The sequence below is a fragment of the Serratia sp. MF1(2023) genome, assembly GCF_030954545.1.
Classification (GTDB): domain Bacteria; phylum Pseudomonadota; class Gammaproteobacteria; order Enterobacterales; family Enterobacteriaceae; genus Serratia; species Serratia sarumanii.
Map to the genome: position 1 here is coordinate 229747 of NZ_JAVHUX010000008.1, position 57671 is coordinate 287417.

The window sequence follows — 57671 nt, forward strand, 5'->3', positions numbered from 1 at the left end:
AAGAAAGCTTCGCCGCGCTGTAGCTCTTCCAGACGTTAATAACCTGCTCAATCGGCGCTAGGGTTCGCCCCATCAGAATGGAACCGGCTATCATCATACCGGGCGTGATGTGCCCATCGATCGCCAGCCAGCCCCCCAGCCCCAGCACCAATGATTGCAGCGACATGCGCACAAACTTGGTGATCGACGTGACCCGCGATGCGCGTTCGCTGGCGATGCGCTGACTGTTCAAGAACCGCTGGTGCAGACCGAACCACCGGCGTTTCAGGTTGGGCAACATCCCCAAAGCTTCGATCACTTCGGCATTGCGCAGATTGGTGCTGGCCAGCGTCCCGGACATAATCGACAGCTTGCTGGCTTCCGCCAGCGGCTTTTTCGACACCATTTCGTTGATCACCGCCAATGCGATCAGCAACAGCGCACCGACCAGAGCGAAAAGCCCCAACCAAGGGTTAAAGAGGAATATCACCAACAGATAGATTGGAAACCACGGCGCATCAAAGAAGGCGAACAGCGCGCTGCCGGTGAGGAATTGGCGCAGATTGGTCAAATCGCTCAGCATCTGGCCGGCATCAGACGAGCCGTTTTTCAGATTCGCCTCGTAGGCCGCGGTATAGACTCGCGTGTTGAGCCGCATATCCAGCTGGCTGCCGATACGGATCACCACCATGCTGCGCACGTATTCCAACAGCGACATCATGCCGAACATGCCCAGCATGATCAGCGTCAGCATCAACAGCGTGATTTCATTGCGAGAAGGAAGCACCCGGTCATAAACCTGGAGCATATAGATAGAAGGAACTAGCATTAATAAATTAATAAATGCGGTAAATATGCCAACGGTCCAGAAAACCTTGCTGCGAGTCCGTATAACATCCGCAATTTCATTGCGCGGTATAAATTGATTCACTTTCTGCCCTTACATCATGTGCACTGTCAGTCAAAATCCGCATTGGACTCTTATAAGGAAAATCCTAAAAAGGGAAAAATAAAATAAATCCTAAAGAACCCCCCCCCCCAGACATGCTCGAGACTGCAGATACTTTTCCTAACTATAGGTAGAGAAAGCGGATACCAGCAAGGCCGTAAGCAAAAAAAATCGCATCACAAACCACAGAAAAAAACAAATGAAAACAGTGGGATAAATAATAGGCGGGGCAAAGCGGGTTTAGTACGAAAGGGAATAAATTAGAGATAATGACGTAGTTCACAAATTTCAAAGAATACGGGGTGTTTATACACCCCGTATTATTTATTGACTAACAGTTTCAATGGGAATTATAACCCACTGGAACTCATACTTACGCGTAGTGCAGCGTATCCACCAATTGCTGGTGGTTTTGCCCAGTCAGGTATACCACGGTATCGTTGAGGTCCAGCGAGTGGTTATCGTTGTTGTCGATAATCACGTAAGAGCTGGCAGTGTTACCGCCACCGCTGAATACAACGGATGCCACACCCACTTTCGACGTCAGCGAGTTGCTGCTATCCAGGCCAAGAATACCGCCCAGCAGGCCGATAACGCCATTGGTCAAACCGCCCACCAGTGTCCCCAACAATGCATCCAACGTGTCGGCAGAACGCGTACCGTAGTTCGCTACCGCGGTGCCGCTGGCGTCATCGGAGATAGTCAGGCCGCCATGGTTCACGTCGACAATCGAGTCCTTGAGGCTATTAAAGTCCTTGATGGTCACACCCGCCTGCGTGTTACTGGCCTTGATGTCGTAGGTGTTGGCACCTGCGCCGCCGGTCAGCGTGGTGTTGCCAATCACGCCCAGAGTATCGGCAGCACTGGAACCTTCTACGGTCATTTGGTAACCGTTCAGACCCAACGCCGTCAACACCGGTGCCAACAGGTTGGTGGTGACAACGCTCAGCGGCAGAATGTTCAGCAACTGAATGATGATACCGTCACCGGTACCGCCATGGTTGGAGTCGAGATTCAGCCCCGCGGTATTGGTGGACGCATTGATATCACGTACGTTGCTGAAACCGCTGCCCACCGTCAGATCCAGCGCGTGATCACCGGTCACGTTGATGGTCTGAACCTGCGCATTGGTGCCGGCCAATGACAGAATATTGTCAAAGCTGCCGGTACCGCCCGAGGCCACGTTAACCGTGGTCAGAGCGGTGCCCAACAAGGCGCTGCTGCTGCTGTTGAGAGTGATGGCACCGGCATTCACGTTGGCAGAACTCACCGCATCGAAGTTGATATTGAAGTGATCGGTGGCGTTCTGGACAAAGGTGAAGTTCAGCGTACTGGCAGCGGTCGCGTCCCCTTTCACTGCCAACTGCGCGGCGTTGCCGCCGGCGGCGTTGATGACGTTGACGTTAGCCAGACCGGAGACCACAAACCCCTGAGTGCCGAGATTGGTGGCCGCTGCGTTCTGCGTAACCGTGCCGCCGGTGGTGCCTTCGACCGTGGACGTGCCGTTGGTCAGGCCAAAGTCAAAGGTGTTGTTTGGCGTGGTCACGCTGGTGGTAGTCGGTGAACCGATCAGCGGCGTCGTAATCAGCGTGCCGACGGACTTGCCGATATAGCCGGTCAGGTCGATCTGCTCGAAGTTCGAGAAGTTGTTGGCGTTGCTGGTCACGGTGCTGGTACGAACGCCCAGGGCGTTTTGGTTGGTCACCACGGTTTTGGTGATGAAGTTGGCGGAGATGGAGTCCGTACCCGCGCCGCCATTAGCGGAGATGCCGGCGCCGACGGTGTTGGCTGCGCCGGTTGCCGCATTCCCCGCCCATTTCAGCGAGTCGTTGCCGTTGCCAAGGTTAAAGTCGCCGGTGCCCGTGGCGATGTTGGCCGTCGACGTTACGATGACATCATCATTCCCGGAACTGGCGTTCAGAATCACGTTGCCATTGTTAACGGTAATATCGACACCGGGGTTAACACCGTTGTCAGACAGGTTGACCGTTGCTGCGCTGGTGCCGTTGATGGTCAGATTCGCCAGGTGATCGGCGAACTTCAGATTGACGGTACTGGCGGCATTGGCGTTCAGTTGAACATTCGTGAGTACCGCTGTTTCGGCGTTGCTCAGAGCATGGCTGGAGGCTGTATTAACTGTTCCTGTAGCATTACCTCCGCCAGTGGTGACAGACAAAGCGGCAGCCGTCTTGTAAAGCAAACTTGAGCCAATGCCAAATTCAAATGCGTGTTGCTGTGAAACTGTCGTGGCATCGGTTGCTGTCGAACTGCGCATGTCATTGATAATAGCTTGAGCAATAATAGCTTTATCGGTGCCAAGCGCAGAATATGTGGCCAATTGTTGCTGAGTAGCAGCAACACCATGAACCAAGGTATAAACATGCTGAATATATGCGTCGCCGGTAAGTGAACCAACCTTTTGTTGATACTCCGGAGTAAGTAGTTGTTTATTAATTACATCAACGTAACTCGTTCCCCGCAGTAAATCAGTACTCCAGTACTTCAAACCGCTAGAATCGACTTGCCGCCCAGGAATACCTAAATACAATGCAGCAATTTGTTCCTGAAGGTTCAATGGGGGCAAGCTGGCTGTCGAAGAGTAGAGAATAGAGTCAATTTTGTTGGTGAATGTAAGTTGTGAACTTAACAAACTAGGATCAAACCCTTCATAATTCAGTACAGTATTTACGATTGAAGAAAGCACAACAGATAAACTCCCTGTAGCCAAAAGATCGGTGACTGTCGTTGGACTTGGTGCAGAACCATACACCAACGTATAAACTTTAGTGACAATATCTGCACTACTTTTCCCTTGGTAAAGAGCAATACCCTCCGGGCTTGTTAGTAAAAAGTTTGCAAAACTGCTAATTGTATACTTCCCCGTTTCGAGACTCTCACCAAAATTTTTGAATGAGTACTCACTCGGGCTACGCCCTAAAACCGCGTAAAAAATCGCAGCAGCGGTCTGCTGATTCGCTAGAGAAGCCATAAATTACCCCTTTAGAAAACTAACCTCAAAATCATCCGAACGAGCGAATGATGAGGGAAAATGTCCGAATCATAAGGTTTGCAGAGACAGAACTTACATCTCTACAAACTAAATAAAGAAGGTAACCAAAATTTTGTCAAGTAACACTGACATATATTATTTAGTGGTTTTTTTTCTTACTTTTCAATGCCTCTCAAGAATATAGAGCAAATAAAAACAGATGAGAGTGCTGACTATATATTTTTTCACAATGCGGATTTATGAAATACATCATAAAAAATACCATTGACAATAATCGATTCATCGACTACTTACCACGAACACTCGTATCGGTATAGTTAGTTTTTAACGCAGATAAACCATCAGTCACCTCAACTCCGGTTGCACTTTTGTCAACAAATAAGTCATACAAATAGTTACCAGAATCGGACGATAAATCAATTTTTGCGTTATTTCCTGAGAATACACCAACGGCATTGTATTTTCCCTTTTGATTTGCACCACTGTTTTTAACATCAGCTGTGAGAGCGACATTTTTAAAGTCTTTCAAAACGACACCATCAAGTAGTGAGTCTCTGACTACTGCACTGATTTTGGAGTCCGTGGCATTTAGCACCTGAAGAGCAACGCCTTTAGTCATCGAAGACTTGATAGAAATTAAACTGCTGTTCAGAGTATCAATGTAACCTCCGCCGCGGCCGGAATTATTTATTGTTAGATCTGCTACCACATCATGGCTTTTCTCGATTAAAACAGCATTATTGAATCCAGCAAGGGCAACATTATCCGCCAATAATTTAATTTTCCCAGAACAATCACGTAGATGAATAGCACCTCCCTCAACCTGTGAAACAGAAAAATCACAATCAGCATCAGCGACATGGAGTAATTCTATGGAAAAATCTCTTGCACTCGACTGATTTTTAACAACATTATTATTAGAAATAAAGCCACGAACATATCTTGCACCAATAGCAACCTTTTTTATATTTTCAAAGGTATTACCAGATGCTGTAACATTTGATATCCAGTTATTTGAGAAAGCCAGTGAGCTTTTTACCGTACCAATTCCAAGGCCACCATAACAGTTGAGAAAATAGTTATTATTAAACACGCCGTTACTGGACTCGTGTGCGTTATCCGCATCTTCAGCATTATTGGCAATCGCTGCTCCTTTTTTACCCAAGCCGATATTTTCAAATCGGCAACCTATCACGCTGACACCCCGCCCTTTGATAACAATACCATCACCACCAGACTGCACTTTTGCAGTATCTGAAAAAAAACATCCATCGATGAACTTGATGTCATAGCACGTTTTTCTGACCACGACACTATCTTGCCCAGAGTTCGTGAATGAGCATTTTTTAAATGTTATCCCGTGACAGTTCATTTGCATGGCAAGATTATCAAATTTAGCATTCTTAAAAATTACACTATCAAAAAGGCAATCGCTCCAATCATGTAGAGTATTCTCTGCATAGAGGAATCCAACCTTTCCAGCTGTATCGTGATAATCAGTATCAATAGTCAGATCTTTAAACACTGCACCTCGCACTCCTGAGCTAGAGTGCCGAATATCGTTGGGTGCATTTTCAGCTGTCACTGGAGAAGTGATAAATGGAAACCGATGAGCATCAGAGGATGTAGGGAGGCATTTTATCGTCGCATTATTTCCGATCCATCCAGCTGCTCCGGAATGACTGACCGGCCTGCCATAGTAATAAACTCTATCTTTAACCAACTGTACGGGTTTTTTTGATAAATGTTGAGCTATCTCCATCAGTGCACTATCGTCTTTACCCGTACCACCACCGAGGCTTTCGATGGAAAAGAAACCATTTTTAGCTGCCAGAGAAAAGGCTTTTCCTTCAGAATCAAAAAGTAATGCTTTGTTGTTTAATATCCCTATATCGCTCCACCCCTTACCTGCCATATCCTTATTATCTTCTGAAGGTTCACGATTCAAACGAACGGTAGAGGAGCCAGAGTAGTCAGAAGCAAAGACACTCGCCAGTACACTCTCAAGTCCGTCAGGCATGACGTTTTTTTTAATTGACTCAAGTGTTATTAGTTGCGAGTTTTCGGTAGAAAGACTCTTGGCAAAAGCAAGGGAAAAACGAGCTTCAACTCCAACCCACAAAGCCAACAGACTAACTTCCTTTAAAAAAAAACGTCTATTCATACACGCCTCCTGGTCATTCAATAAGCATTTTTATTAAGAAAACCACGTGAAATCGTCATAATCAGTATCTTTATATCTAACATCAACGTCCAATTATTAATGTAGAACAAATCATACTCTATCCTCTTTGTCATCTTTTCTAACGTATCTGTTTCACCGCGCCAACCACAAATCTGCGCCCATCCAGTAATTCCAGGCTTAACTTTGTGTCTCAACATGTAACCGTGAATCAACTTCCGAAACTCCTCGTTATGCGCAATGGCATGGGGTCTGGGGCCAACGAGCGACATCGAGCCGCAGAAGACATTAAAAAGTTGTGGTAATTCATCAAGGGAAGTTTTACGCAAAACACGGCCAATGACGGTCACTCGCCGATCGTCAGGAGTGGCCTGTCTGAAATTTGTATCATCGGATGAGCAATACATCGTCCTGAACTTCAACACATTAATTTCTTTACCTTCGAGGCCATAGCGTTTCTGCTTAAAGAGGATAGGCCCAGGTGAGGTCGCCATGACGGATAAAGCAATAAGCACCATTAATGGCGAGAAGAAGATTATGAGTAACATTGCAACGAACACGTCAAAACAACGCTTAGTTAGCATATTTACACCATTAAATGACGTATCATAAACAGAAATTATTGAAATCCCCTCTATTTCAGCATTGACAGCTCTAAGAAGACCATAAGAAATCGCATTTGGTATATAGTTTACGCTACATGTTGTATTTGATAATTTTGATAATATCCTTTTGAGTTCTTCGTCATTGTAATAGTCTGTAGCAATATATACGTGATTCACTAGACCTATCTGAACATCAGCAAACAAGTCATCTTCATTCCCTAAACGATTAATCAGATTATCACCAATGTGGTCAGTCCCTGAGTTATTGTAAAACCCATGGAGAGAGAACCCGAGCCATGGATAGTTATTAAAGTGCTGGGACAAACGATATGCACTTTCAGACTCACCAAAAATACCGACTTTCTTTATGCGCATGCCTTTTTTTCTTAAGAACCCAAAAAGTAATCTTATGAATATAGCCGAAGTCAGAAAAAGCAATAACGAAGTAAAAAACCAAACAAGAGAAAAAGAGACTAGCTTCGGTTTAATATCATAGAAAAAACAGAAACATGCACCACATAAGATTAGCGATAGTGAAAAGTTAACACCAACGCGATAAATGTTTACCAGCAGATGCTCTCCACTCCATGTGGTATATGCATTATTAATGCCGGAAATAAATTGAAATGCAATGATAACAAATAAAAAAATTAACAGACTCACATCTTCACTGCCAAAAGTGGTTGCAAGCTGCCAGCCCAGAAACACAGAGAATAAATCAAGAAACCGTTGAAGAACAGAAATAACGGATGTATTAGTCTTTGTTTTTGACTTTGACTTTGACTTTGACTTTGACTTTGACTTTGACTTTGAGTTTGAGTTTGAGTTTGAGTTTGAGTTTGAGTTTGAGTTTGAGTTTGAGTTTGAAAAACTGTCCATAACATACCTTCAATAAGCCACCTTAAAAATTATAGGAATCATTTTTAGCATTGTCTAACACAAGCATTTTTTTATGTGACTTTGTCGGTGTTATCAGGCAAAAAAAAACCACTCAGAGCAACATTCCAGTATAAGCACACAAATTACATGCACAGATAAAGAAACACTCTCAGAGTGGTTTAAAAAAAATTAATCAACACCATCAAGCTAGTAGGCGCCATCCCTTTTAAGCACGACAGATATCGTCTTAAAAAGAATTACAATATCATTCCACAAAGCCCAATTTTTCACGTACCAAGCATCGAAGTAAACACGAGTATCATAGTCAATATCATTCCTGCCACTAACTTGCCAAAGCCCAGTCATTCCTGGCTTTGCCATATAGTAGTAGTCAACATCGCCAGCATAGCGTTTAAGCTCTTCTTCGACCACAGGTCGGGGGCCTACCAAACTCATTTCCCCAACAAACACATTCCAAAGTTGGGGTAATTCATCCAAACTGGTCTTTCTGAGGAAATGACCTATACGTGTAATTCTTGGATCATTCTTAAGTTTGAAATCCTTTTTCCACTCCGCTTGTGCTTCGGGATCGTTAGCCAATAAATTCTCCAGTACCTCTTGTGAATTTACCACCATCGACCGAAACTTCAAACATTTAAACTTCACCCCATTATGACCAACCCGTTCGTGGCCATATATTGAACGCCCCCCATCCCGAGAAACTTTATATGCAATGAGCAACAGAAGAGGTGACAAAAGTAACATAATTAACAAGGAACCAATGATATCGAAGGTTCTTTTGATAATTCGAGATGTGCGCTTGGCTAAATTATTATTTACTCTGAGAATCATAACCTCATGGCTAAAAATAAATGACATGTCCGTGCCATACAAAGGAACACCTCGTAAAGTAGGGATCACGGAAATTGAACGACAATTGTTTTTAGCTAAGTTTTTTAACCACCAATCACGAAGGAGGTTTTGCTCAAACTCTAGGGCCACAATAAATTGAGTATTGTCAGCATCAGTAATGCTCCAGAGTTCCGCTTCACTCTTTATTACGGGTATGCAAAAATACTCGTTATCACAGGACTCATCCACACAGACAAAGCCAACAACATCAAAACCCAGATTGCCCTCACTCTGTAAGGCTGCATAAGCCTCAAATGCATTTTTACCCGAGCCTATAATGATTGTCTGTTTTTTCCATAAACCAATAGCATTAAGCCATTTTTTAACAACCACACGGCCAATGGGTACAAGTATCAGAATGGACACCCACGTGATGAGCCAGAGATATCGAGAAAAATTCCATTTTGAAAATGCAACGAGCGCTAAATCCAGAACCGCAAAAATGATTAGCGTTCTGAATATCTCTTTTAACTCGAACCAAAATGGTTTCCTGTAAGTATAATGCCTCAATCTTGTCCAGAACCATAATACACACAGTATAGAAAAGATGAAATGAGCGAAGACCCTTATTCCCATTTCCCCTTCAGGAACGAACTCATAAAAATTCCCAAAGGTGTTTGCTATAAAATAATAGGCAATTAATATGGAAATATTGAAAAATAAAAGATCTGAGAGCGCTAGTGAAATTTTAGAAATGAAAGCGGAAGCAAAACCATTAGATAATTTCATAGAAAAGCCTACACCAAGCCTGATGAATATTCATATAGATACCCCTTAAATTCATTTAAATGAATGCGCTAAAAATAGCGCACTCCGCAGATTATTTTTTTAAATTTATTAACTACATTTTTGACTGATTTTGCACTCAACAAACTCTTTGAACTGTTTATCAAAAACTGCAGTGGAAAAACGCTCTGCGTTATCACGACACGCGCTTGGAGATATATTCATCGACTCAAATCTATTCACCGCGTCAATGATATCCTCCACGCATTGTTTCTTAAAGAATACCCCCGTCGCATTATCACCATCAGCAACGATTGTTTCCGTTGCGCCGCCCTTTCCATATGCAATAACGGGAGTGCCACATGCCTGAGCCTCCAATGGGGCAATACCAAAATCTTCTTCAGCAGCAAAAACAAACGCTTTTGCTCTACCTAGGTGTTCCTTTAAAACCTCAAAGTTCTGATAGCCCATGATAGTGATATTTTTTCCAGCAATCGACTTGATCAATTTATGCTGTGGACCATCTCCAATCACAATAAGCTTTTTTTCAGGCATCTCATTAAATGCCTTGACAATCAGATCAATTTTTTTATATGGCACCTGCCTAGAAGATGTCATATAGAAATCATCTTTGTTAAAAACTGTTGAGAAATCATCGACAAAAACAGGCGGATAAATAACATCTGAATCACGACGATAGCATTTGTTAATTCTGTGTTTTATAAAGTCTGATATCGCAATGAAATGATCTACACCATAACTGCTTCTAATATCCCAAAGGCGGATTTTGTGCAAAAAATAACGTGCGAAAAACGATTTAACCCCAGATTCTAGATTAGACTCTTTCAAATACTGGTGCTGAAGGTCCCAAGCATATCTAATGGGGCTATAACACATGCAGATATGTAACTGATCTGGGCCGGTTATAACCCCTTTTGCCACAGCATGCGAGCTTGAAATAATGACATCATATTTTGAAAGATCGAATTGCTCAACAGCAAAAGGCATTAACGGTAAATACCCTCTGTACTTTTTCTTCGCAAAAGGAAGTTTTTGCACAAAACTCGTAACAACTTTTTTATTCTGTATGAAGTCCCTTTTTTCTAAAAAATCCACCATAGAGAACACATCAGCATCAGGATACACTTTGAGCATTCTTTCGAGGACTCTTTCCGCACCGGCATAAGTGACTAACCAATCATGGACAATAGCAATTTTCATAGTTTTCACATTTACGAGTTAAACATTTTATTTAACGTATGATGTAATATGCCTGAAGGGGCAAAATTAATCATATTTCTAAGTTTTGCGTTATCCCCACGTAAAACTTTTATTTCATTGCTACGAACAAACGCAGGGTTAATTCGTACCTCCATACGGTGCCCACTGATAGACTCCATATCCTCGATTATTTTTTTCAAAGAGATCGAATTACCAGAACATAAATTAACAACCGTAGAGGTATGCTCGCTTTCAAAAAGCTTTACGTAACACGTTGCAATTTCTGAAACGTCAGAAAAATCCCGTTCAACATCAATATTCCCAAGCTCAATTACATCACAATTCCGTTTGAAATGTGACACTATCTTCGGGACAAGAAAGTTTATTCCTTGACCAACCCCTGTGTAATTAAAAGGCCTGGTGACAATAATAGGAATTTGAGAATACCATCCCTTTAGCATGCTTTCCATCGCAAGTTTACTGGAGGCATAGTGGTTAACGGGAATAGGCTCAATGCTCTCATTAATAGTGGAAACCGTAGGGTTACCATAGATATTAGCTGAACTTGAAACTATTACTTTCTTTATATCTATACCAGAAAGTTTTATCGCTTCGATAAGATTGAGAGTCCCAACCGTATTATTTAAATAAAAAACACTGGAGTCACCCTCACCTACAAATGCACTTCCAGCCAAATGAATTATTCCATCAGGTCTGTATTTTAATAAAGTTTCACACAGGCTATCTTTGTTTAGGATATTAAATAAAACTTCTTTATCTAATACAGGGGTGCTGCGCACCCCTACCAATACTTGATAACCCGCCGCTTCAAAAGCCGAGACCACATACTTTCCAGTGAACCCATTACCCCCAGTGACGAGTATTTTCATTTAGCGTACCTTTAGAAAGAATAGCCTTTAGTGTTTCTCTGCAGGTCTGCCTCTACCATCATTTTGGCGAGCTCTTCAAGTGTTGTCTTCGGCTTCCATCCTAAATCATTTTGAGCCTTAACTGGATTACCGATCAAAAGTTCAACTTCAGCAGGACGATAGAATTTAGGATTAATTGTTACTATCGTCTTATCGGTATTCTTATCTACGCCAAACTCATCTTCACCTTGACCGAACCATTCGATATCCATGCCCACTGCTTTAGCGCACAGTGAAACAAAATCACGAACAGTTTCGGTACGATTAGTGGCAAGCACGTACGTATCAGGCTTATCAGCCTGCAGCATGAGGTACATGCCTTCGACGTAATCTTTAGCGAACCCCCAATCCCTTTTAGCGTCTAGGTTACCTAGTTCAATTTTATCCAGTAGTCCCAACTTAATCTTCGCGATACCATCTGAAATTTTTCTCGTAACAAACTCTTGGCCACGAAGTGGAGATTCATGATTGAACAAAATACCACTTGTCGCGAAGATATCGTAGGACTCTCGGTAGTTAACTGTCATCCAGTGTGCGTATAACTTAGCAACGCCGTATGGGCTACGAGGGTAGAACGGTGTAGATTCAACCTGCGGAATTTCTTGTACCTTACCAAACATTTCTGACGTAGATGCCTGGTAGAAACGGATTTTTGGGTTAACAATCCTAATGGCCTCAAGTAAGTTCAGAGGACCAATCCCTGTAATTTCAGCGGTAGTTACTGGCTGTTGGAAAGAAACACCAACAAAACTCTGAGCAGCCAGGTTGTACACCTCGGTAGCGCCCGTTTCCTGTAGCAGACGAATGCTAGCACTAAGATCGGTCAAGTCATACTCAACTAAATGGAGATTCTTATTACTTTCAATACCAAGCTCTTTTATTCTCCAGAAATTTACTGAGCTCGTTCTTCTATATGTACCGTAAACAGTATATCCCTTGTTCAGAAGTAACTCAGCCAAATATGCGCCATCTTGACCTGTAATACCTGTAACAATAGCTTTCATTTTATTTCCTTAATGATATAAAAAATTGAATTACTTCCTTTGAATTCCACCAGGAAGGATCCAACACTCTGCGTTCCAAAACCTGATATGCAACCCAACCAACAAACAAAAGACGATAGAAAGCCCTACAGATAGGTAGAAGTTAAGACCTAAAACCATCAAGACTTTACTAATAAAAGGCATAGAGATCGCATGCGATAGATAAATGGAATAAGATGATCCACCTATCTTTTCTAAAATGCTTCCTTCATTGAAGTTCACATGAAGAGATAGAAATATAATAAAAAAGCAAGGGATGCCAAAATTTACAAACCGTAAATTGGTATCAGCTACGCTCATAATACAAATCAGCAATATAAATATGATGCAGAGTGTATACCAAGGCATTTTAAAGCGATGGTGATAACCCTTTAAATAATAAAGATAGAGTAATGCGCCTAGAAGAAACTCAAAAGCCACATCATTTTTATAAAAATCATTAAAACCCATAGAGTAAGACGATAGATATACAAACAAGATTAACACTGAAACAAAAATAAATCTTAGCTCACTCAGGAAAACAATCGAGAAAAAGAATACAATATAAAAATACATTTCGTAGTTCAAAGTCCAGCCCAATGATACGAGAGGAGGAATATTATCTTTCATTGGAATGAAAAGAAGAGAGTATACAAAATGAGTCACTCCAAATGTCGAGCGGTCAAACTTATCTGGAAATAAAATTAATAACGTAGCAAAGAGAAATATATAAAACCAATAGTTAGGAACTATTCTCAACAAACAGCTTTTCAAAAAAGAAACAGCGCCATGGCATCCGATTTTGTTTTTTGCCGAGTAAAATATAATAAATCCACTAACGATGAAGAATAAATCAGCACCTGCCTGCCCCGCATTGAAAACCGGACTGCTTAGTTTTTTAGTGACAAGATTTTCTGTTGAGTGAAAAAAAATAACCAATAATACTACACCACGCATAATTTGTATCGCAGTAAGTTTATTTGATTTCATCATAAATTCACTTTACAGGCGCATCCATTAAAACTGAGTAAAGCTTATTCCTCCTAACCTCCAGCTCAGTTTCCTCATAGTTTTGGCTTTTTTGCAAATTCTGTTCTGAAAGCAGAACGCAATAATCCGGATTATCAATAAGATTTATTATTCTTTTCACCAACTCATCAACGTTATCCAACTCGAACAACTCAGAAGCATTGACAATCTCCGGTACGCCGCCAATAGGCGTTGAAAGACAAGGTAGACCTCTCGCCATGGCTTCAATAACACTTCTAGGCAGCCCCTCTTGGCGAGTCGGAAGTGCAAATATATCAAAACTGTCAAGGTACTTGAACACATCAGATTTAGTAGAGACTGCGCCTGGAAACACGACACGATCGGCAATGTCTAATTTCAAAGCAAGATCTTTAAGAACCACCAATTCCTTCCCATCTCCGACAATGGTACATTTGAGCTGAGCCCCCTCAGCTAAACACTTCTTCACCGCTCGCAGGAGGATATCTCCACCTTTATGGGGAGTATCAAGCCGCGCGATAAGACCAATGTGCCATACGTCACCACGGGGGAACAAACGAATTTCTTGGTCCACAATATCGGATGACTTCAATGAAATGGAAGAATAATTAGTGCTAAGAGCCGCATTTTTAGCTGGATATTTATTCTGTAGATAACTCGATGTCACATATGAAATAACATAGGCATTTTTTACAAGCATTTTGAATGTGATATAAGAAAACTGCTGTAGAAAAAACCTTAACTTATGTTTGTAAGAGCCCTTAGCAAAATCATCCCAAGGATCAGAAACAACCTCGATACCATAGGCAGTGTATTTTTTCATGAACCAATCTTGGATCACAGAGGAAAGAATCGTCGGACCACGGACAATGACTTTATCAACCATATCGAGAGAATTAAGTAACTCTTTTCTTAACACACGAAAAAATTTTATCAGCTGTCCTATGCCTTCAAATCCAGTAATAGGAATAGGCTTCACATTTTCAAGTGTAATTTTCACCCAACCATCCGGGACTTGATTAACTTTAGTGACTCGACATATAGGCCTAACGACGGAAAAGACCGCCAAGTATCGAATCCAAAAACTATCACCGTATGTTTGTTTACTTACCCAATAATCGCCATTCGTATCTGACAGCATTCTGTTATTACAAATCACACCCAATACCTGGTTACTTTTCATCCTGTTTGTACCTAGTTAAAGAAATTGCCATAAATAAAAGCAAAGTCATTGAGTATGGATCATGGAACAAATCGTCATACATCAAAACAAATGAAAATAGTAAGAACAACGACAAGCCGTACTCAGCGAGTATCCTCTTCATTCTATAAAGAATAAGAAGAGTAAAGACCAAACCATTCTCTGCCAGTGAACCTAAAATAAACGAGTTGGCATGTGTCTTAAATTCTTCAACACCATTCCCCAAATTCCCCCATATAAATACATCTGTCAGCACTGGGAACTGTTTAAATCCTTGCCCCAATATTGGAGACTGATAAAACATCTTCAAAGCACTTTCCCATAGTTCCAAGCGCAATGTGAATGATGTATTATCCGTCAGTGAGTAGTTTGAATCCAAACGAAGCCAGCCAGCTAAACCTGAATAGTCAATATAGCTAGATATTGCTATCACCGCTAAAACTGAAAATGTAGCCAAAAGTGTTATCTTTATACCGCGTAAATATAACATAACAAATGCAATACTTGCTATTGCAAAATTACCACGGCTATTCGTTATAACCAGGGCCAGAGTTATAACTGCAGCTACTAACATTTGAATTCTAGTATTATCTCTCTTCCCATAGAAATACAAGAGCGGGAAGAAAGAAAGGAAGAATGAGTTAATATTGGGGTGTAAAAACACTCCTGGGGCACGAAAACCATCGCCATACTTGAAGTTGAATTCCTGCCATGACTCGAGATAAATTGTTGAACCAAAAAACTGCAACACAGAAACAAAAAGCAGGAAGAAATACAGTATGTTAACTTCGATAGGTATCTTTCCAGCATCGTAATTATGTTGATATTTAATGAAAAAGGCTATACCCCAAATTAAATATTCAAAATACCGAACCATTCCAACTATTGTGGGAAGCTGCACACCATGTCTAATTGAAGAGTTAATCGAAATCAAACAACAAATAAGCACATAACTAATAATAAAAATGAAGGATTTAGTTCGAATGGAGTGTGGGATGTTAGCCACCACATAGAAAAATGTCATCGCAGTAAAGATATCAATAAAATAAACATCGCCATTACCGATATTGAACTTTATGCACCCCAGCAAAAATGCTGTATTTATATATATTCCCCACCAAGATATTTTAATGTTCGACATATTTTTTCTTTAATTTTGTCATGTAGACAGATGAGAAAAGGACAAGAAGAAGAGTTTCAGAAAATAACGTTATACCTACGGCCCCAGTCACTCCGTACATTGGTATAAAGACAAGTCCTAATACCGCATTAAGAACCGCTGTTATAATAGACATATAGGCTCTTAACTTCTGGCAACCCATTGCCGTTATCCCATCGGCGAAAACGTAGTGGATACTCATAATTATTGGGGCTGGCAATAACAAATAGACCATGTTTTTGGCATTCGCATATTCATCCCCGAAGAAAGACAGTATAAGCGGCAGAAAAATAATTATCCCAACACCAATCAGCGAAGACATCGCCACACAGAGCGCGATAAGTCTTTTAATTTTTTCCCTAAGGGCAGCCTTATTTTCCAAGGAACCTAGATGATATAGAGTAGGAGCCTGAATAGATAAAACCGCAGAAACAGGTACAAACACCAAGCTGATCAACTTATATGCAATATTGTAATTCGCAACGTCTCTCAGGTTGTTAGCAGCCCCTAGAATGACCTTATCCGAGTCTGTATAAACTGTTTTAGCCGTTGTTGCCAATGAAAAGTAAACCGCTTCTCTCATCATATGTGTAGCTTTCTGGAATTGAAGCTTCAAGTTTGATTTGACACTTCTTAACTCCTCCCAGCACATCACTGGCAAAATGAAAACTAATGACGAAACAAAATTAACATAAATAAAATCATCAGAAATCCCCCACCAAAATACAGCAAAGACAATTAGCAATTTAAAAACAATGAATGCAACCGGGAATAAAGAAAACGCCAGTTTATTTCCCTTCGCCAAATACATTTGTGATAGTAATTCTATTTGCCTGAATACGAACAACTCCGCGATTAGTACCAATGCAACTGTAGAATAGCTGGTTTTATACAACAAGGCGGCAACAGGAGTTAACACCAGGGTGCCAATCGCGAGTAACAAGGCACCTAAATAGTAGTAACTTCTAAACAAACTAAAGTCTTTATCTGAAGCGTGAACTTTTATTATGCAGGGGCCAATGCCAAGAATAATAAGCGGACTTAGGATATTACACAATGCGGACACAGAGGCCCACAAGCCAAACTTATCGGCACCGAGCATTTTAGCTGCAATTGTAAAATACAGAAACTGAAAACCTAATTTTACAAATTGGCATACTATATTGACTATACTTCCTTTCATCAGACTACCCGTTGCTACCCTGTTAGGATTATGCGAAAGTTTCCTGAGCGGTTTTTTCCCAGCTATAAGATGCTGCTTTCTTCCCGCATGTTTTCTTCAAAGCAGCTAACTTTTCAGCATCGTAATATAGTTGACGAATCGCCTTTGCGATTCCCTCGCTTGACTCCTCGACTATTACACCTAACTCCGAGCTTACTACCTCTGGTATGGCACCCACGTTAGTTGCTAAAGAAGGCACTCCACATGCAGCGGCTTCAAGAAAAACGAGACCGAAACCTTCTACCTTTCTAACATCGGTCCGCGCAGCTAAAACAAACAAGTCAGACTCACGATACTTAGACTTAACTTCATCATCATTTAAATTATCGAAAATGTTGATATGGACACAATGTTTCTCTGCCAATTCATTAAGCTGTTTTTTGTAGCTATCATCTCCTCTTCCGATAATGTTGTAGGTTATTTTCTCTGCCAATTCGGATTGAGAAATAGCCTTAATGACTAGGTCATGCCCTTTCCTCGAGTCCAGTCTGCCGACAGTAACTAAAACAAAATCCCTCGCTGCATCAACGTCATCAATCGATGCTACATGGCCGACCTCAATTTCTTTCCGCCACGACTCATCAATACCCAGCAATACGGTTTTACATGGTAACACTTCACTTTCAGGGAAGTTCTCAACCATGATATTTCTTGTATATTCACTGATAGGATACAGAGCCGTGACATCTTTAAATGGCGACAGTATTTTTACAAATGGAGATATGCGACCATTTCTAAAATTAAGGATCTCACTCCCATAAACCGTGCTCGTGAATTTTATTTTTTCTTTCCAGGGCATAAATTTATTTCTAAAACATACCGCCAGCCAAAAGGGCCAATCGGCCACATGAACTCTGTCATAGTCACTAGGCTGGATTGCTGCTACCTCTCTTATAATCTGAGGAAACTCCTTCCATGTAAATTTTCCACCAGAATATCGATTTACCGTTAGCGTTCCAAAATCTTTTGACTCTTCTTTTTGATAACTTGGTGCGATAAGCTCAACCGAAATATCTCCCGGTTTATGTTGAACAAGCATTTGAGTATAACGAGAAATCCCTCCATTGAAGGGACTGTACTCATTGGTCAAAACTAACACTTTTTTCATTAGTGCTTATCCTTACCTTTGTTGTCACTTTTATATTCATATTGGTAATAGCCATAATTTGAATAGTAAGAGCCCAACTTTCTGACCATCGCGTTAAGAATGACGCCTTTGATTTCAACTCCATTTTGCTCAAAACGACGAATACTCACTTCAACTTCTTTGACTGTGTTGACATCAAAACGGGCAACCATTAGTGAAGTCCCAACATGGTGCCCAATAATTGCTGCATCAGTTACAGCCAGAATAGGTGGAGTATCGACCAGAACAAAGTCATAATTTTCGCTTGCCCAAGCCAATAACTTTTCGAAACGCTCGCTCATCAACAATTCAGATGGATTCGGCGGGACTTTGCCTCGAGGCAAAACATCTAAATTAGCAACAGTAGAATGAACGACAGTTTGAGCTGGGCTGACTTGCCCGGCAAGTATCGTTGAAAGACCATTGCTCGCATTAACGCCAAAGATATCGTGAATATATCCTTTACGCATATCGCTATCGATCACCAGAACTTTCTGACCCGACTGGGCAATAGTTGCAGCCAAGTTTACGCTAACGAAAGTCTTACCAATAGACGGACTCGCACCAGAAATCATTAGAATATTGTTTTTTGCATCGAGCATTGCAAAGTGCAAACTTGTTCTCAAACTCCTGATAGCTTCAACAGCCAAGTCTGCAGGATTCCCTGTCGCCAAAAGCTCATTTGAGCGCGTGTTGAGTTTTTTTCCACGCAACTTCAGTTCTTTATCCCTCGCGCTTTGCCATTCGGACAGTGGAATGCTTGCGTAAACGTTCACTCCATTGCTTTCCAGCTCTTCTGCGCTGTCAATGCCTTTATGAAGCAACATTTTGACCAACACCAACGTTATTGAAGAAACAGCTCCCAAAATGATAGCGAACAGGATAACGAAGATTTTCTTTGGTTTTACCGGTTTCAGCTGCGTATCCGCATAGTCAACAATCCTTACGTTGCCTACCGTACTCGCTTTATTGATACTTAGCTCTTGCTGTTTGTTTAACAGCTGCATGTAGACTTCTTGCCCAGCCTGGACATCGCGCGTTAGGCTCAGAATTTCCTGCTGCGTTTTGGGCATATTGCTAACGCGTTTATTCAGCCTAGCCTTTTCTTTTTCTAATGTTGCTCTCTTCTCATTCAGTGCTCTGTATGCCGGGTGTTCTTTCGTATACAACTTAGAGATTTCGGCTTCTTTAAAGGTTAATTCATTTAACTGCGACTCTACAGCCACCATCGTATCCAATACAGATTTGGCTTCTAGAGATAAATCTACAGAGTCGTTCTGCTGACGAAATTGGTTCAGTTTGTTTTCTGCCAAATCGAGGTTTTGTCGAACCTGTGGTAGCTGAGTCTTAAGAAACTCCAGGCTCTTACCCGCTTCTTCGGATTTCCTCTCGACATTCTGTTGCAGATAATTATTGATAATACTGTTTAAAATTTTTCTGATTTGAACGGAATCATCACCCGTTAGACTCAAGGCCAGTATTCCTGTATCTTTACCTTTATCCGCAACAGTTAATCTATCCACTAAATCATTGATGGCATCCAGGCGAGGTCGTTTTTTAAGCGTGAAACCAGTGCCATCGCTTCCTCGGAAATCGCTGACCAGTATGCTCACGCCATGCCCTGTAGCCAATTTTCCCACAACGCCTTCGAGTATCTTATCGCCCGAGTATGATAGTTCATAAGCATCGTGACTCTTGAAAGTAAGATCTAACTTCTCGTCCAGCAAATAATCTGTAACATGTAAACTGCTTAACGCGACTTGAGGCCTTTCGGAACTACTTTTAGTTAAACGTGAAAAGCCTTTCCCAAATACAGGGAAATAGTTTGGCTCAACTTCGGTATCTAAATTCATTTCATCCAGAGTTTTACCGATCACCATCCTTGACTTTATTAATTCAATTTCTGTCGCAGAGACTGGTTGGCTATCAGGAAGGACTTTGGAGATATCATTCAATATTGAGCTACCCATATTTTGCTCAACTTGAACCAGGGCATCGGCCTGATATATCGGAGTGGCGAATACAACATAGATCAACCCGACGACAGCAAATATAGTTGTTATACCTGTAATCAACCAGCGATGATCAATTAGCGTCCCGATCAAGCGACCTAAATCTATATCTTCGTTCTTCGCTACGTTTGGGGATACCGCCCCCTTATTTTTTTCTAACATCATAGGCCTTATAAATTATTTATTCAGCGCCTGAGCCCACTTTTCAGCAGACTCATCGAGAAGTTTATAAATGTGCTCAAATGCTTCTTTGCTTTGACGATAGGGGTCGGCAATTTCTTTTTTGCCTATCCAATGACCAAAAAGCATTGTTTTTCCGCGGACCTCGGGTTGAATATGGCTTACTGCATCAATATGTTTCTTTTCCATCACCAAAATAAGATCATATTGTCTGCATAACGTAGCAGTTAGTTGCTGAGCAACATGCCCCTCTAAGGAGAGATTGTTTTCTGAAGCAACCTCGATGGCAGTATCATCTGCGGAATGCCCCTTCAAAGCACCAAGCCCTGCAGAAGCTATTTTTTTTTGTGGTAACTTTTGCTTAAGAAGCCGCTCCCCAATAGGGGAGCGGCATATGTTGCCAACACATACAACTAAAATAGAATCAAACATATATTAGTTCCATTGTTTGATAAACCGCACCGTTTCGGTCATATCGTGTACGCCAGTGATTGTCGGCACCAATTGCATTACCACACGATTCCAGCGAACGACAGGCGCCGTTGTCACATAGACAATATCGTAGGGTTGCAGCTGGAACTCTGTCCCCATAACAAGCGCAGAAGCATCAGAGGCGTTCAACTGATAAATATTGGCAATCTTCTTCCCTTCACTTCCACGCAAAGGTCGAATTACGAATACGCCTGTTGCATCTGACATTGCTTGATCCATCCCCTCTGCATTACCCAATGCTTCAGTTAAGGTCATCCCGCTACGGTCCATGCGCAGTGTCGACTGCTTTTTCACTTCACCCATCACAAATACTTTCAGATCGTCATTGCGCGGGATATACAAGATATCGCCCGGGTACAGTAAATGGTTCTGCGTGAGGTCACCTTTCTGCATCAATGCCTGCAGGGATATATGGTGTTCTTTGCCATTGTGCGTCAATACCACGTTTCGCCAGTCCGCATTAGCGCTAAGCCCCCCCGCAGCATTCACCGCGTCCATAATCGTCAATGGAACGTTAGTGATAGGTTGCTGGCCTGATTTCTCCACTTCGCCGGTCACATAAACTTTCTGTGAACGGAATGCGGCGATGCTGACGTCAACTTGCGGGCTCTCGATATACTGAGCAAGACGGCCGGCAATATCACTGCGCACCTGACTGACTGTTTTTCCTGCAACTTTCACTTTGCCAATGTACGGATAGAAAATAGTCCCGTCCGAGTTAACCCAGTTGCCGGTATCACTGGCACTGCGGTATTGCCCCGCAGGCGTCGTCAGCTCTGGGTGATCCCAAACGGTCACCATCAGCACATCGCCAACGCCAATGCGGTATTCGTAATTTTGCAACTCGCGTTCTAACGCGGAATTAGGCTGTGCAACCACGGGTTTCGACCGTAGCTTCTCGATAAGGCCAGGGGTCATCGGATAAATATTAACCAATTTATCAAGATCAAAATCGCTATCTTGCTGTTTTACGACGTCTTTGCCACTGGTTGAAAGATGAGAGCCCGGCACGATAGTACAGCCGCTGACCACACTGATAGATACCAGAAGCGGTATCAGTTTCCATTGTTTTTTTGCCATCGAGTTATCATCACTTTCAAAGTAAAAAATGCATGTAATGCCAAGTCCCAGGCCAACCATGGCGCCTACCGCGGCACTCAGCGAAATGAGTTATCAATGCTCACACGAAGACATCCTAAAACGCACTTTCATTGAGCAAGTGTTGAATTCAGATTTGTTAGACTGAAAGCCTAGGAGCATTATTGCATAGTTCTTAAATAAAAAGAGCAGCATAAGCACCGTCGTTTTTGCCTAAACATAGCGGAGGACGGTCAGGTATCGCTCCAAACCAGTCAGCATAAAGGTAATTGATAAACGCTACAGAGAGAGTTGCTCCGCCCACTTACGGAAGGCCTTACCCTGCGTTGGGTGGCGTAAGCCATACGTCACGAATGCCCGCAAGTAGCCCATCTTTTCACCGCAGTTAAATGACTCGCCAATCAACTCTGTGGCCTCTACCGTCTGATGTTTCAGCAATTCGGCAATCGCGTCCGTCAACTGAATGCGCCCCCAGGCGCCCGGCTCGGTTTTTTCCAAAATGGGCCAGATAGCGGCTGAAAGCACGTAGCGCCCAACGGCTGAATAGTTGGATTTCAGCTGAACATCGCTGTCTGGTTTTTCGATAATCGCGGTAATAGGTGAGGACTCACCTTGCCGCAATGCATTGTTCTGGCACTCCACAACGGAATAGTTGCGCAAAACATGCTCATCCACGGGTTGGATCAGTACCTGACTCAACCCCGTCTCTTCAAAGCGGGAACTGAGGTGGGCCAGGTTATCTTTTTTCAGATCGGCTTTAGCGTCGTCAAGCAACACATCCGGCAACAGCACCACGAAAGGAGAGTCTCCGATCAGTGGTTTGGCACAAAGCACCGCATGACCCAACCCTTTAGGTTGCCCTTGCCTAATATGCATTAACGTTACGCCTTTCGGCGTTATCGATTGGACTTCATCCAACAACTGGCGCTTAACGCGAGCTTCGAGCATCGCTTCCAATTCAAAGGACGTATCGAAATGGTTTTCTATTGCATTTTTAGATGAATGCGTAACCAGAATAATCTCTTTGATACCTGCCGCTACGCACTCATTAACAATATATTGAATCAAGGGCTTATCGACGATCGGCAACATCTCTTTAGGAATCGCTTTGGTCGCCGGTAGCATATGCATGCCCAGGCCAGCGACAGGAATGACAGCTTTCAACTTCGTCATGCTCGTCCTCTTCAATCTTGTGAACGTACTCAGCCACATGTTAGTTGTTATTCAAGGCCAGCTTCAACCATTGCGAGAAATCTTCACCTTCTGTGGCATGGCGCAGACCGTATTGCACAAAGGCCTTCATATAACCAAGTTTATCGCCGCAGTCGTGTGATTTACCGCTCATATGGAAGGCTTCCACTATTTGCTCATCCATCAGCATAGCGATAGCGTCGGTCAACTGGATTTCATCGCCCGCGCCTGGAGGCGTCTTCTCGAGTAACGGCCAAATAGCGGCGGAAAGCACGTAGCGCCCCACAACCGCCAGGTTAGATGGCGCTTCCTCGCGTGCGGGTTTTTCCACCACTGCCGACATCGGCGCACTTTCGCCTGCAACCAGTGCTACACCCGCACAATCCACTACGCCATATTTTGACACATCCTGCTCTGGTACCGGTTCAACCATGATTTGGCTGCACCCTGTAGCTTCAAAGCGTTGGATCATTTTAGCCAGGTTTTCTTTACGAAGATCCGTAGTTGCATCATCCAACAACACATCTGGCAGCAAGACGACAAAAGGGGAATCCCCTACCATGGGTTTCGCGCACAATACCGCATGCCCGAGCCCTTTCGCTTGTCCCTGACGCACCTGCATCACGGTAACGTCCGGCGGACAAATACTTTGAACTTCACTCAAGAGCTGGCGTTTCACACGCGCTTCTAGCATAGCCTCCAGCTCAAACGAAGTGTCAAAATGGTTTTCAATCGCGTTTTTCGATGAGTGCGTAACCAATACGATGTCTTTAATCCCCGCCGCCACGCATTCAGCAACAATGTACTGGATTAAGGGCTTATCGGCCACGGGCAACATTTCTTTAGGAATCGCCTTGGTCGCCGGCAACATACGGGTTCCCAACCCCGCAACGGGGATCACTGCCTTGAGTCTTGTTTGCATTTTCATTCCAATTCATCGTAGCGCTGCATTCACCTGCGCAGCGTGAACAGAGGGATTCAATCGGGCACGCTACCGCCCTTGGCTTGCAGCTACCAAAGTACTGTTATGACGTATCCACCACGTCATTGCATGAGCCAAACAATTTTATGCAAAACGGCTCTCATTCTTCGTTTGAACTGCCATGCCGTTCACAAAAAAGTGAAAAAACGGTGCTTTTATAACCAAACAATGCGAGTTACTGCCGTTATATGACTAAGATTCTTATACTAATGTCTAAGTGATACAAGCCTTAGATCTCCCCAGCCAGCCGTTTTCAGAATAAGACTACTCATGCAGCATGCTGATACGAAGCATAGCTTAAGAAAATTGTTTCAATACTTTGATTTAAATAAATTTAATAAGCGTTTTTTTCTGAGCGCATCACATTTCGGTTAATATCTGCCCCCTACCCTGTCACCGTCGGCGATCGCAGTTTGCGGCAATCGGCCGTTGCCTCCGGATTAAAGTTGAATTTTGCCGCCTCAACGCCCATCATTCCCGAGCGGCATAAGCCGTAGAACTTACAGGTGAAATTGGGCGTATGGAATGGATCGCTGATCCAACAATTTGGGCCGGCCTGGCCACGTTGGTCGTGCTGGAAATCGTGCTGGGTATAGACAACCTTGTCTTCATCGCCATTCTGGCGGACAAACTACCAAAACAACAAAGAGATAAGGCCCGTGTCGTCGGTCTGTTGTTGGCGCTGGTCATGCGTCTGGCGCTGCTCGCCTCCATCTCGTGGCTGGCGACGCTGACCAAACCGATGTTCATCGTTGCGGAGCACCCCTTCAGCGGCCGCGATCTGATCATGCTGGTCGGCGGGATATTCCTGCTGTTCAAGGCCACCATGGAGCTGAACGAGCGGCTGGAAGGCAAGGATGAAGAGCAGCACGGCGCGCGCAAAGGCGCGCGTTTCTGGCCGGTGGTGGCGCAGATCGTGGTGCTGGACGCCGTTTTCTCGCTCGACTCGGTGATCACCGCCGTTGGGATGGTCGATCACCTGGCGGTGATGATGATCGCGGTCTGTATCGCCATCGGCCTGATGCTGCTGGCCAGCAAACCGCTGACGCGTTTCGTCAACGCTCACCCGACTATCGTTATCCTGTGCCTGAGCTTCCTGCTGATGATCGGTTTCAGCCTGGTGGCGGAGGGCTTCGGCTACCACATTCCGAAAGGCTATCTCTACGCGGCGATCGGCTTCTCGGTAATGATCGAGGCATTGAACCAGTTGGCGCAGTTCAACCGCCGTCGTTTCCTGTCAAAGGTGCGGCCACTGCGCGAGCGCACCGCCGAGGCTGTGCTGCGTATGCTGAGCGGCAAACATGAAGAAGCGGAGGTCGACAGCCATTCCGCCAACCTGCTGGCGGACAGCGACAGCGAAAACGGCGAGATCTTCAACCAGCAAGAGCGGCGCATGATCGAACGCGTGCTGGGCATGGCGCAGCGCACCGTCAGCAGCATCATGACCTCGCGTCACGACGTCGAATACCTTGAGCTGAACGATCCGCAGGAAAAGCTGACGCAGTTGCTGGAGCGTAATCAGCACACGCGCATCGTGGTGGTGGAAAGCAGCGCCAGCGATGAGCCGCTGGGCGTGATCCACACCATCGACGTCCTCAAACAGCAGCTGGCGCAAGCGCCGCTGGATCTGCGTGCGCTGATACGCCAACCGTTGATCTTCCCGGAACAGCTCACGCTGTTAAGCGCCCTGGAACAATTCCGCCAGGCGCAGACGCACTTTGCCTTTGTGGTCGATGAGTTCGGCTCCGTCGAAGGCGTCGTCACCCTGACGGACGTGATGGAAACCATCGCCGGCAACCTGCCGGAGGCCGGCGAAGAGGTGGACGCACGCCACGACATTCAGCAAAACGAGGACGGCAGCTGGATCGCCAACGGCTATATGCCGCTGGAAGATCTGGTGTTGTACTTGCCGATGCCGCTGGAAGAAAAGCGCGAATACCACACGCTGGCGGGGCTATTGATGGAACACAGCCAGCGCGTGCCGCAAGAAGGCGAACAAATCAGGATCGGTGACTACCTGTTCGAGCCGTTGGAGGTCAGCAGCCACCGCATCCTTAAAGTGAAGATCACCCCGCCTCTCCCAGCGGAGGACTACGAGGTTTAACATTGAGGCCGGGCATTGCCCGGCCTCAATGTTACTGGGGAACCAGCAACTCCGTCGCCACGATCACCACCACCAGCCCGACAATCACCGGCACCGAAGTGCGCTTTACCACGTCGAACGGCGAGATTTTCGCCATGCCGGAGACCGCCACCACCACACCGGAGACCGGCGACAGCGTGCGGCCGAGATTAGATGCCTGCAGCATCGGGATCACCAGGTAGGCCGGATTCACGCCCATCTGCGCCGCCAGTTTCGGGATCAGTTCGACAAACGCATAAAACGGCGCATTGCCGGAGCCGGTGGTCATGGCCGCCAGCATGGTAATCACCAACACCAGCATCATGATCAAACCGCCGGTGCCGAACGACTGCGCCAACCCGATCAATCCGCTGATAAAGCCGACGGTGCTCAACCCCTGCGCGAAGACGCCCGCGGCCACCAACAGCATCACCACGCTGGCGAATGCGTCCGCCATGCCGCGATACGCCACTTCCAGGCCGCTGAATACCTGTTTGGCGCTGAAGCTGCGCACGAACTCGATCGCGGCCGCCAACAGTATGCACCCTACCAGCACGGTAATGATGTGCAGCTCCGGCCCCCATTTGCCGTCGAAGATCAGCACGCCGAGGATCGGCGTAAACGGCAGTATCGCGTAGAACCCCGGCGCATGCGTTTTGATTTCGCTGACGTCCACGATGTGATGCTGTTCATCACTCTTCCTGTCGAGATAACGCTGCCAGAAAAAGTGCGCCACGGCCATGCAGACGATGGCGGCAATCGAGATAGGCAGCGTGGTTTTGAACGCGAAGTCCACCAGCGGCATCTCCGCCGCCTTGGCCGCCAGCACCACGTCGCCGGAGGTCGGCGCCAGGATAATCGCCGCCGGCGAAGCGCAAATGGCCGCCGCCGCCCCGCGGCTGATGCCAACGTTCACCATCAATGGGAACAGCGTCGCCATCAGCAATACGCCGAGACCCGTGGCGGAAGAGACCGCCAATGACATCAGGCAAGCGACAAAATAGGCCGCCACCATCAGCAGATAAGGCGAGTTGATCATCTGCAACGGGCGCGAGGCCAGCTTGACGACCACGTCGTTGGCGCCGATATGCGTCATGTAGGCGGCGAAACCGCACAGCATCATGATCATCATGCCCAGATCGCCGCCGCGGCTCATCAGCAAGATCTTGACGTATTCGATAATATCGGTCGCGCGCCAGCCGGTAGACGCGGCGCCGGACGGCAACAGCGTTTTCCCCATCAGGGCGCTGATGCCAAGCAGCAGTAACCCGCCCACCATCAAGACACCGGTGGCGGAATATCCTTTGATGATGTAACGGCCCACGCCCGCCGCCACCGCCGCGCCAATAAGAAGCTCTATCATGTTTCCTCAACTCGTTATGTTTTCGCGCTCAGGCGCATAGTCATAGCAAAATATGCTCTTACTCTGCACAAATCGAGCGTGAGTCTTCATGACCTTCATCAAGGTAACGGAGGGAAATTATCGCGGGAAACGCCGATATTGACGCGAGCCGTAAAACGGCCCGCGTCAGGAGGGATTACAGCTTGTCGAGCAGCTTCTTCAGATCCTGGCCTTCGCGCGAATCCTTGTTCTTTTCAGCCCATTTGTTCAGCGCATCTTTAGCCCGATCCTGCAGCGTTTTGCGCAGCACCTGATCGACCTGCAGTTGGTAATTCAGCTGTTGCCACGGCCCGTAAACCCGCAGCGGGATCGGCGTTTTTTGCAGTTGCTCGATCAGTTCGCCGCGCCCTTGCCAGCCGCCTGTGACGCGCACGTTAAGCGCCATATCGCACTGTTTTCCCGGCATATCGATACTGCCGGCGCCGGTCAACGCCAGCAAAGGCGAATCCGCCGTCAGGCTACTGAGCTTGACAGTGCCCTGGCTCAGGCTGGCCCGCGCCGAGACGCTTTTGACTTCGGTATAGCGCTGATAGCTGTCTTGCCCGCGCACGCTGTTATCGTTGCGCGCCACCGCCTGTTGGATCAATTGCTGAATGTTCAGGCCGTGCAACTGCGCATCCTGCATTGCCAACTGCGCCGTACCGCGCCAACGGTGCTCAAATGACTGTGAAGAAAGGCGATCGCCGGTCAAATCTCCTTTCATGCTGAATTTGCCGGTCAGCATCTGCGGCATGTCGAAGGCTTTGAGCACCGTGCCGAGCTCAACCTGGTTCAGGGTCGGCTGCACGTTTATCACCGGTTTATTGCCGCGAGCGTCGAGCGATCCCGGCAAGGAGAAATCGCCGCCGGCCAATTGCCCGGCAAGTTTATGCAGCGTCAGCAGGCCGCGTTGATTATCCGCCGCGACGGCTAACTGGGTAACGTTCATACCGCGGTAGGTCAACTGCGCCGCCTGCAGATTCAGCTGTGCATTGAAATCGCGCAGCGCTTCCAGGTTCTGCTGCCGATCGTCAACCTGGCTGGCGATCACCGGCGCGGCGGTCACGGCAGGCTGCTCGGCGGTATTGGTGCTGGATTGCCAACCGGAAAGCGCGTCGAGATCGAGATTAGCCGAATTCAGGTTCACCACATAGCCGGGCACCGCCCCCAGGCTGGCGCTGATATCGCCGGTCAACTGGCTGTTATTGGCACTGACGTTCAGCTGGCTGACGGCAATCTGCGCCGGCGTCTGCTGATAGACCACCTGAGCATTGCCCTCGCCTTGAATACCGCCGTTCGGAATATCTGCCCCCGCCAATTGGTAATTGAACTGGGTCACCTTGGCACCGATCTGGTGCGGGAACTGCTGCAGATCGATATCGGCCGCCATGCTGAAGGCCAGGTCGCGCTGATCGCGGTTGACCCGGCTGGAGATGTCCAGCCGCGCCTGCCGTTTCTCCGTTTGCTGCAGGGTAAGATTGATGTCCCGGACATTGATTTGCTCGTTGTCGGCACGCTGCCAAATCAACAGGCTGTCCACGACGCGCAGGTTATCGATATCGAATTTCCAGGCCGCGTCTGCCGCATCAGTGCCGCTGCCGGCCGGCGCAATCGGGGCGTCCACTTGCGAGTGCTCTTCACTGTCGGGGGTGAGGCGAATGACGGCGTTTTTCAACATCACCTGTTTCACAAACAGCTGATGCGACAGCAGCGGCAACAGTTTGACGTCAAGGCGCATGTTTTCCGCGCTCACCACCGGCGCCTTGGCGCCCGGCGCGGTCAGCGTCATGCGCCCGGCCAAAATGCTGAGCTGCGGCCAGATATGCCAACGCAGGTCGCCTTCGAGCGTCAGCTGGTAGCCGCTCTTCTGCTCGACCTTTTTGACCATGTAACCGCGAAAATCATTCGGATTGACCAGCAGTACCAGCGCGGACATCCCCGCCACCACGACCACCAGTAAAATCGCCAATGTCGTCAGTAATCTTCTCATGCCACCCTCTTGTCAGCGCCACACCGACGGTGCATCCCGCGCCGTTAGTCCTTGTCGATTCGACTGGCTACTGCGCCCTGCTGATCGCGATATTTTGCGTCCTGCCGGCTGTTGTATGGCCGGGCCGCGGGGCCGGACAACGGCTCAAAGCTCAAGGCACCAATCAGCATCCCCGGCCGCAGCGCCAGCGGCAGCTTGCCGGAGTTGTAAAACTCCAGCACGATGCGCCCGTGCCAGCCCGGATCGATACGGTGCGCGGTCACGTGCACCATCAGCCCCAGACGCGCCAGAGAAGAGCGGCCGTCGAGCCAGCCCACGAGATCGTTCGGCAGCGTCACGGATTCGAAGGTCACCGCCAGGGCCAGTTCACCGGGATGAAGGAAGAACGCCTCGCCTTCCGGCAGGACAATCTCGTCGCTCATCACGCGATCCAGCGCGGCGCTGACTTCATCTTTCGGCCCGCTAAGATCGATAAAAGGCGCGGTATGGCCGCGGAACACGCGGAACTGATTGCCCAAACGGACATCTACTGTGGCCCCGTTGATGCGTTCGAGCGGCGGGCGCGGGGAAATCACCAGTTTCTCGCTATCCAGCCAGGCTTCTATATCGCGGTCGCACAGTCTCATGTCTTTCTTCTCCATCAAAACGCGTAACTAAACAAAAATTGCCACACAACGGGCGAAAGGTCTACGCCGAGGTGCAAATAGTTGGCCGCCGGCCGGAAATGCGCATTTCCGGCCATGTAAGCGGCATTATTCAAAGAATTGGCTGATTTTGGCTTTCAGAATATCGATCGCGATGCGGTTTTTGCCGCCGCGCGGGACGATGATATCGGCGTATTGTTTGGAAGGTTCGATAAACTGCAGGAACATCGGGCGCACGGTTTTCTGGTATTGCGCCATCACCGAATCCATCGAGCGGCCGCGCTCATTGACGTCGCGCTTCATGCGGCGCATCAGGCAGATATCGAGCGGCGTGTCGACAAAGATCGAGAAGTTCATCTCCTGGCGCAGGCGGATATCCGTCAGCAGCAAGATCCCTTCCAGAATAATCACTTTTTTAGGTTCGAGATGGACGGTTTCTTTCTTGCGCGTGTGTTCGGTGTAGCTGTACAGCGGCAGTTCAATCGCCTTGCCGGCCTTCAGCATCTGCAGATGCTGGAACAGCAGGTTGTGATCCATGGCGCTCGGGTGGTCATAGTTGGTTTTGACCCGTTCTTCCATGGTCAGGTGAGTCTGGTCTTTATAGTAACTGTCTTCTGGAATAACGCCGATGTGCTCATCGCCGACCTGCTCGCGGAGTTCGCGGTACAACGTGCTGGCAATAAGGCTTTTTCCGGAGGCAGATGCGCCAGCTATACCAATAATGACGCACTGATGCGGATTGTCAGTCATAAAATTAAAGACCTGATTTCGTATTGTGAAGGGGGGGAACTAAAACGCGACAATTATAGGGAGTCGCCGGGGATTGCGCCACTGTATATTGCGCGGCGGCGGGCGAATTCGGGCTGCCACGCCACTGGCACGCGGCATTTTAAGAATCTCGCGGCTAGGGCAACGCGCCGTAACGGGTTACACTCCCCGGCGCTGACTTTTGCTCCCCGCCCCCTTTCATCGGAGATTGATGTGCTGGATTGGTATTTTCTGACTTTTTTCGGCGACAGCATGTTGTTGCTGCCCTGCGCGCTGATTCTGTTTTTATTGCTGCTCATGTCTCCCGCCACCCGCGCGGCGGGTTGGCAGTGGGCGCTGATCTTCGGATTCACCGGCGGGGTGGTCTGCCTGTCCAAACTGGCCTTTATGGGCTGGGGCATCGGCAGCGAGCGCTTTGATTTCACCGGATTCAGCGGCCATTCAGCTCTCGCGGCCAGCATCTGGCCGCCACTGCTCTGGACGTTGACCGGCCGATTTTCCCACCCGATACGCAGCATCGCTTTGCTGACCGGATGGATATTGCCTTTCGCCATCGGCGTGTCGCGGCTGGAAATTCGCGTGCATTCGGTATCAGAGGTGATCAGCGGGCTGATTTTAGGCTACCTGGCCAGCGCACTGTTCCTGCGGTTGCAGCGGAACAAAGCGCGCCCGCATCTCTCCTGGCAGCACTTCGCCATCGCGCTGGCCTTGCCCTTGGCGCTAATGGGGCAGCGGCAGCCGGCCCCCACCCAGGGATTGCTGGAGCATATCGCCAAAACGCTGGCGCAGATCGAACGCCCTTATACCCGGGCAGATTTGCACAACCCCACCCGCATCCCATAAAAAAACCCGGCGTTTAAGCCGGGCTCTTGCATTGCGATAGGCAGATTACAGCGCGCGGAACGCAATCTCTGTCGGGATTGCCTCGCCCTGCCAATACATCTGCGCAGCCACGCGACCGGCCAGTTGACGATACATTTCGGCGAATTCGCTGTCCGGGCGGCTGATCACCGTCGGCGTACCGCGATCCAGGTCTTCGCGCAGCGAGATATGGAGCGGCATCTGCCCCAGCAGGCGGCTGTGGTATTTCTGCACCAGCTTCTCGGCGCCGCCGGTGCCGAAGATCGGCTCATGGTGGCCGCAGTTGCTGCAGATATGTACGCTCATGTTCTCCACGATGCCCAGCACCGGCACATGCACTTTCTCGAACATCACGATGCCCTTGGCGGCATCCAGCAAGGCGATATCCTGCGGCGTGGTGACCACCAGCGCGCCGGTTACCGGAATGTTCTGCGACAGCGTCAGCTGGATGTCGCCGGTGCCCGGCGGCATGTCCAGCACCAGATAATCCAGATCCGGCCACAGCGTATCCTGCAGCAGCTGCATCAGCGCCTTGCTGGCCATCGGGCCGCGCCACACCATGGCGTTGTCGTCGGTCACCAGATAGCCGATGGAGTTGGTCGCCAGGCCGTGCGCCATGATTGGCGCCATGTGCTGACCGTCCGGCGAAGTCGGCCGCTCATGTTCGGTGCCCAGCATGTTGGGGATCGACGGGCCGTAAATGTCGGCGTCCAGAATGCCGACCTTGGCACCCTCGGCGGCCAGCGCCAGCGCCAGGTTGACGGCGGTGCTGGATTTGCCCACCCCACCTTTGCCGGAGCTGACGGCGACGATGTTGCGCACGCCTTTGATGCCGGCCTGGCCGTTGGCGCGTTTCAGCGTCGTGATGTCGTGTTTCAGCTTCCAGTCGATGGCGGAAGCGCCGGTCACGCGCAGCAATTCGGGGCCGACGCTCGCCTGCAGCGCCTCAAAACCGCTCTGCCAGGCAAACGGCATCGTCAGTTCGATATGCAGCACATCGTCCAGCAACGCGCAGTGATGAATGGCCTTCAATGCGGTCAGGTTGTTTTTCAACGTCGGGTGTTCAAAGGCGGCCAGTACACCGGTCACCAGGGCGCGCAGAACTTCGGGGTTGGTCTGCTCAGGGGATTTTGCGTTCATCCCGGCTCCTTGATTTTGAATGGGTAGCTTCCGGCTAAGCATATCAGAACTGCGCTGCCGCTGACGCATATAACCTGCAAGAAACCGCCCTAGCAGCGAAGGGCGCGATCGGTTAACATCGAAGGCCCTTTTATTCATTACAGAAAGCAAGTTCTCACTATGGCTCAAGTCGCGAAAAAATTATTGGTGACGTGCGCGCTACCGTACGCAAATGGTTCCATCCATCTCGGCCACATGCTCGAGCACATCCAGGCGGATATCTGGGTGCGTTACCAACGAATGCGCGGCCACGAAGTGCATTTCATCTGCGCGGACGACGCGCACGGCACGCCGATCATGCTGAAAGCGCAGCAGCTGGGCGTGAAACCGGAAGAAATGATCGCGGAGATGAGCCAGGAGCACCAACAGGATTTCGCCGGCTTTGGCATCAGCTATGACAACTACCATTCGACCCATAGCGATGAAAACCGCGAGCTGTCCACCCTGATTTACAGCCGCCTGAAAGAAAACGGTTTTATCAAGAACCGCACCATTTCTCAGCTGTACGATCCGGAGAAAGGCATGTTCCTGCCGGACCGTTTCGTGAAAGGCACCTGCCCGAAATGCAAATCGCCGGATCAGTACGGCGACAACTGTGAAGTGTGCGGCGCCACCTACAGCCCGACGGAGCTGATCGATCCGAAGTCCGTGGTTTCCGGCGCGACGCCGGTGATGCGCGACTCCGAGCACTTCTTCTTCGACCTGCCGGCCTTCAGCGAAATGCTGCAGGCGTGGACGCGCTCCGGCGCGCTGCAAGAGCAGGTGGCGAACAAAATGCAGGAGTGGTTCGAATCCGGCCTGCAGCAGTGGGACATCTCCCGCGATGCGCCTTACTTCGGCTTCGAGATCCCGGATGCGCCGGGCAAATACTTCTACGTCTGGCTGGACGCGCCGATCGGCTACATGGGCTCCTTCAAGAACCTGTGCGACAAGCGCGGCGATCTGGACTTCGACGAGTTCTGGCGCAAAGACTCCACCACCGAGCTGTATCACTTTATCGGCAAGGACATCGTCTACTTCCACAGCCTGTTCTGGCCGGCGATGCTGGAAGGCAGCAACTTCCGCAAACCGACCAACCTGTTCGTGCACGGCTACGTGACGGTGAACGGCGCCAAAATGTCCAAGTCGCGCGGCACCTTCATCAAGGCCGGCACCTACCTGCAGCATCTGGACGCCGACTGCCTGCGCTATTACTACGCCGCCAAGCTCTCTTCACGCATTGATGACATCGATCTCAATCTGGAAGACTTCGTGCAGCGCGTAAACGCCGATATCGTCAACAAGGTGGTGAACCTGGCGTCGCGCAACGCCGGCTTTATCAACAAGCGCTTCGGCGGCAAGCTGGCCGACAGCCTGGCCGATCCGGCGCTGTACCAGACCTTCGTTGACGCGGCGCAGAGCATCGCCGAAGCTTACGCCGGCCGTGAGTTCAGCCGCGCGATCCGTGAAATCATGGCGCTGGCCGATCTGGCCAACCGTTACGTGGATGAGCAGGCACCTTGGGTGGTGGCGAAGGAAGAAGGCCGCGACGCCGATCTGCAGGCCATCTGCTCGATGGGCATCAACCTGTTCCGCGTGCTGATGACTTACCTGAAGCCGGTGCTGCCTTCGCTGACCGAGCGCGCCGAAGCGTTCCTCAACGCCGAGCTGAGCTGGGACGCGATCCCGCAACCGCTGCTGGGTCATCAGGTGAACGCGTTCAAAGCGCTGTTCAACCGCATCGATCTGGACAAGGTCAGCGAGATGGTCAACGCCTCGAAGGAAGACATGGCCGCCGCCAAACCGGTGACCGGTCCATTGGCCGATGATCCTATTCAGGAAACCATCACCTTCGACGACTTCGCCAAGGTGGACATGCGCATCGCCCTGATCAAGAGCGCCGACTTTGTCGAAGGCTCCGACAAACTGCTGAAACTGCAGCTGGATCTGGGCGGCGAATCGCGCCAGATCTTCTCCGGCATTCGCTCCGCTTACCCGGATCCGAAAGCGCTGGAAGGCCGCCTGACCATCATGGTCGCCAACCTGGCGCCGCGCAAAATGCGTTTCGGCGTTTCGGAAGGCATGGTGATGGCGGCGGGCCCCGGCGGGAAAGAGATCTTCCTGCTGAGCCCGGACAGCGGCGCGCAGCCCGGCATGCAGGTCAAGTAACCGCGCCGGCGCGTTACATCAAGGGTCGAGCTTGCTCGGCCCTTTTTAATGCCTCAAACCCAAAGTTATAAACAGTAAGAAAACGTCATAACCGCTCTGATTCCCTCGCCCGCCGTATCCCGCTATGATGCTCAGCAACAACAAATAGACGTCCAGACAGAAAGACTGCTATAACAGACCTTCACCGGGATCCTTTACCCGCTTTTTTTGGAGCCTATAATAATGAAAAACCTCAAGACTTCACTGCTCGCCCTCAGCCTGCTGGCTGCCCTGCCGCTGCAGGCGGCGGAAAATGCCGCCGTGCCGGCCGCCATCGCTCAGCATCAGGGGCCGGTGCGCATCGCGGTGATCCGCAATCTCGGCTCCGACGACAACACCACGCAATTCTTGGCGGGCGCCATTCAGGAAGGGCGCAAGCTTGGCTTCAAGGTGGACACTTTCCTCAGCAACGGCGACGACGCGCGCTTCCAGGACTTCGTCAACCAGGCTATCAGCCAGAAATATGACGGCATCATTCTCTCGCAGGGGCGAGCCCCCTATTCCACCGAGCTGGTCAAACGCATCGCGGCGGCCGGCATCGCCGTCGCGGCTTTCGATACCGACGTCAGCGGCAGCGTTCCCGGCGTCACCGTCTCGCAGCAGGACGACGCTTCGCTGGCCAACGCCTCCTTCGGCCAGCTGGTGAAGGATTTCAACGGTCAGGCCAACATCATCAAACTCTGGGTGGCCGGTTTCCCGCCGATGGAACGCCGCCAGGCCGCCTATCAGCAGCTGCTGAAACAGCATCCGGGCATTCACGAGCTGGAATCGATCGGCGCGGTCTCCTCCGACGTGCAGGGCGATACTGCCAACAAGGTGGGCGCGGTGCTGGCGAAATACCCGAAAGGCAAGATTGACGCCATCTGGGGCACCTGGGATGCCTTTACCCAGGGCGCTTACAAGGCGCTGAAAGAGAACGGCCGCACCGAAATCAAGCTGTACAGCATCGATATCTCCAACCAGGACTTGCAGCTGATGCGCGAAGCCGGCAGCCCGTGGCAGGTCAGCGTGGCGGTGGATCCGAAACTTATCGGCGCGATCAACCTGCGCCTGGTGGCCAACAAGATCGCCGGGGAAAGCACGCCGGACAGCTATCAGTTCAAAGCGACGGTCATTCCGCAAGCGCTGCTGCTGGCGCAGCCGGGGCCGGTCAACGTCGCCGGGCTGGCGAAGATCATCCCCGGCTGGGGCAGCAGCAGCGATTTCGTCCAGCCGTGGTTCGCCACGCTGCAGGCCGAACACGGTAAATAGTGCTGTTTTTGACGAGGCTGGCGACGCAGCCTCTGTTTTTAACCTAATTATCGGCTTTCCCCTTCCGTCCTCGCCAAAATACGCTATGTTATCTGCATCGCCCATAACTGTATGCATAAACAGGCTTCGAATGAAGGGATTCCCCTCGCTGATCAACGTACTGCTGGCCAGTTCACTGGTGTTGACCATCGGCCGCGGCGTGACGCTGCCGTTCATCACCATCTACCTCACCGAGCATTTCCATCTGCTGCCGAAGAGCGTGGGCGTGATTTTAGGCGTCAGCCTGACCCTCGGCATCCTTGCCAGCCTGTACGGCGGCTATCTGGTGGACAAATTCAGCAAAAACCGCCTGATCCTGCTGTCGATTGTCTTGTTTGCGCTGAGCTTCTTCGCCATTCCTTGGATCCCGCGCCCCGGCGGCGTCATCGTGGTGCTGGCGATCCTGCATACCTGCTATTCGGTGCTGAGTATCACCATCAAGGCCTGCTTCGCCGACTGGCTGCCGGTCGAGCAGCGCATCAAGGCTTTCTCTATCAACTATACGTTGGTCAACGTCGGCTGGGCGATCGGCTCTGCGCTCGGCGTGCTGGTGGCCGGGCTTAGCCCGCTGCTGCCGTTTTATCTGTCGGGCGGGTTGGCGCTGGCGACGGTGGCGGCGCTGAGCCTGCGCTTGCGCGGCCGGGAACAGCGCCCGGCGCCAACCGCCGCCGCACCGGCGGCGCTCCCCAACTTCCGCCAGACGGTGACTATCCTGCGCAGCGATCGGCGGCTTATCTACTTCACTCTCGGCAGCACCCTGGGCGCCGTGGTGTTCGGTCAGTTCACCGGCTATCTGTCGCAGTACCTGATCACCGTCTCCAGCGCCGAGTTCGCCTACAAAATTATCGGGCTGGTAATGATCGTCAACGCTGGCATCGTTATCGCCCTGCAATACTTGCTCAGTCGCGGCATGCGCCAGGAAAACATGCTGCGCTGGCTGGTGCTGGGCACGCTGTTTTTCATCGTCGGGCTGCTCGGTTTCATGATGGCCGGCCAGGCGGTCTGGCTGTGGATGGTGGCGATGGCGGTGTTTACCCTCGGCGAAATCATCGTCATTCCGGTGGAATACATGTTCATCGACTTTATCGCGCCGCCGCATCTGAAAGGCAGCTACTATGGGGTACAGAACCTCAGCGCGCTGGGCGGCGCCATCAACCCGGTTCTGAGCGGTATGCTGCTCAGCTATGCCGCGCCGCCGTTGATGTTCGTGATGTTGATCGTTTGCGCGCTGCTTAGCCTGCTGTTTTTCTTCCTTGGCCATCGGCTGGCAGAACAGGCTGCGGCAACCGCCGAAGACGCGCGCTGAATCCGCGCGTAGCGGCCATTCCGGGCTGTCAACCCGCCGATCGGGCATGGCGCCCATAGCGAGAATTCATGGCGCGATCTGTGGCATGGCTCACAGTTTAATTGTATGATGAATGCATCGGTTAAACGGGAAAAGACAATGGCCAACGTGCTCACACTATGCTGGAAATACCTGAGGGCTCTGCTCCTCATCTACCTTTGTCTGTTCGTCGGCAACGCGCTGGCGGCGCTGCTGCCGTTCGCCATTCCCGGCAGCATTCTCGGCATGCTGCTGCTGTTCGCCCTGCTCTCTACCCAGATTATGCCGGCCAAATGGGTTAAACCCGGCTGCCATCTGCTGATCCGCTACATGGTGCTGCTGTTCGTGCCGATCGGCGTCGGGGTGATGAAATACTACGACCAGATCGTCGCGCATCTGGGCCCGCTGGTTATCTCTTGCCTGATCAGTACGCTGATGGTGCTGGTGGTGGTCGGCTATACCTCACATTATTTTCATCGCGAGCGCCGCATCGCCGGCAAACCCGACGACACGGAGGGTAACTCATGATCCATGAAATCTGGTGGTCGCTGCCGCTGACGCTGGCGGTCTATTTCGCCGCGCGCTGGCTGGCGCGCAAGCTGAATATGCCGCTGCTCAACCCGCTGCTGGTTTCCATGGCGGTGATCATCCCGCTGCTGCTGCTCACCGGCATCCCCTATGAGCGTTACTTCCTGGGCAGCAAAATCCTCAACGATCTGCTGCAGCCGGCGGTCGTCGCGCTGGCCTTCCCCCTGTATGAGCAGTTGCACCAGATCCGCGCGCGCTGGAAATCGATTATCGCGGTGTGCTTCATAGGCAGCCTGACCGCCATGATCAGCGGCGGCGCCATCGCCCTGTGGCTGGGTGCCACGCCGGAAATCGCCGCCTCTATCCTGCCGAAATCGGTCACTACGCCGATCGCCATGGCCGTCGCGGACTCACTCGGCGGCATTCCGGCGATCAGCGCGGTCTGCGTCATTTTCGTCGGTATCCTCGGCGCCGTGTTCGGCCATACGCTGTTCAACCTGTTGAAAATCACCACCCACTCGGCGCGCGGCCTGGCGATGGGCACCGCGTCCCACGCGCTGGGCACCGCACGCTGCGCGGAGATGGACTACCAGGAAGGCGCTTTCGGCTCGCTGGCGCTGGTGATCTGCGGCATCATCACCTCGCTGCTGGCACCGTTCCTGTTCCCGGTGCTGCTGCACCTGTTCAGTTGAACAGGGTGAAACTTGCGATACATCTCGCATTTATGTATCTCATTGCACTAATTTCATCAATTAAGAGACATTAATCACACTTTAATGTCTCTGGCCTGCCTAGAATGTTATCCCGTTAACCTGTAGAGAGACTTTCTATGCATCCGCGTTTTCACACCGCGTTCAGCGCACTGCCCGCGACACTGCAATCCGCCCTGCAGCCCTATCTGGACGCGCCTGACTTTCCGGCGATGTTCACGGCCGAGCAAGCGGCGGCGATCCGCACAGGCTGCGGGCTGGACGATGATGCGCTGGCATTCGCGCTGCTGCCGCTGGCGGCGGCCTGCTCGTTAACCCCGATATCGCACTTCCACGTCGGCGCCATCGCGCGCGGGCAAAGCGGCAACCTCTATTTCGGCGCCAATATGGAATTCAGCGGCGCGCCGCTGCAGCAATCCGTGCATGCGGAACAGAGTGCGGTGACGCACGCCTGGCTGCGCGGCGAAAAAGCGCTGGCCTCGATCACCGTCAACTACACGCCGTGCGGCCATTGCCGCCAGTTTATGAATGAACTGAACAGCGGCGGCGAGCTGCAGATCCGCCTGCCGGGTCGCGCGCCGGCCACGCTGGCGGACTATCTGCCGGACGCCTTCGGCCCGAAAGATCTGGATGTCGCCTCGCTGCTGATGGACGAGGTCGATCATGGCCATCAGCTGGCGCTGAACGATGCGCTGGCACAGGCGGCGCTGGCGGCAGCCAACCGAAGCCACGCGCCGTACAGCAACGCCCACAGCGGCGTGGCGCTGGAAACGGCGGACGGCATCATCTACGCCGGCCGCTATGCGGAAAACGCCGCCTTCAACCCGAGCCTGCCGCCGCTGCAGGCCGCGCTGATCCTGCTGAACCTCTCCGGCGGCGACTGCCTGAACATCCGCCGCGCCGTGCTGGCCGAACCGCAGGAGGCGATCATCAGTCAGTGGGACGCCACCCGCGTCACCCTGGCGGCGCTGGGCTGCCAAAACGTCAGCCGCGCCGCGTTCTAAGCGCTCAACGGCGGAGCCATCCGGTTCCGTCGCTAACAGCCCCGCCCACCAAATACAATGCCCCGACGCCGCCAGAGACACTTTCTTTAGTTAAAAAATCATTTGATTGTCGATAATTACGCCAACCTGGTTCATCATCGGGCAACAAATGCTGTACATCTGCTCTTTATCTTTTAGGATCGTCGGCAATAAAGTTATCTGATACGTGAAGAGTAAAACTGATGGAACTAGAATACGAAAGCAAACGCCCGCTCTACATCCCTTACGCCGGCCCGATTCTGCTGGAATTTCCGCTGCTGAACAAAGGCAGCGCTTTCACCGAGGAAGAACGTAGCCACTTCAACCTGCACGGCCTGCTGCCGGAAGCGGTGGAAACCATCGAAGAACAGGTGGAACGCGCCTACCGTCAGTATCAGGATTTCAAGAACGATAACGACAAGCACATCTACCTGCGCAACATCCAGGACACCAACGAAACCCTGTTCTACCGCCTGCTGGACTCGCACCTGAGCGAGATGATGCCGATCATCTATACCCCGACCGTCGGCGAGGCCTGCGAGCACTTCTCCGATATCTATCGCCGCGCGCGCGGGCTGTTCATCTCCTACCCGAACCGCGATCGCATCGATGACATGCTACAAAACGCCACCAAGCAGAACGTCAAGGTGATCGTGGTCACCGACGGTGAGCGCATTCTCGGTCTGGGCGATCAGGGCATCGGCGGCATGGGCATTCCAATCGGCAAGCTGTCGCTGTATACCGCCTGCGGCGGCATCAGCCCTGCCTATACCCTGCCGGTAGTGTTGGACGTCGGCACCAACAACCCGCAGCGCCTCAACGATCCGCTGTACATGGGCTGGCGCCATCCGCGCATCTCCGGCGAGGAGTACCACGCCTTCGTCGAAGAGTTTATTCAGGCGGTCAAACGCCGCTGGCCGAACGTGCTGCTGCAGTTCGAAGACTTCGCGCAGAACAACGCCACCCCGCTGTTGAATCGCTACCGCGATGAGATCTGCTGCTTCAACGATGACATCCAGGGCACCGCCGCGGTCACCCTCGGCAGCCTGATCGCCGCCAGCCGCGCCGCCGGCAGCCAGCTGCGCGATCAGACCGTCACCTTCCTCGGCGCCGGTTCCGCCGGCTGCGGCATCGCCGAGCAGATCATCGCGCAGATGAAATCCGAAGGGTTGAGCGAAGACGAAGCGCGCGCCCGCGTGTTCATGGTCGACCGCTTCGGCCTGCTGACCGACAAACTGCCGAACCTGCTCGACTTCCAGAGCAAGCTGGTGCAGAAGAGCGATAACCTGGCCGGCTGGGAAACCGCCAGCGACGCCATCTCGCTGCTGGACGTGGTGCGCAACGCCAAGCCGACCATTCTGATCGGCGTGTCCGGCCAGCCGGGGCTGTTTACCGAAGAGCTGATCCGCGAGATGCACAAACACTGTGAACGCCCTATCGTGATGCCGCTGTCCAACCCGACCTCGCGCGTGGAAGCCCGTCCGGAAGACATCATCAACTGGACCGACGGCGCCGCCCTGGTGGCGACCGGCAGCCCGTTCGCGCCGGTGAGCTATAAAGATCAGCTGTACCCGATCGCCCAGTGCAACAACTCCTATATCTTCCCCGGGATCGGCCTCGGCGTGCTGGCCTCCGGCGCCACCCGCGTCACCGACGCCATGCTGATGGCCGCCAGCCGCGCGCTGGCGGACTGCTCGCCGCTGGCCACCGACGGCCATGGCGCGCTGCTGCCGAATATCGACGATATTCAGGGCGTGTCGAAGTGCATCGCCATGGAAGTGGGTAAAGCCGCGCAGCTGCAGGGCGTGGCGATCGTCACCTCCGAAGATGCGCTGTCGAAAGCCATCGAACACAACTTCTGGCGGCCGCAGTACCGCAGCTACAAGCGCACCTCGTTCTGAATGGCGCGCTGAAATGACCCAGCCCGGCTCCGCCGGGCTTTTTTGTGCGGCAAAAACGCCGAAAAATGCGGCGGCGCGCGTGCTTCAGGCGGTTCGCGTCTTGCGTAGGTCGGTCAGGTAAAGTAGCCTTGATCCATCTTTTTCAGCCCGGCGCGCGTAAGGCAACAACATGTGGAAACGCCTGATCATCAGCCTGTTCATCTTCATTGCGGTGTTGATGGGTTCGGCTATTGCGCTCGATCGCTGGATCAGCTGGAAAACCGCGCCTTACGTCTACGACGAACTGCAGGCATTGCCGCACCGCCAGGTCGGCGTAGTGCTCGGCACCGCCAAGTATTACCGCACCGGGGTGATCAACCAGTACTACCGTTACCGCATTCAGGGGGCGATCAACGCCTATAACAGCGGCAAGGTGAAATACCTGCTGCTGAGCGGCGACAACGCCCAGCAAAGCTATAATGAGCCGATGACCATGCGCCGCGATCTGATCGCCGCCGGCGTGGCGCCGAGCGATATCGTGCTGGACTACGCCGGCTTCCGCACCCTGGACTCCATCGTGCGCACCCGCAAGGTGTTCGACACCAACGATTTCATCATCATCACCCAGCGCTTCCACTGCGAGCGCGCGCTGTTCATCGCCCTGCACATGGGCATTCAGGCGCAGTGCTACGCGGTGCCGTCGCCGAAAGACATGATGACGGTGCGCGCCCGCGAGATCTTCGCCCGCCTGGGCGCGCTGACCGATCTCTATATCCTCAAGCGCGAACCGCGCTTTCTCGGCCCGCTGATCCCGATCTCCGCCATGCACACCGTGCCGGAAGACGCCCAGGGCTATCCCGCCGTTTCGCCGGAACAGCTGGTCGAGCTGGAGCACAAGCTGAAAGAAGAGAAGCAGAAAGCCAAACAGCCTTAATCATCCGGCAGAGGGTTTTACACGCGCCCCCAGCAATACGCTAAAAGGGCGTATTATGCGAGAAAACGCCGTGTTAACGAATACCGGATGATTTGCGTAAAGCCCCTCTACGTACGCTGACAGCTTATTGCGACATTGAAAGTGGGGATGCCCTTCTGCCACCGCCGAATGAACTATTCAAACGGTCCAATTCAATGAAGATGACCATCAGGTCATTGCTGTCCAGTCCAATCAGGGCGAGTTCCTGCACCAGTGACTGTAAGAGTAATTGTTTGCGGGCATCGGGGGAGCCAGAGGAAAGCATAGCTTCAATCAACACGAAGTTAGCGCTGCGGGGGGATTCCAGATCGGGATAAGTGGGATCCACATATAAATCGTCTTCCTCAAGACTGATAAAGCGCTGGAATTGATCGTTCGCAGGATAGCCGGTTTTTACTACCGCCGCGTGAATAGCTGATGAAATCCTTTTCTTATCAAGCGTATTACGTCTTTTCAGCGTAATGGTAAATACAGGCATAGTTTGCTCCCTGAGAACGGTAGATAAAACCAGTTTACTGACTTCATGTCATGTTGGTAGCCCGAAAACTGTGTCACGCTGTAACCAACCCAACCTCAAGATCGGGCAATATCCCTTACCCGAAACCACCCAGCCAGCCATTGCCAAATAATACCTTATTATTTGGCCTAGCCCCGTACACCGCCCAACGTAACAAGGCCGGCAATAGGCCGGCCTTTGTCGTCTGCGAAGTGGTAAATCTACTTCTTCTTGGCGTATTTCAACGAGTCCAGCGCCACGGCGAAGATGATGATGCTGCCCTTGATGATGTACTGCCAGTACGGGTTGATGCCGATATAGGTCAGGCCGTAGTTGATGACGGTGAAGATGATCACCCCGGTCACCACGCCCCACACCGTACCCACCCCGCCGGCGAAGGAGACGCCCCCCACCACGCAGGCGGCGATGGCGTCCAGCTCATACATAAAGCCGAGGTTATTGGTGGCGCTGCCGATGCGCCCCGCTTCCAGCAGGCCGCCGAAGGCGTAGAACACGCCGGACAGCGCATAGATCATGATCAGGTTCAACGGCACGTTGACCCCGGACACCTTGGCCGCTTCCGGGTTGCCGCCGATGGCGAAAATGTTCTTGCCGAAGCGGGTCTTGGTCCACAGGATCCAGACGAATATGATGGCGATCAGCGCATAGAAGGTAATGTACGACAGCTTAAAGTCGCCGAAGCGCAAGAAGCCCTGGGCAAAGGTGGAGAACTTCGGATCGAAGCCCGCCACCGGCGAAGCGCCGACCGAGTCGTAATACAGCGAGTTGATGCCGTAGACGATGATCATGGTGCCCAGGGTGGTGATGAACGGCGTCACGTTGAGATAGGCGATAATCAGGCCGTTAACCAGGCCGATCACCGCGCCGACCGCACACACCAGCAGGATAACCAGGGGAATCGACCAGGTTTCCATGTGCGGGAACACCTTGTTGACGTTATCCATCGACTGCAGCAGCGTGGCCGCCACCACCGCCGCCAGCCCCACCTGCCGCCCGGCGGACAGGTCGGTGCCCTGGGTCACGATCAGCCCCGCCACGCCCAGCGCGATGATGATGCGCACCGAAGACTGCGTCAGGATGTTGCTCAGGTTCATCAGGCTGAGGAAAGTCGGATCCTGAATGATGATGATGGCCAACAGCACCAGCAACACCACGTAAATGCCGCCTTCCTTGAAATAGGTAAATAAGGTTTTTTTATTTAGCGCGTTCATAATTCCGATCCTTAAAGGTGCAGGGAGGCGAGACGTAAGATTTCATTTTGCGAGGTCTGTTCGGTGTTAACGATGCCCGCAACCTGACCATTGCTCATCACCAAAATACGGTCGGTGATCCCCAAAAGCTCCGGCATTTCGGACGAGACGATAATGATCCCCTTGCCCTTCTTCGCCAGTTCGGTCATCAGCTGATAAATCTCGAACTTGGCGCCCACGTCGATGCCGCGCGTCGGTTCATCCAGCATCAGGATCTCCGGCTGCGTCAGCAGCCAGCGGCCGATGATCACCTTCTGCTGATTGCCGCCGGACAGCGAGCCGATATGGGTGTGATGCCCCGGCGTTTTCACCCGCATGGCGTCGATCACCCACTGGGTGTCGCTCTTCATCCGCGCGTTATCCAGCAGGCCGAGCTTGTTTTTATAATTGCGGATATTGGAGATCAGCGAGTTGAAGCCCACGTCGAGGTAAGCGTAAATCCCGGTGGATCGGCGCTCTTCGGTCACCAGCGCAAAACCGTGGTTGATCGCTTCGTTGGCGCTGTGGTTATCGATCGCTTTGCCGTGCAGCTTGATGGTGCCCGCCACCTTTTCGCGAATGCCGAACAGCGTCTCGACGATATCGGTGCGCTTGGCGCCCACCAGCCCGGCGATGCCGAGGATCTCGCCTTGGTGCAGATCGAAGGACACATCACGGATCGAGGGCTGGCGCAGCGACGTCAGGTTTTTCACCTCGAGGATCACCTCACCCGGCGTGTTCTGCCTGTCGGGGAAGCGCTGGCTGAGCGAGCGGCCGACCATCATGGCGATGATCTTATCCATATCCAGCCCTTCCAGCGGTTGGGTGGCGATCCATTGCCCGTCGCGCAGCACCGTTATCTCGTCGCACAGCTGGAAGATCTCTTCCATCTTGTGCGAGATATAAACGATGCCGCAGCCGCGCTCTTTCAGCTTGCGGATAATGGTGAACAGGTGATTGACCTCTTTTTCCGTCAGCGAGGAGGTCGGCTCATCCATGATGACGATTTTGGCGTCGTAGGAAAATGCCTTGGCGATCTCGATCATCTGCATCTGCGACACCGACAGGTTGCCCACCTTTTCGCGCGGGTTGATGTCGATATCCAGCTCGTCGAAGATCGCCTGGGTGTCTTTGAGCATTTTTTCCTGATCGACGAACAGGCCTTTGGTCGGATAGCGCCCCAGCCACATGTTGTCCATCACGGTGCGCTGCAGCACCAGGTTCAGCTCCTGGTGCACCATGGAAACGCCGTGCTCCAGCGCTTCTTTCGAACTCTTGAAATCGATCTCCCGGCCCTGAAACACAATGCTGCCGCTGTCTTTTTTGTAAATGCCGAACAGGCATTTCAGCAACGTCGATTTACCCGCGCCGTTCTCCCCCATCAGGGCGTGAATCGAGTGCGGGCGGACGCGTAAATTGACATTGTCCAAGGCTTTGACGCCGGGAAATGACTTACAGATATCCGTCATTTCCAGCAGAAATTCGCGTGAGCTATCGGCCATAAATACACCTGGCTTAACTGTCTTGCAGTCGTAAACATCCCCGCCGGCAGTATTCCTGGTGTTGGCGCCGCAGGCGGGGTCTTAGCGGGATCTCAATTCTTATTTAACAAACTGAGACAGGTTGTCTTTATCTACGCCGACGTAAGGAATACGCACGACTTTATTTTCGATTTTATATTGGGTGCCTTCGGTGGCCGGTTTGCCCGCCGCCAGGTTCTTCGCCAGCTCGAAGGTGGCTTTCGCCTGGTTGTCGGCGTCGTTCAGCACCGTGCCCGCCATCGCGCCGGATTTCACCAGCGCCAGCGCCTCAGGCAACGCATCGACGCCAAACACCGGGATAGTGGTCTTGTTATGCGCCTTCAGCGCTTCCACCGCGCCCATCGCCATGGCGTCGTTGTTGGCGATCACCACTTCAATCTTGTTGGCGTTCGGGCCGGAGAGCCAGGCGTCCATCTTGTCTTTCGCCTGCGCGGTATCCCACATCGCGGTATCCATCTGTAGCTGCTGGGTCTTGATGCCTTTCTCGTTCAGCGTTTTCACCACGTAGGTGGTGCGCGCTTCAGCATCCGGGTGGCCCGGCTCGCCTTTCAGCAGCACGAACTGGATCTGGCCGTCTTTGTTCAGATCCCAGGCCGGGTTGGCTTGCCAGTGTTTGGCGATCAGCTCGCCCTGGATCACGCCGGATTCTTTGGAGTCGGTGCCGACGTAATACGCCTTGTCATAGCTGTCCAACGCCTTGCGGGAAGGCTCTTTGTTGTAGAACACCACCGGGATATCGTTTGCGCGCGCCTTATCGATAACCACCGGCGCCGCGGCCGGGTCGACCAGGTTGATCGCCAGCGCTTTCACGCCCTTGGCCAGCAGCACGTCGATCTGATCGTTCTGCTTGGACTGGTCGTTCTGCGAGTCATTCATCAGCAGGGTGACGTCCGGTGAAGCCTTGGCGTCCTTCTCAATAGCCTTGCGCACCACCGACATGAAGTTGTCGTCGTACTTGTAAATCGTGACGCCAATACGGGTGTCAGCATGGGCTGCGGCGCCAAACATCATGGCTGCGGCCATGGCGGCCAGGGTGAAAACCTTCTTATTCATTGTCAGTCTCCGGTTCTGTGTAGGGTATTACTCGTCTTTGAGCCAATGGTCACCGGCAGTGCGCACACCCCAGGCCAGGCGATTTCCACTCAACACCTGCCGTCCGTGGATTTTGTTATTTCCGAGAAATGCTGTGTCAGCGCGAGATAAAGGTTGCAGCGGCAAGGGCCTTTGCGCCGGAAAACGCCTAGAGCATAGACGGCGTGATGTTAATATTCTGTGAATTTTCTCACAGATTGAAAACGGTTACACAAGATTAAATCGTCAGAGAGTGACCGTCGCCTCACTTTGCCAGGGGGCGACAGAATGGCGCCGCACCAGCGTCGGCATGAACAGATGAGCGGCCTGCGGCTCCGTCAGGCCTGCCGCGCCCTGCAACGCCAGCTCGGTGGCCAGCGTGGCCATCGAGACGATCGGGTAGCGCACCGTGGTAAGCTTGGGGCTGGTGTAACGCGCGATGGGGATGTCGTCGAAGCCGATCAGCGAGAAATGCTGCGGCACCGTGATACCGTTTTCTTTCAGCACCGCCATGGCGCCGGCGGCCATGGCGTCGTTGTAGGCGAACACCGCGCTCAGCTGCAGGTTACGCCCCAGCAGCTCCACCATCGCCGCCTCGCCGCCCTGCAGATCCGGCGAACCGTAGGCGCGCCAGTTGTCGGGCGTGGCCAGCCCGGCGGCGGCCATCGCCTGCGCATAACCCTGCTGGCGCAGCGGCCCGTCTTCGATCGGGTGATTGGAGCCCAGATAGCCGATGCGCCGATGGCCCTGCGACAGCAAAAGACGCATCGCCATTTCCGCGCCGCAGATGTTATCCAGCCCGACGCAGCGCGGCTCATAGCCGGGAATAATCCGGTTGATCAGCACCATGCCCGGCACCTGCTCCAGAAAGCCGATCAGCTCGGCGTCACTCAGGGCTTTGGCGTGAACAATCAGGGCGTTACAGCGCTGGCGAATCAGCACTTCGATCGCGTGGCGCTCTTTGTCCGCCTGATGATAGCTGTTGCCGATCAGCAAGTATTTGTGGTGTTTCTGCGCCACCGTGTCTACCGCTTTCACCAGCGCGCCGAAGAACGGATCGGAGACGTCCATCACCACCACGCCCAGGGTATCGCTGCTTTGGGTCGCCAGCGCCTGCGCGTTGGCGTTGGGGCGATAGCCCAGCTCTGCCACCGCCTGCAGCACCTGCTCGCGCGTCTCCTTGCTGGTCAGCGCGCTGTGATTCAGCACGCGGGAGACGGTCGCCACGGAGACCCCGGCGCGTTTCGCCACGTCGCGGATGGTGATCGGATGAACTGGAGGCATGCGGGATCCTGAAATCGGGGTAGTGGCCGGTGGCGCTATCCTACCCCGATTGGCCCGCTGCTCTGCGTGAATTACGTCACAGGAAAGAAAACGTTTACATACATTTTTTTAACCTGCCGGCGGGCGCTCACTTCAGCGTTTTGGGTTCCGCTTCGCCGGCGGCCAGCTGCGTCAGCTTGCGCCACAGCCACTCCATCGGCCCCTGTTCGAAGTAACGCAGCCACAGTGCGGAAAACGCCAGGTTGGCCAGCCAGACCAGCGGCACGAACGCCAACAGCTGCAGCCGGTCGAACTGCTCATAGAGGCCAAAGCGATAAAACAGCGTGGTGCAGATCAGCGTTTGCAGCAGGTAGTTGCTCAACGCCATGCGCCCCACCAGGGTCAGCCAGTGGGCGATGCGCATGCGCGACAGCGCGGGCCAGAAACCGTAACACAGCGCCAGATAGCCCATCGCCTGCAGCGGGGCGCCCAGCTCGCGCGGCACCTGCAGCAGGAAACCGCTCCAGCGATAGTCCCAATGCACCTGCCATTGCAGCGCCACCGCCGGCAGCTGGATCAGCACCGAAAGCGGCAGCAGCCACGCCGCCTGCCGCAAATAATAACCGGAGGAATAACTGCCGCGCAGCCAGCCGCTGCGCATCAGTCCGGCGCCGAACAGCATCAGCCCCGCCAGCTCCCAGCCATACTGCGCGCCGATGGCCAGCAGGCTGGACGAGAGCAGATCGGCGCGGCTGCGCCAGGCTTCGAAACCGCCCTGCAGCTTCCAGAACTTCTCGTACTGCAGCTCCGCCGCGCCCGGCTGCCAGAAGCTGCCCGGCTCACCGTGCGAGACGAAGCCGAGCAAAAGCAGCACCGCCACGCCGATCAAATACAGCACCACGCCGGTTTTCAGCAGCTGGAAGGTTTCTTTGGCTTCGCGGATCATGCGCCAGCACACCAGGCCGATCAGCCCGTAGGCCAGCAGAATGTCGCCGTCCCACAGGAAGATGGCGTGCGCAAGGCCGAACAGCAGCAGCCACGACAGCCGCGCGCGGATCCAGCTTTTGCCGCGCCGCAGCAGCATTTGCAGCCCGGCGCCGAACAGCAGCGCGAACATCGCCAGGAACTTGGCCTGGGCGAACAGATCGAGCAGCGCCCAGGTCCAGGCGTCGCGCGATGACGGCATGCCCAAATAGGCCGGGTTGAGGTAGGCGGCCTTCGGCAAGCCGAAGGCGCTGATGTTCAGCAATAAAATGCCGAGGATGGCGATGCCGCGCACGCAGTCCAGCGTGGCGATGCGCGGCAGAGGATGACTGTTCATTTTTTATCGCTGTCTTCCGCTCATGAAAAAGGCGCCCGCAGGCGCCTGTTGTCGTCGTGCGGGTCGCCCCGCAACGCCATCACCCCTGGTGATGACGCACCGCGCGCAGGAACTCCTGGCGGGTATTCTGGCTGGACTTGAACAGCCCCCCCAACGAAGTGGTGGTGGTGGCGCTGGTCGCGTCGCGGATGCCGCGCGCCTTGACACAATAATGGACCGCATCGATCGATACCGCCACGTTATTGGTGCCGAGCAGGGTCTGCAGCGCCACCAGGATCTGCTGGGTCAGGCGCTCTTGCACCTGCGGACGCTGGGAGAAGAACTGCACGATGCGGTTGATCTTCGACAGGCCGATCACCGAGTCTTTCGGGATATAGGCCACGGTGGCCTTGCCGTCGATGGTCACGAAGTGGTGTTCGCAGGTGCTGGTCAGCGTGATATCGCGCACCGTCACCATCTCATCCACCTTCATCTTGTTCTCGATAACGGTGATTTTCGGGAAGTTGGCGTAGTCCAGCCCGGAGAAGATCTCGTCGACATACATTTTGGCGATGCGATGCGGCGTCTCCGCCAGGCTGTCATCGGACAGATCGAGGTTCAGCAGCTGCATGATTTCGGTCATGTGCTCTTTGATGCGGCGCTTGCGCGTTTCGCGATCCAGCACTTCCCCGCGCAGCGGCGTCTCCAGACCACGCTCTTCCAGCGCCGCATGCACCAGCGCGGCTTCTTTACTTAATGATGTCATGTACTTGTTCTCCTGCGGACGGAACCCGCCGGCGGCCTGGTAGGGCGTGCGGCCGGCGAATTGCTTGCTCTCGTGACGGCAGAGTTTTCGTGGTGGATAACGTGAACCCGGTCAAGATTTTGCCCCCACTGTAGATGAGAGCGCGGCGATTATCCAGTGATAGTGCTTCATCCGCAGGTGAAATATTCGCATTTAGCACAATCAGGCCGGCTGCGGGATTCCACGTTTTTTGTATGGATTTCAATCACCGCATCGCCGTTTTTTGCGCCAACCGCCGCGCCGGGGTATTCACCACCAGCGCACCGGCCACCAACAGCGCCGCCACCGCTACGTACAGCGCCGGCTCCAGTCGATGGGTCAAGGCGGTCGACAGCGCCGACAGCATCGGCCCGACCAGTTGGCCGATCGCATAACCGGTGGTCAGCAACCCGGCCATGTAGCGCGCATGGCGCGGTGCCAGTTCTCGGCCGTGTTGAAGCGCGAGCTGCACCACGCAGAGGAAGCCGCCGCCGGTCAGCAACGCCCCGAGCGCCAGGCCGGCCACGCCCGGCACCACTTCGGCGCTCAGCACGCCCAGCGCCTGTATCCACAGCGTGATCGCCAGCCGGCTCTGGGTGGTCAGCCGATGGCGGGTCAAAATGCCGATAACGATCCCCAGCACCGCCGCGCCGCCGAACACCGGCCAGACGAACTGCGCGAACAGGCTGCCGGGAAAACGCGCCGCCGCCATCTGCGACAAGAACGTCGCCGGCAGGATGTAGCCGAACCCGGCCAGGCTGTAGCTCCACACCAGGCGTTTGAGCGCCGGCGTCAGCAGCAGCGGTTCCGGGGCCACGTCCGGGCGATGCAGCTCGCCGCTGCGCGGCAGAAAGGCGCTAATCGCCCCCACCAACGCCAGCGCCGGCACGCCATACACCAGCCAGGCCTGCGCCGCCGTCAGCCCCAGCGTGTTGATGCCCACCGCCAGCATGCCGCTGAGGAAGATACCGGCGCCCGGCCCGGCGAACACCGCCGCGCTCAGCGCCGGCCGGCCGTAGTGCGCCAACCGCTCATTGGTCCAGGCCGCCACCAGCACCATCGCCCAGCCGCTGGCCCAGCCGATGACGAAGCGCAGCGCGCCGTGCGTCCATTCATCCTGCGCCAGCGCCGACAGCAGCGTCAGCGCCACCGCGCCCCACACGCCAAGCCACAGGCGCCGCTCGACGTGGCGCGTGGCGCGCATCGCGTCGTAGGCGCCGCACAGGTAGCCCAAATAGTTGATCGCCGCCACCAGCCCGGCACCGGTCAGGGTGAACTGATGTTCCGCGATCATCAGCGGCACCTGGGGGGTGAAAGCGAAGCGGCCAATGCCCATCGCAACGATCAGCGCGGCAAAACCGCTCAAGGCAATACGTAAAGCCATATCGGCATCCAAAAGGTTAAAAGAAAGTTGCCAGTATCATGCCGCAGTATTAAACTCACAAAAACTGAATAATACTAATCAAGTTCATCACGAAACGAGAATATTATGGATCTGACCCAGCTTCGCATGTTCTGCTGCGTGGCGGAAACCGGCTCGGTCGCCCGCGCCGCCGAGCAGCTGCACCGCGTGCCGTCGAATCTGACCACCCGACTGCGCCAGCTCGAACAGGAGCTGGGCGCCGATCTGTTTATCCGCGAAAAACAGCGCCTGCGCCTGTCGCCGATGGGCCATAACTTTCTGTGCTACGCCAACCGCATCCTGGCGCTGAGCGACGAGGCGATGAGCATCACCCACGCCGGCGAACCGGCGGGCAACTTCGCCCTCGGCTCGATGGAGAGCACCGCCGCTACCCGCCTGCCCTCGCTGCTGGCGGCTTACCACCAGCGCTTCTCGCAGGTTTCGCTGTCGCTGACCACCGGCACCTCTGGCGAAATCGCCGATCGGGTGCGCGCCGGCACGCTGGCCGCGGCGCTGGTCGACGGCCCGGTACCCTATGACGAGCTGAACGGCTGCATCGCCTATCCTGAACATATGGTGGTGATCTCCTGCCTCGATCACGCGCCGATCCACAGCGCCAAAGACGCCAATGGCGAGACGCTGTTCGCCTTTCGCGCCAGCTGCTCCTACCGCCTGCGGCTGGAGGCCTGGTTCAAGCGCGAAGGCGCGCGGCCGGGGCAAATTATGGAGATCCAGTCCTATCACGCCATGCTGGCCTGCGTCGCCAGCGGCGCCGGGCTGGCGATGATCCCGCATTCGGTGCTGAGCCTGCTGCCGGGCCATGAGCGGGTGCGGGTTCACCCCCTGCCGCCGGACGTGACCGACACCGCCACCTGGCTGCTGTGGCGCCGCGACGCGTTCGGGCCGAACGTGCGTGCGCTGAAAGAGTTGATTATTGAACAGACGGAAACCGCCGCTGTTGATGAAAGCACCCCCAACGATTTATCAGACGTTGTCGATATCGCCTGATTTAAAAAGAAAACCACTGAGGAGACTATGATGGAGATGATCAAAACCCGCGCTGCCGTTGCCTGGGGCCCGAACCAGCCGCTGAAGATCGAAGAAGTCGAGCTGATGCCACCGCAAAAAGGCGAAGTGCTGGTGCGGATCGTCGCCACCGGCGTTTGTCACACCGACGCCTACACCCTGTCCGGCAAAGATCCGGAAGGCGTGTTCCCGGCGATCCTCGGCCACGAGGGCGGCGGCGTGGTGGAAGCGGTCGGTGAAGGCGTCACCAGCGTGGCGGTCGGCGATCACGTGATCCCGCTCTACACCCCGGAGTGCGGCGAGTGCAAATTCTGTAAATCCGGCAAGACCAACCTGTGCCAGGCGATCCGCGCCACCCAGGGCAAAGGGCTGATGCCGGACGGCACCACCCGCTTCTTCAAGGATGGCAAGCCGATCTTCCACTACATGGGCACCTCCACCTTCTCCGAGTACACCGTGGTGCCGGAAATCTCACTGGCGAAAATCAACAAGGAAGCGCCGCTGGAAGAAGTGTGCCTGCTGGGCTGCGGCGTGACCACCGGCATGGGCGCGGTGATGAACACCGCCAAAGTGCAGCCGGGCGACACCGTGGCAATCTTCGGCCTGGGCGGCATCGGCCTGTCGGCGATCATCGGCGCGCAGATGGCCGGCGCGGGCCGCATCATCGGCATCGACATCAACACCAGCAAGTTCGATCTGGCGCGCAAGCTGGGCGCCACCGATCTGATCAACCCGAAAGATTACGACAAGCCGATTCAGGACGTGATCGTCGAACTGACCGATGGCGGGGTCGATTTCTCCTTCGAGTGCATCGGCAACGTTAACGTGATGCGCTCCGCGCTCGAATGCTGCCACAAGGGCTGGGGCGAGTCGGTGATCATCGGCGTCGCGGGCGCTGGCGAAGAGATCTCGACCCGTCCGTTCCAGCTGGTCACCGGCCGCGTCTGGCGCGGTTCGGCGTTCGGCGGCGTCAAGGGCCGTTCGCAGCTGCCGGGCATAGTCGAACGCTATCTGGACGGTGAATTCGCGCTGAACGACTTTATCACCCATACCATGGGGCTGGAGCAGATCAACGAAGCGTTCGATTTGATGCACGAAGGCAAATCGATCCGTTCCGTCATCCACTTCGACCAATAAGCCAGGAGGCAGAGATGACGTTGTCATTGGAACTTCTCGAAGAGCACCGCATGTTCGGCGGCTGGCAGCAGCGCTATCGCCACGCGGCGCAGAGCCTGAATTGCAACATGACATTCAGCATCTACCTGCCGCCGCCGCGCGATGACAACCCGCCGCCGGTGCTGTACTGGCTGTCGGGGCTGACCTGCAACGACGAGAACTTCACGTTGAAAGCCGGCGCGCAGCGCATCGCCGCCGAGCTGGGCCTGGTGCTGGTGATGCCGGACACCAGCCCGCGTGGCGACGAAGTGCCGAACGACGAAGGCTACGATCTGGGCCAGGGCGCCGGGTTCTACCTGAACGCCACCCAGGCGCCGTGGGATCGCCACTTCCGCATGTACGACTACATCAGCGCAGAACTGCCGGCGCTGATCGAACAGCACTTCAGCGTCAGCGATCGTCAGTCGATCTTCGGCCACTCGATGGGCGGCCACGGCGCGCTGATGATGGCGTTTCGCAATCCGCAGCGCTTCCGCTCGGTATCGGCGTTCGCGCCGATCGTTAACCCGTGCCAGGTGCCGTGGGGCCGCAAGGCGTTCACCGCCTATCTGGGCAGCGACGAAAGCCAGTGGCTGCAGTACGACAGCTGCCATCTGCTGGCCAGCGGCGCGGAAAAAATGCCGGTCCTTATCGACCAGGGCGACGACGACCAGTTCCTGGCCGATCAGCTGCAGCCGGCGCGGTTGGCGGAGCTGGCGCGCCAGCGCGACTGGCCGCTGACGCTGCGCATTCAGCCGGGGTACGATCACAGCTACTTCACCATCGCCACCTTCGTGGAAGATCACCTGCGCTTCCACGCCGAGCACCTGTTCCGCTGATAAAAAAATCCGGGCGGTTATTAAAGCGCCCGGATTTCTTCAAATACCGTCAAGAAGAAAGTCGATGGCGGCTTTTATCCTGGTCCGATACTGGGAAACATCACAAAACTCGGCCCCCAAAGCCCGAACCGGGATGCTGGCCATTTCATATGTCATCACGGCGTACTCGTTGTCATCAATCAATCTGATCAACGGGATCAAGCGTTCCGGTCGCGTACTCCCCGGGTATTTTTCAACGGGCAACAAAGGGATCACAACTCGACGATTTAATTGCCCAATGATATCGCTCGTCACATCAAGCAGCAGGGGATAAACCGCGCTGTTCCCCCTATTCGCATACACCGTAAATTGCATCGCTAAAACGTCCTGTATTCGTCGCTAAAGCAACCATGCTCATCATTAAATCGGTTAAGCGCTTCAAGCGCCTCTCGGTTTTCTTCCTGCCATTTTATCCTCTCATGCTGACGTAACTCAGCATCTAAAGCAGCAGTTAGCGTCGCGCTGAGATTAATCCCCGCCTCACGCGCACGGCTCAACAAACTGCGTTCCAGCGTCATGGTCACACTTTGCGTCGTTCGTTGTTTTACTGGCATCGGCACCTCTCTCACTCATTTTCGTGCAAACAACACGGTTTATTGAACGATAGTAGCATTGAGACGTCATTTGAGCCCGTTCAAATATGCGCCATACGTTAAAGCATCACCCCTTCAGCTTAGGATCGAGCGCGTCGCGCAGTCCGTCGCCCAACAGGTTGAACGCCAGCACGGTGATGAATATCGCCAGACTGGGGAAGATCGCCACGTGCGGCGCGATCACCATATCGGCGCGCGCCTCGTTGAGCATCGCCCCCCACTCCGGCGTCGGCGGCTGGGCGCCCAGGCCCAGAAACGACAGGCTGGCGGCGGTGATGATCGAGGTGCCGATGCGCAGGGTAAAATAGACCACGATCGAAGACAGAGTGCCCGGCAGAATGTGCCGCAGGATGATGGTCCAGTCCGAGGCGCCGATGCTGCGCGCCGATTCGATATAGGTCAGGTGCTTCAGCACCAGCGTATTGCCGCGCACCAGGCGGGCGAAGGCCGGAATGCTGAAGATCGCCACCGCGACGATCACGTTGGCCATGCCGCTGCCCATGATCGCCACCACGCCGATCGCCAGCAGAATACCGGGAAACGCGAACAGCACATCGCAGACGCGCATGGTGAGGCGATCCCACCAGCCCTCATAGTAGCCGGCCAGCAGCCCCAGCAGGGTGCCGATCGCCCCGCCCGCCAGCACCGAGAACACCCCGGCCGCCAGCGAAATGCGCGTGCCCATCAGGATGCGGCTGAAGATATCGCGCCCGAGAGAATCCACGCCCAGCCAGTGCATCAGCGAAGGCCCCTCGTTCAGCCGATCGTAATCGAAATAGTTTTCCGCATCGAACGGTGCCAGATAAGGCGCCAGCAGCGCCGCCGCAATCAGCAGCAGCACCAACAGACCGGCGACCAGCGCCGCCCGCTGGCGGCGAAAACGCCGCCAAAACTCGCGCCACGGCGTGCGTACCGCATTGGGATCGATAAGCGGCATCGCCTTCAGTGCGGCGTTGCGCCGCCAATGCTTAATCATGCCGCGTCCTCATTGATAACGAATCGCCGGGTTAATCGCCGCGTACAGCATATCCACCAGCAGGTTGATCAGAATGAATTCCAGCGAGAACAGCAGCACCTCGGCCTGGATCACCGGGTAATCGCGCATCTCCACCGAGTCCACCAGCAACCGCCCCAACCCCGGCCAGTTGAACACCTTCTCCACCACGATCGAACCGCCGAGCAGGAAGCCGAACTGCAGCCCCATCATGGTCACCACCGGGATCATCGCGTTGCGCAGGCCGTGTTTCATCACCACCACGCTTTCCCGCACGCCCTTGGCGCGCGCGGTGCGCATGTAGTCTTCCTGCAGCACCTCGACGAACGAAGCGCGGGTGAAACGCGCCATCACCGCCGCCACCGCCGCCCCCAGGGTGATCGAAGGCAGAATGTAGTGTTGCCAGCTGTCGGCGCCCACCGTCGGCAGCCACCCCAGTTCGACCGAGAACACCTGCATCAGCAGCATGCCGAGCGCAAAGGCCGGGAACGAGATCCCCGACACCGCCAGCGTCATGCCGAGGCGATCCGGCCAGCGGTTGCGCCACACCGCCGACACCACGCCGATCGCCAGGCCGAACGCCACCGCCCACAGCATGCTGGTGACGGTCAGCCAAAAGGTCGGCATAAAGCGCGAGGCGATCTCTTCGCTCACCGGGCGCTTGGACACCATCGAGATGCCGAAGTCGCCCCGCAGCGCGTTGACGAAGAAGTGTGCGAACTGCTGCGGCAGAGGCTGATCCAGCCCCAAATCCTTGCGCACCAGCTGCACCACCGCCTCGTCGGCCTCCGGCCCCGCCGCCAGCCGCGCCGGATCGCCCGGCAGCAGGTGGACGAACAGGAACACCAGCACCGCCACGATCAGCAGCGTCGGGATCAGGCCCAGCAGTCGTTTCAGAAAATAATTGAGCATCTCATTCCTTCCCCCGCCCGCCGACGCTTGGCCGCAGGCGGGGATGGGCGCCTTATTTCAGA

49 protein-coding genes (2 of these 49 only partly in view) are annotated in these 57671 nt (G+C 52.9%); 13 read left to right on the forward strand and 36 right to left on the reverse strand.

Going from position 1 to position 57671, the window contains the following annotated elements; translation table 11 throughout:
• The 18 genes from REA38_RS03965 to galU all read right to left on the reverse strand — a co-directional run.
• Positions 1-910, reverse strand: the 5' portion of a protein-coding gene (locus tag REA38_RS03965) for a type I secretion system permease/ATPase (protein WP_308885060.1). 863 nt of this gene lie to the left of the window's left edge; 910 of the gene's 1773 nt are visible here — the first part of the coding sequence; its start codon is at positions 908-910; its stop codon lies off the left edge, out of view.
• 391 nt (positions 911-1301) lie between these two features.
• Positions 1302-3917 (reverse strand): DUF4214 domain-containing protein, encoded by a 2616-nt coding sequence (locus tag REA38_RS03970; RefSeq protein ID WP_308885061.1) that lies wholly within the window; start codon positions 3915-3917, stop codon positions 1302-1304.
• 307 nt (positions 3918-4224) lie between these two features.
• Positions 4225-6102, reverse strand: a complete 1878-nt coding sequence (locus tag REA38_RS03975) for a right-handed parallel beta-helix repeat-containing protein (RefSeq protein WP_154232800.1) — start codon at positions 6100-6102, stop codon at positions 4225-4227.
• Between the two features lie 17 nt (positions 6103-6119).
• Positions 6120-7433 (reverse strand): undecaprenyl-phosphate glucose phosphotransferase, encoded by a 1314-nt coding sequence (locus REA38_RS03980; protein WP_308885064.1) that lies wholly within the window; start codon positions 7431-7433, stop codon positions 6120-6122.
• 378 nt (positions 7434-7811) lie between these two features.
• Positions 7812-9245 (reverse strand): undecaprenyl-phosphate galactose phosphotransferase WbaP, encoded by a 1434-nt coding sequence (wbaP, locus tag REA38_RS03985; RefSeq protein WP_161725641.1) that lies wholly within the window; start codon positions 9243-9245, stop codon positions 7812-7814.
• A gap of 108 nt (positions 9246-9353) precedes the next feature.
• A complete protein-coding gene (locus tag REA38_RS03990; protein WP_308885069.1) occupies positions 9354-10463 on the reverse strand; it encodes a glycosyltransferase family 4 protein in 1110 nt (369 codons plus the stop codon).
• A gap of 11 nt (positions 10464-10474) precedes the next feature.
• Positions 10475-11353, reverse strand: a complete 879-nt coding sequence (locus REA38_RS03995) for a GDP-mannose 4,6-dehydratase (protein ID WP_308885070.1) — start codon at positions 11351-11353, stop codon at positions 10475-10477.
• 11 nt (positions 11354-11364) lie between these two features.
• Positions 11365-12396: a GDP-mannose 4,6-dehydratase gene (gene gmd / locus REA38_RS04000; protein ID WP_308885071.1), complete on the reverse strand. Its 1032-nt coding sequence runs from the start codon at positions 12394-12396 to the stop codon at positions 11365-11367.
• Between the two features lie 30 nt (positions 12397-12426).
• Complete coding sequence (locus REA38_RS04005; protein WP_308885072.1) at positions 12427-13407, reverse strand: acyltransferase; 981 nt, start codon at positions 13405-13407, stop codon at positions 12427-12429.
• A gap of 4 nt (positions 13408-13411) precedes the next feature.
• The gene (locus REA38_RS04010; RefSeq protein ID WP_308885073.1) at positions 13412-14605 is read right to left on the reverse strand and encodes a glycosyltransferase; all 1194 of its coding nucleotides are present in this window, start codon (positions 14603-14605) and stop codon (positions 13412-13414) included.
• A complete protein-coding gene (locus REA38_RS04015) occupies positions 14595-15764 on the reverse strand; it encodes an O-antigen ligase family protein (protein ID WP_308885074.1) in 1170 nt (389 codons plus the stop codon). The genes REA38_RS04010 and REA38_RS04015 overlap by 11 nt, the downstream gene beginning before the upstream one ends.
• A complete protein-coding gene (locus tag REA38_RS04020; protein WP_308885075.1) occupies positions 15751-16965 on the reverse strand; it encodes an oligosaccharide flippase family protein in 1215 nt (404 codons plus the stop codon). The genes REA38_RS04015 and REA38_RS04020 overlap by 14 nt, the downstream gene beginning before the upstream one ends.
• A gap of 28 nt (positions 16966-16993) precedes the next feature.
• Positions 16994-18112 carry a glycosyltransferase family 4 protein gene (locus REA38_RS04025; RefSeq protein ID WP_308885076.1) on the reverse strand — a complete coding sequence of 373 codons (1119 nt, stop codon included), beginning with the start codon at positions 18110-18112 and terminating at the stop codon, positions 16994-16996.
• The gene (wzc, locus tag REA38_RS04030) at positions 18112-20304 is read right to left on the reverse strand and encodes a tyrosine-protein kinase Wzc (RefSeq protein WP_308885077.1); all 2193 of its coding nucleotides are present in this window, start codon (positions 20302-20304) and stop codon (positions 18112-18114) included. The genes REA38_RS04025 and wzc overlap by 1 nt, the downstream gene beginning before the upstream one ends.
• Positions 20305-20319: 15 nt before the next feature.
• Positions 20320-20754 carry a protein-tyrosine-phosphatase gene (locus tag REA38_RS04035; RefSeq protein ID WP_041034202.1) on the reverse strand — a complete coding sequence of 145 codons (435 nt, stop codon included), beginning with the start codon at positions 20752-20754 and terminating at the stop codon, positions 20320-20322.
• Between the two features lie 3 nt (positions 20755-20757).
• On the reverse strand, positions 20758-21894 hold the full coding sequence (locus REA38_RS04040; protein WP_308885078.1) for a polysaccharide export protein: 1137 nt from the start codon (positions 21892-21894) through the stop codon (positions 20758-20760).
• A 297-nt stretch (positions 21895-22191) separates the two neighbouring features.
• The gene (locus REA38_RS04045) at positions 22192-23085 is read right to left on the reverse strand and encodes a sugar phosphate nucleotidyltransferase (RefSeq protein WP_308885079.1); all 894 of its coding nucleotides are present in this window, start codon (positions 23083-23085) and stop codon (positions 22192-22194) included.
• A 40-nt stretch (positions 23086-23125) separates the two neighbouring features.
• Complete coding sequence (gene galU, locus REA38_RS04050; RefSeq protein ID WP_308885274.1) at positions 23126-24025, reverse strand: UTP--glucose-1-phosphate uridylyltransferase GalU; 900 nt, start codon at positions 24023-24025, stop codon at positions 23126-23128.
• Between the two features lie 580 nt (positions 24026-24605).
• Between galU and REA38_RS04055 the strand changes: the two genes are divergently transcribed.
• Positions 24606-26189: a TerC family protein gene (locus tag REA38_RS04055; protein WP_126192399.1), complete on the forward strand. Its 1584-nt coding sequence runs from the start codon at positions 24606-24608 to the stop codon at positions 26187-26189.
• Positions 26190-26220: 31 nt separating this feature from the next.
• Here the strand turns inward: REA38_RS04055 and dcuC are convergent, their stop codons facing one another.
• The 4 genes from dcuC to udk all read right to left on the reverse strand — a co-directional run bounded on the left by dcuC (position 26221) and on the right by udk (position 30972).
• Positions 26221-27570, reverse strand: a complete 1350-nt coding sequence (gene dcuC, locus REA38_RS04060) for an anaerobic C4-dicarboxylate transporter DcuC (protein ID WP_308885080.1) — start codon at positions 27568-27570, stop codon at positions 26221-26223.
• A 175-nt stretch (positions 27571-27745) separates the two neighbouring features.
• Positions 27746-29578: an outer membrane assembly protein AsmA gene (asmA, locus tag REA38_RS04065; RefSeq protein ID WP_308885082.1), complete on the reverse strand. Its 1833-nt coding sequence runs from the start codon at positions 29576-29578 to the stop codon at positions 27746-27748.
• Between the two features lie 44 nt (positions 29579-29622).
• Positions 29623-30204 (reverse strand): dCTP deaminase, encoded by a 582-nt coding sequence (gene dcd / locus REA38_RS04070; protein WP_004938917.1) that lies wholly within the window; start codon positions 30202-30204, stop codon positions 29623-29625.
• A 126-nt stretch (positions 30205-30330) separates the two neighbouring features.
• Positions 30331-30972, reverse strand: coding sequence for a uridine kinase (gene udk, locus REA38_RS04075; protein WP_004938922.1), 642 nt, complete (start codon positions 30970-30972; stop codon positions 30331-30333).
• A gap of 231 nt (positions 30973-31203) precedes the next feature.
• On the opposite strand from udk, the gene REA38_RS04080 reads away from it, so the two are divergent.
• Entirely contained in the window at positions 31204-31833 is a 630-nt protein-coding gene (locus REA38_RS04080; protein WP_308885085.1) for a phosphatase PAP2 family protein, read from the forward strand.
• Between the two features lie 45 nt (positions 31834-31878).
• Here the strand turns inward: REA38_RS04080 and apbC are convergent, their stop codons facing one another.
• Positions 31879-32991 (reverse strand): iron-sulfur cluster carrier protein ApbC, encoded by a 1113-nt coding sequence (gene apbC, locus REA38_RS04085; RefSeq protein ID WP_033646773.1) that lies wholly within the window; start codon positions 32989-32991, stop codon positions 31879-31881.
• Between the two features lie 159 nt (positions 32992-33150).
• Between apbC and metG the strand changes: the two genes are divergently transcribed.
• From metG to sanA, 8 genes are all read left to right on the forward strand, one after another.
• Positions 33151-35178 (forward strand): methionine--tRNA ligase, encoded by a 2028-nt coding sequence (metG, locus tag REA38_RS04090; RefSeq protein WP_033637732.1) that lies wholly within the window; start codon positions 33151-33153, stop codon positions 35176-35178.
• 222 nt (positions 35179-35400) lie between these two features.
• Positions 35401-36468 (forward strand): sugar ABC transporter substrate-binding protein, encoded by a 1068-nt coding sequence (locus REA38_RS04095; RefSeq protein WP_060453202.1) that lies wholly within the window; start codon positions 35401-35403, stop codon positions 36466-36468.
• 130 nt (positions 36469-36598) lie between these two features.
• The gene (locus tag REA38_RS04100; protein ID WP_033646776.1) at positions 36599-37813 is read left to right on the forward strand and encodes an MFS transporter; all 1215 of its coding nucleotides are present in this window, start codon (positions 36599-36601) and stop codon (positions 37811-37813) included.
• A 138-nt stretch (positions 37814-37951) separates the two neighbouring features.
• Positions 37952-38359 carry a CidA/LrgA family protein gene (locus REA38_RS04105; RefSeq protein WP_033654965.1) on the forward strand — a complete coding sequence of 136 codons (408 nt, stop codon included), beginning with the start codon at positions 37952-37954 and terminating at the stop codon, positions 38357-38359.
• Positions 38356-39051: a CidB/LrgB family autolysis modulator gene (locus REA38_RS04110; RefSeq protein WP_033646779.1), complete on the forward strand. Its 696-nt coding sequence runs from the start codon at positions 38356-38358 to the stop codon at positions 39049-39051. Before REA38_RS04105 ends, REA38_RS04110 begins: the two co-directional genes overlap by 4 nt.
• Before the next feature lie 137 nt (positions 39052-39188).
• A complete protein-coding gene (gene cdd, locus REA38_RS04115) occupies positions 39189-40073 on the forward strand; it encodes a cytidine deaminase (protein ID WP_079656364.1) in 885 nt (294 codons plus the stop codon).
• Between the two features lie 221 nt (positions 40074-40294).
• Complete coding sequence (locus REA38_RS04120) at positions 40295-41992, forward strand: NAD-dependent malic enzyme (protein WP_033637726.1); 1698 nt, start codon at positions 40295-40297, stop codon at positions 41990-41992.
• 169 nt (positions 41993-42161) lie between these two features.
• A complete protein-coding gene (gene sanA / locus REA38_RS04125) occupies positions 42162-42905 on the forward strand; it encodes an outer membrane permeability protein SanA (protein WP_033637725.1) in 744 nt (247 codons plus the stop codon).
• Between the two features lie 124 nt (positions 42906-43029).
• Here sanA and REA38_RS04130 read toward each other — a convergent pair whose 3' ends face one another.
• The 8 genes from REA38_RS04130 to REA38_RS04165 all read right to left on the reverse strand — a co-directional run bounded on the left by REA38_RS04130 (position 43030) and on the right by REA38_RS04165 (position 52033).
• A complete protein-coding gene (locus REA38_RS04130; RefSeq protein ID WP_308885089.1) occupies positions 43030-43422 on the reverse strand; it encodes a tautomerase family protein in 393 nt (130 codons plus the stop codon).
• A 239-nt stretch (positions 43423-43661) separates the two neighbouring features.
• The gene (gene mglC / locus REA38_RS04135) at positions 43662-44672 is read right to left on the reverse strand and encodes a galactose/methyl galactoside ABC transporter permease MglC (RefSeq protein ID WP_004938953.1); all 1011 of its coding nucleotides are present in this window, start codon (positions 44670-44672) and stop codon (positions 43662-43664) included.
• A gap of 11 nt (positions 44673-44683) precedes the next feature.
• Positions 44684-46192, reverse strand: a complete 1509-nt coding sequence (gene mglA, locus REA38_RS04140; RefSeq protein ID WP_308885090.1) for a galactose/methyl galactoside ABC transporter ATP-binding protein MglA — start codon at positions 46190-46192, stop codon at positions 44684-44686.
• 99 nt (positions 46193-46291) lie between these two features.
• A complete protein-coding gene (mglB, locus tag REA38_RS04145) occupies positions 46292-47284 on the reverse strand; it encodes a galactose/glucose ABC transporter substrate-binding protein MglB (protein ID WP_039566832.1) in 993 nt (330 codons plus the stop codon).
• Between the two features lie 264 nt (positions 47285-47548).
• A complete protein-coding gene (galS, locus tag REA38_RS04150; RefSeq protein ID WP_033637722.1) occupies positions 47549-48586 on the reverse strand; it encodes an HTH-type transcriptional regulator GalS in 1038 nt (345 codons plus the stop codon).
• Positions 48587-48713: 127 nt separating this feature from the next.
• A complete protein-coding gene (gene yeiB / locus REA38_RS04155) occupies positions 48714-49886 on the reverse strand; it encodes a DUF418 domain-containing protein YeiB (protein ID WP_074026871.1) in 1173 nt (390 codons plus the stop codon).
• Between the two features lie 79 nt (positions 49887-49965).
• Entirely contained in the window at positions 49966-50631 is a 666-nt protein-coding gene (gene folE / locus REA38_RS04160; RefSeq protein ID WP_004938969.1) for a GTP cyclohydrolase I FolE, read from the reverse strand.
• Positions 50632-50875: 244 nt separating this feature from the next.
• Positions 50876-52033, reverse strand: coding sequence for a YbfB/YjiJ family MFS transporter (locus tag REA38_RS04165; RefSeq protein ID WP_047568517.1), 1158 nt, complete (start codon positions 52031-52033; stop codon positions 50876-50878).
• Between the two features lie 105 nt (positions 52034-52138).
• On the opposite strand from REA38_RS04165, the gene REA38_RS04170 reads away from it, so the two are divergent.
• Genes REA38_RS04170 through fghA form a run of 3 tightly spaced genes read left to right on the forward strand, consistent with a single transcriptional unit; the run spans position 52139 to position 55071 of the window.
• Positions 52139-53059, forward strand: a complete 921-nt coding sequence (locus REA38_RS04170) for a LysR substrate-binding domain-containing protein (RefSeq protein ID WP_308885092.1) — start codon at positions 52139-52141, stop codon at positions 53057-53059.
• Positions 53060-53089: 30 nt separating this feature from the next.
• The gene (locus REA38_RS04175; RefSeq protein ID WP_033637718.1) at positions 53090-54214 is read left to right on the forward strand and encodes an S-(hydroxymethyl)glutathione dehydrogenase/class III alcohol dehydrogenase; all 1125 of its coding nucleotides are present in this window, start codon (positions 53090-53092) and stop codon (positions 54212-54214) included.
• 14 nt (positions 54215-54228) lie between these two features.
• Positions 54229-55071 carry an S-formylglutathione hydrolase gene (gene fghA, locus REA38_RS04180; protein WP_015377214.1) on the forward strand — a complete coding sequence of 281 codons (843 nt, stop codon included), beginning with the start codon at positions 54229-54231 and terminating at the stop codon, positions 55069-55071.
• Positions 55072-55110: 39 nt separating this feature from the next.
• On the opposite strand, the gene REA38_RS04185 is transcribed toward fghA, so the two are convergent.
• From REA38_RS04185 to gsiB, 5 genes are all read right to left on the reverse strand, one after another.
• A complete protein-coding gene (locus tag REA38_RS04185; protein WP_019454426.1) occupies positions 55111-55425 on the reverse strand; it encodes a CcdB family protein in 315 nt (104 codons plus the stop codon).
• A gap of 2 nt (positions 55426-55427) precedes the next feature.
• On the reverse strand, positions 55428-55664 hold the full coding sequence (locus REA38_RS04190; RefSeq protein ID WP_029988820.1) for a type II toxin-antitoxin system CcdA family antitoxin: 237 nt from the start codon (positions 55662-55664) through the stop codon (positions 55428-55430).
• 106 nt (positions 55665-55770) lie between these two features.
• Complete coding sequence (gene gsiD, locus REA38_RS04195) at positions 55771-56679, reverse strand: glutathione ABC transporter permease GsiD (RefSeq protein WP_308885095.1); 909 nt, start codon at positions 56677-56679, stop codon at positions 55771-55773.
• Positions 56680-56688: 9 nt separating this feature from the next.
• The gene (gsiC, locus tag REA38_RS04200; RefSeq protein WP_060427963.1) at positions 56689-57609 is read right to left on the reverse strand and encodes a glutathione ABC transporter permease GsiC; all 921 of its coding nucleotides are present in this window, start codon (positions 57607-57609) and stop codon (positions 56689-56691) included.
• Positions 57610-57661: 52 nt separating this feature from the next.
• Positions 57662-57671: the 3' portion of a glutathione ABC transporter substrate-binding protein GsiB gene (gene gsiB, locus REA38_RS04205; protein WP_041034181.1), read on the reverse strand. The gene runs 1526 nt beyond the window's last position; only the last 10 of its 1536 coding nucleotides appear in the window; the start codon falls outside the window, past its right edge; it ends in the stop codon at positions 57662-57664.

What these genes read in the sequence shown, in the direction of transcription:
- REA38_RS03995 (WP_308885070.1), bottom strand. Translation starts at nt 11,353, where the DNA reads ATGAAAATACTCGTCACTGGGGGTAATGGGTTCACTGGAAAGTATGTG.
- metG (WP_033637732.1), top strand. Translation starts at nt 33,151, where the DNA reads ATGGCTCAAGTCGCGAAAAAATTATTGGTGACGTGCGCGCTACCGTAC.
- REA38_RS04185 (WP_019454426.1), bottom strand. Translation starts at nt 55,425, where the DNA reads ATGCAATTTACGGTGTATGCGAATAGGGGGAACAGCGCGGTTTATCCC.
- sanA (WP_033637725.1), top strand. Translation starts at nt 42,162, where the DNA reads ATGTGGAAACGCCTGATCATCAGCCTGTTCATCTTCATTGCGGTGTTG.
- udk (WP_004938922.1), bottom strand. Translation starts at nt 30,972, where the DNA reads ATGACTGACAATCCGCATCAGTGCGTCATTATTGGTATAGCTGGCGCA.
- gsiD (WP_308885095.1), bottom strand. Translation starts at nt 56,679, where the DNA reads ATGATTAAGCATTGGCGGCGCAACGCCGCACTGAAGGCGATGCCGCTT.
- REA38_RS04130 (WP_308885089.1), bottom strand. Translation starts at nt 43,422, where the DNA reads ATGCCTGTATTTACCATTACGCTGAAAAGACGTAATACGCTTGATAAG.
- REA38_RS04020 (WP_308885075.1), bottom strand. Translation starts at nt 16,965, where the DNA reads ATGAAAGGAAGTATAGTCAATATAGTATGCCAATTTGTAAAATTAGGT.
- REA38_RS04005 (WP_308885072.1), bottom strand. Translation starts at nt 13,407, where the DNA reads ATGATGAAATCAAATAAACTTACTGCGATACAAATTATGCGTGGTGTA.
- REA38_RS04010 (WP_308885073.1), bottom strand. Translation starts at nt 14,605, where the DNA reads ATGAAAAGTAACCAGGTATTGGGTGTGATTTGTAATAACAGAATGCTG.
- REA38_RS04055 (WP_126192399.1), top strand. Translation starts at nt 24,606, where the DNA reads ATGGAATGGATCGCTGATCCAACAATTTGGGCCGGCCTGGCCACGTTG.
- REA38_RS03970 (WP_308885061.1), bottom strand. Translation starts at nt 3,917, where the DNA reads ATGGCTTCTCTAGCGAATCAGCAGACCGCTGCTGCGATTTTTTACGCG.
- REA38_RS04095 (WP_060453202.1), top strand. Translation starts at nt 35,401, where the DNA reads ATGAAAAACCTCAAGACTTCACTGCTCGCCCTCAGCCTGCTGGCTGCC.
- REA38_RS04170 (WP_308885092.1), top strand. Translation starts at nt 52,139, where the DNA reads ATGGATCTGACCCAGCTTCGCATGTTCTGCTGCGTGGCGGAAACCGGC.
- gmd (WP_308885071.1), bottom strand. Translation starts at nt 12,396, where the DNA reads ATGAAAGCTATTGTTACAGGTATTACAGGTCAAGATGGCGCATATTTG.
- yeiB (WP_074026871.1), bottom strand. Translation starts at nt 49,886, where the DNA reads ATGAACAGTCATCCTCTGCCGCGCATCGCCACGCTGGACTGCGTGCGC.
- REA38_RS04175 (WP_033637718.1), top strand. Translation starts at nt 53,090, where the DNA reads ATGGAGATGATCAAAACCCGCGCTGCCGTTGCCTGGGGCCCGAACCAG.
- REA38_RS04100 (WP_033646776.1), top strand. Translation starts at nt 36,599, where the DNA reads ATGAAGGGATTCCCCTCGCTGATCAACGTACTGCTGGCCAGTTCACTG.
- REA38_RS04120 (WP_033637726.1), top strand. Translation starts at nt 40,295, where the DNA reads ATGGAACTAGAATACGAAAGCAAACGCCCGCTCTACATCCCTTACGCC.
- dcd (WP_004938917.1), bottom strand. Translation starts at nt 30,204, where the DNA reads ATGAGACTGTGCGACCGCGATATAGAAGCCTGGCTGGATAGCGAGAAA.
- REA38_RS04025 (WP_308885076.1), bottom strand. Translation starts at nt 18,112, where the DNA reads ATGAAAAAAGTGTTAGTTTTGACCAATGAGTACAGTCCCTTCAATGGA.
- gsiC (WP_060427963.1), bottom strand. Translation starts at nt 57,609, where the DNA reads ATGCTCAATTATTTTCTGAAACGACTGCTGGGCCTGATCCCGACGCTG.
- cdd (WP_079656364.1), top strand. Translation starts at nt 39,189, where the DNA reads ATGCATCCGCGTTTTCACACCGCGTTCAGCGCACTGCCCGCGACACTG.
- REA38_RS04040 (WP_308885078.1), bottom strand. Translation starts at nt 21,894, where the DNA reads ATGGCAAAAAAACAATGGAAACTGATACCGCTTCTGGTATCTATCAGT.
- REA38_RS04190 (WP_029988820.1), bottom strand. Translation starts at nt 55,664, where the DNA reads ATGCCAGTAAAACAACGAACGACGCAAAGTGTGACCATGACGCTGGAA.
- mglB (WP_039566832.1), bottom strand. Translation starts at nt 47,284, where the DNA reads ATGAATAAGAAGGTTTTCACCCTGGCCGCCATGGCCGCAGCCATGATG.
- mglC (WP_004938953.1), bottom strand. Translation starts at nt 44,672, where the DNA reads ATGAACGCGCTAAATAAAAAAACCTTATTTACCTATTTCAAGGAAGGC.
- REA38_RS04165 (WP_047568517.1), bottom strand. Translation starts at nt 52,033, where the DNA reads ATGGCTTTACGTATTGCCTTGAGCGGTTTTGCCGCGCTGATCGTTGCG.
- mglA (WP_308885090.1), bottom strand. Translation starts at nt 46,192, where the DNA reads ATGGCCGATAGCTCACGCGAATTTCTGCTGGAAATGACGGATATCTGT.
- asmA (WP_308885082.1), bottom strand. Translation starts at nt 29,578, where the DNA reads ATGAGAAGATTACTGACGACATTGGCGATTTTACTGGTGGTCGTGGTG.
- REA38_RS03975 (WP_154232800.1), bottom strand. Translation starts at nt 6,102, where the DNA reads ATGAATAGACGTTTTTTTTTAAAGGAAGTTAGTCTGTTGGCTTTGTGG.
- apbC (WP_033646773.1), bottom strand. Translation starts at nt 32,991, where the DNA reads ATGAACGCAAAATCCCCTGAGCAGACCAACCCCGAAGTTCTGCGCGCC.
- REA38_RS04035 (WP_041034202.1), bottom strand. Translation starts at nt 20,754, where the DNA reads ATGTTTGATTCTATTTTAGTTGTATGTGTTGGCAACATATGCCGCTCC.
- fghA (WP_015377214.1), top strand. Translation starts at nt 54,229, where the DNA reads ATGACGTTGTCATTGGAACTTCTCGAAGAGCACCGCATGTTCGGCGGC.
- REA38_RS04015 (WP_308885074.1), bottom strand. Translation starts at nt 15,764, where the DNA reads ATGTCGAACATTAAAATATCTTGGTGGGGAATATATATAAATACAGCA.
- REA38_RS04045 (WP_308885079.1), bottom strand. Translation starts at nt 23,085, where the DNA reads ATGACGAAGTTGAAAGCTGTCATTCCTGTCGCTGGCCTGGGCATGCAT.
- wbaP (WP_161725641.1), bottom strand. Translation starts at nt 9,245, where the DNA reads ATGAAATTATCTAATGGTTTTGCTTCCGCTTTCATTTCTAAAATTTCA.
- REA38_RS04105 (WP_033654965.1), top strand. Translation starts at nt 37,952, where the DNA reads ATGGCCAACGTGCTCACACTATGCTGGAAATACCTGAGGGCTCTGCTC.
- REA38_RS03990 (WP_308885069.1), bottom strand. Translation starts at nt 10,463, where the DNA reads ATGAAAATTGCTATTGTCCATGATTGGTTAGTCACTTATGCCGGTGCG.
- wzc (WP_308885077.1), bottom strand. Translation starts at nt 20,304, where the DNA reads ATGTTAGAAAAAAATAAGGGGGCGGTATCCCCAAACGTAGCGAAGAAC.
- galS (WP_033637722.1), bottom strand. Translation starts at nt 48,586, where the DNA reads ATGCCTCCAGTTCATCCGATCACCATCCGCGACGTGGCGAAACGCGCC.
- REA38_RS04110 (WP_033646779.1), top strand. Translation starts at nt 38,356, where the DNA reads ATGATCCATGAAATCTGGTGGTCGCTGCCGCTGACGCTGGCGGTCTAT.
- galU (WP_308885274.1), bottom strand. Translation starts at nt 24,025, where the DNA reads ATGCAAACAAGACTCAAGGCAGTGATCCCCGTTGCGGGGTTGGGAACC.
- folE (WP_004938969.1), bottom strand. Translation starts at nt 50,631, where the DNA reads ATGACATCATTAAGTAAAGAAGCCGCGCTGGTGCATGCGGCGCTGGAA.
- dcuC (WP_308885080.1), bottom strand. Translation starts at nt 27,570, where the DNA reads ATGATAGAGCTTCTTATTGGCGCGGCGGTGGCGGCGGGCGTGGGCCGT.